Origin of the sequence: Clostridium muellerianum, assembly GCF_012926525.1 — a bacterium.
Taxonomy (GTDB): Bacteria; Bacillota; Clostridia; order Clostridiales; family Clostridiaceae; genus Clostridium_AM; species Clostridium_AM muellerianum.
Window position 1 is genome coordinate 288,357 of the sequence record NZ_JABBNI010000014.1, and the last position, 57,671, is coordinate 346,027.

Here is a 57,671-nt window from a genome sequence, read left to right on the forward strand (position 1 = left end):
TGTAGTATAAATCAGCTATTGGTGATCTCCAATCAATAACCTTTTCATCACCAGTTGTCATATCCATAAGACCAAATTTTCCTATATAAAAAGCTTCTTTTTCACGTCTATATTCTCTAAAATCTATTCTTCCAAAATAAGGTTGATTCTTAGCTTCATTATACTTTTCCAAACTTTTATGAGTTATTTTATACAGCTTTTCTTTTGTTTCTAATTCTTCATTGTACTTCCCTTTAGATTGTTTTCTAAGATTATCTATTCTCTTTTTCAGCTCTTCATCATTTTCCTTAACTTTCTTTTCTTCTCTGTTAATCCAAGCTTCCATTTCCTTTAAATTATTTTTCTCTAATATCATATCTTCTTCACTTAAAGCCATCAAAACACCCCCAAATATTATACAAGGATTAATTTTATATTTAAGGATATAATATGTCAAGTGCCTAGTATTACTTAAAATTTATTACAGCTTAGAAACTTATGATGTTGCTACTTTGTTAAATATTAAAAATATTAAATAAAGCATGTAGCTTAAAATTAAACTACATGCTTTATTTAATACTTTGCTAATGGTTAAAATGTTGATTTTGTTAAATCTAATCTTAAATTTTTTGCTAAAGCTGCAACTAAAGCAAATGCAATCATTCCATCTACCATGTGATGCAAAAATGACCCTACACCCACCACTACAAGCACTTTGTACATAGTAAATCCAAATGGTATTACAGCTACAGCTTCTAAAATTGCATGTATAGGTGCAGTTATAAATATTACCTTGCTGAAAGGCACTCCCTTTTTTATAAGCAGTGCACCTGTAAGCCCAACAAAAGTATGCATAAAGGCCCTTGCAGCTATAACCGCTGGTGATGATACTAAGAATCCTAAGGCTGATCCAATTCCCACCATAACAGCTGAAAAAGGTCCTAAAAACATAGATATGAATAATGGTACATGTGCTGCCAATGTAGCGCTAAAAGGTCCTATTTGAATTTTTAAGAATCCTAAAGTTAAAGGAATTACAATTGCCAGTGCAGTTAAGAGACCCGAATAGGTAAGTCTTTTTATATTTTTCATTTTACACCTCCAAGTTAACTAATGTATATACACAAGTATATATTATAAACTTACACGTGTAAATAGTCCAAGTTAGTCAAGTTAGCGTTAAGTAAAAGTAGGCAACATAATTTTTTATAAAAAATTGCATTTTGAAATCAAATGATACCAACGTTTACAGAAATTAAATAGTTATTAAAACTTTATTTGCCCACAATAATTTTACTCTTTCGTTAGTCTAATACATAAAATTAACCTACCATCCATAAAATGTCTACATTGACAAGAAACTTTTTATATATTAAAATTATGTAATACTTGGTATAGGTATAAACTAGCATGAATTTTATGTACATTAATGATATCTTGTTCAATAACTACCTAATGTAACACCGTTTCTTTATTACATCACTTTTATTTTCTATTAAATCAAATAATTTTTTAACTTCAGTCATTTTAGAGTTCTTATACTATCTATACTAGCAAATACCTATATAAGTTCTTCTATAGTTCGGATTACTATAATCTAAATGTTGAATATACAATCATAGTTATCTATGTTAATGAATAGTTTGCTTTAAAATATGTAAACCAACTTACTTTATAACTTCAAAATTATTTAATTAAGAAATATATCACAAGTCTTTGACTTGGTAACACAAAGTATATTAAAATAGGAGATGATTTTATGCTAAATATTGACGAAAAAGCCCTTAACTATGCGAAAAAAAACAAAGGATGCTTTGTTGTGAAAACTATTTCTGCTTCTGGGGGTTGTTTAGATATACCTGTTAAAAGCATTTCTGTTGAATTTTTAAAAGATTTTAAAGGCAATAAAAGTTATAATCTTCATGAATATGATAGTGTGAAAGTTTTCATAGAAAATGGATTAATACTTGATGATGATATTTTTATTTATCATAAAATTAAGCTTCCCTTATTTGGACATATGTTTAGTAGTAAGGGAATCTCAATTAAATATATCTAAAAAATGCTGTTGAAATTCAAACAAATTTCAACAGCATTTTAATTATTCTTCCTCTTGAATTTTATATAGTTTCTTTGCTTTGTCAGTATACAAAATCCCATTAAGATGATCTATTTCATGACAAAAAGCTTTGGCTAAAAGTCCCTCCGCTGTATATTCTACATCTTCCCATTCTGATGATTTTCCGCTTACTATAACCTTTTTAGGTCTTACTACTATACCTTCATAACCTGGATAGCTTAGACAACCTTCAATACTATCCTCTTTTCCAATTTTTTTAATAATTTTAGGATTTATAAGTAGTATAGGTTCTGTTTGATTTTTAAGATCTATAAATATTACTTTTTTTAAAACTCCTATTTGCGGAGCCGCTAGTCCAATTCCTGTACTATTGTGCAAAGTATCCTTCAAATCTTTTGCAAGAGCTAGTAATTCTTCATCTATCTTTTCTACTCTTCTGCTAGATCTTTTTAAAATATTATCTCCAAATTGTAATATTGTTTTTACTGCCATAATTCTACACCTCTTAAATATTATAATTTTATCTGCACTTCACTTTTTTTGTTCTCATCAAATAAAATATAACATTCTTTTTCTTCTAATAAACTTTCATTAATATACTTTTCTATATCAATAAAAAATTTTTCTATATGATAATTACCAGATGATATTTTTTCATTTGCTATTTTTTCTTTAATGACTCTTTCTTCTTCTTTATTTCTTTCCCTTACTAAAAATTCAGGAATCCATTTTTTCTTATTAAATTTTAAATAATCATATTTTATTATTTCCTTTAATTTAGCGCTGTTTTCTTTAAGATTTTCTTCAATAAAATCTATAAAAACTTTATAATATTCTGCAGAAGATATATTTCTATTTAAATACCCTTTATCGTAAAAAAATTCTCCTAAACTCTCATAAAATTGAAAAGGTGTTTCGAATTTTGTAATAAAATAATTTAGTATGTTATCAAACTTTCTAGAATTGTAATATTTATCCAATACTTCTTCTACTCTTTTTAATATGATTATTTCGCTATAACTTATATCTTTTGTTTTAAGAATTTCATAAGGAGGATAAGGTGAATACACCATTCCCCATTTTGAAGCTTCTTCCTTCATAGGAGATCCTTTTAAAAGCTTTAAAAATCCCAGCTGTATTTCCTCTGGTTTTATAGAATAAACATCGTTAAAAGACTTTTTAAAAGATATAATGTTTTCTCCTGGAAGCCCTGCTATAAGATCTAAATGCTGTTTTATATTTTTAATTTTTTCAAGTTCTTCTACCTTCTCTTTTATATCTTCGAAATTCACATGTCTATTAATGTTACTTAAAATTTCATTATTTGTAGTTTGAACTCCTACTTCAAATTGTATTCTACCTTTTGGAGCATTTGCTAAAAGCTCTATTTCTTCATCAGTTAAAATATCTGCTGAAATTTCAAAATGAAAAGTAGCTTCTGTATGTAATTCTATTATAAATTTCCATATTTCTATTGCAAATTTGGAATTACAATTAAAAGTTCTATCAACGAATTTTATAAGTTTAGCTCCCTTATTTACTAAAAATTTTAATTCCTTCTTTATTCTATTTAACTCAAAAAATCTAACTCCATGAATTGTTGATGACAAACAATACTTGCAGTTAAATGGACATCCTCGTGAAGCTTCATAATATACTATTCTATTTTCTAAATTATCTTGATCGTTATAAGGAAAAATAACCTTATTTAAATCCATAAGATCTCTATCACCGTTAAAATAGACTTCTTCTTCTAATTTAAAAGTTAATCCTTTAATGCATTTGAGCTTTCTTAAAGCATCTTCATTATATTTTTCTTCTTTTGCATTTTCATATTGCAATTGCCAATTTATAAACTCTCTGTATGTTTCTTCACCTTCGCCTACAATTACATATTCACCAGGATTTTCTTTTAAAAAATTCAAACTATTGTAAGATACCTCTGGTCCTCCATAAAGTATTTTTATGCTTGGATCAACGAGATTAATAAGATTTGCTAATCCCTGTATAAATTCTATATTCCATATATAGCAGGAAAAAGCTATTATATCAGGTTTTTCTTTTATGATTTCTTCTAATACTTTTCCCCTTCTGTCATTTATGGTAAATTCCCTAATTAAACAATCATAACTTAAATCTTTAGTATAAGCTTTTAAATATCTTACAGCCAAATTGCTGTGAATAAATTTTGAATTAAGCGCTGTTAATAGTACTTTCATCTTTTTCTTCATTTCCCTCCTGGATGTTTTTTTCTTTAGATATATCACCTTTTATTATATCCTTCTTTTTAGCTTTAATATAATAAACACCGTCTGAAACAGTACCCTCTATTACATTAAAGTAATTTTCTAAAATTTTAACTGTATTATCCTTAGAGTTATCTTTAAATATGTTTAAATCTCTAATTTTTATTTTCTTAACTTTATCCCCTGGAGTAGTTACATTTATATTTCCATTAAATATCTTTTTATAGCCTTTATCTATATCCCATACATATAAAATTCCTTCTTTATTTAAATAATTATATATGTCTTTTATAAAACTTTTCTTGTTCATTTTAAACCATATGCTGCTAAAAGAAAAGAATAAAATACAAATATCGTAAAAATTATCTCTTATGTTCGTTTCTTCTTCTTTTCCAGTTACGTAATCAATATTTATTTCTTCGTTTTCTTCTTTACATATGTTATATATAATACCGCTGTTTTCAAAACCTATATCAAGAACATTTCCTTTAAAAATTTCATTCTTCATATTTAAATAAATTTCTTTTTTCATATAATCACCACCTTCCTATATATTTTCTTCAAAAGAAAAAAAATTCCTCCAAATCAAGGAAGAATTTTATATTTTCTAACTTCTTTGTAATAATTAACCATAAAACCTGCTGTAGTCCTTTGAGCTTCGTGCAATATAGCAACAGCTATTTTACCATACCGTTCATCTCTAGAGTGTATTGCCATATTTTTTATATAAGTACTATTGGCCATAATAGCATTGTTAACTATATAATCTTCTAAAGTATCATATATTACAGCACCTTCTTTGGCAATAAAAGAATAATCTGTCATTAATCTACTTATAATCCATAATTCAAATTTTCTATGACTTTTTAAAAGTTTATTATTTACATGCTGTGGAACCGTGGTGTCTTGCACAAGATGGCAGGCAGCACCAAAATAGAACAGAGCTTTAGATACATCTCCTGCATCAATATATGCCATTGATTTATTATAGTATTTTTTACATTCCGTTAAAGCATCTGAAAATCCATATAGTCCCTTTCCTTTAGATACATGATAAAAATGATTGGAACTTTTAAAATCCTGATCTGCCCAGGTTACCCCATTATTTATACTAACTATATGCTTTTTAAAAAAATTAAATTCTTCTTCATATCCATCATTTTTTAATATTTCAATAGCCTGTATTATTATAAATTTGTGTACAGTACAATAAGTTTTTAAAAGCTTTTTTTTAAGAGGATTAACTGCAAACATTATATGTTTTAATGCATTACCATAAGTACTTTCAAATCTTTTTTTCATTTATACTTCTATCTCCTTTGTTTTTGTCAAACTTAATCTTTTTGAAATTTTAATAATATTATTATAGACATAACAGCAACTATTAATAAATATATATATATTTTTCTTTCTGCTTTGAAATTATTAGTAACATTCCCTTTTTCAATACTATATAAATATCCTTCTTTTTGGTCAAGTATTAATAAACCTTTTTTATTAAATTTTAAGCTGCAAACATCTCCTTTATTAAATTTAATATTATCTTTAATACTTCCCGTACCATTAAATCTGCATAATTCTTTATTAATTATATCATAAAAATACATAGCATTTTTAATACCTAAAACTTCATTATTATCTACTGCTAATGATTTTATACTGCTTACGGTTTTATGCTGATAAATTGGTGCTGGAGGATTTGTGGTTGGATGATTTTCTAATACAAATTGTATTGTAGAACTTGATTTTCCTTTAAATTTAGGAGATGTAACAGGATCTCCTCCACTATAATCAGGCCATCCATACCAGTTCTTCTTTTTAATTTCATATATATAATCTGTATCTCCTTTAATAGGCCTTAATCCTCTATTTTCCATTCCACCTACTGCTGCTATTAATTTTCCATCACTAGTAAAATCCATTCCTGTTATATTTCTTATTCCCCAGGCCATAGTTTCTATGTTACCAGTATTTAAATTGTATATTAGCACACTGGAATTACCTGGGAAATGTTGAGGGATTATTTGACCCTCTAAACTTTTTGTTTTATAACTTTGATATGCTCCGGTTTTAAATTCTCCAAAATTCAATCCTTTTAAGGTTATATCCTTAGGAGATATATCATGTGCATAGGGATTTTCTTTAACCCATTTATTATCCTCACCTATTACCCCTGAATTAGTAGCAGCTCCTACTGTTATATAAATATAGTTTCCTTTTATTCTTATAATACTGTTTTTATAATCTCCGTAATTAGGTATATCCCTAACTATGTCAAAAATTTTATTATTATTAATATCATAGCAATATATTTTTGTATCTGATGAAAAATATAATTTATTATTAAAATATTCTATACTATTAATGTTTAAGTCATTACTTTTAAACAAGTAGTAACTCTTGCCGCTATCTTTTATAATTTGTACTTTATCTTTATATGCTATGTAATAATTTCCCTGTTCATCCAAAGTAAAGTCCACTGCTGATTTTAACCCTTTGTATTCAATACTATATTTTAATTCTTTAATATTCATATTTAAATTTTTGAAATCATAATCCTTATAGTAATACTTTTTTAATACAAATATTATAAGAATCATGCAAAAAAACAATAACAAAATTTTAAATAAATTTTTCACTATATATCTCCTTATTAAATTTCTTTAAGATATATATATTTAAAAAATTTAATGTATATGTATGTTTTCCTGGTTATTTATTAAAACTTTCTTTACAAATTCTATGTATTTTATAATATATAAATTATAAAAAAACATAAATACAGTATCAAAAGTTAAAAATTAAATCCTATAATTTAATATTAATCTTGACTTGTAAGTACTACATGTTCTTCTTCAACAACAGAAAGTACTGTAAATATTTTAGAAATGCTTTCTTCATGAATTTCTTTTTCATATTTTCTATAGTATCCAACTGCATGCTTTTCTCTTTGACAAGCTGCCGCAAGCAATTCTTCATCACTTTTACACTTTGAGTAATCCATTTTCCTAAGCACTGGCATTTCTTTGAGGTTACCTATTTTTTTGTGAATTTTAGCATGCATATATTCTATGTTTGATAGAGCTTTAAACATTTTTTTAACCTCTTCATTTTTTGCCATAGATGAAGCTATTTTATAAAAGTCTCCATTAAAAACTTCTAACTTAACTGCATGATCTATTATTTTCAAAGCATTTTCATCTAATTTTTTTCTATCATATTTTATTTCTTCTCCATTTTCTATTAAATATTCCATTGGAGCGCCACAAAATGGGCAATATATTACATTTTCTTTATCGTTAGACTTCATAAATGCTTCTTCATTAAAATTATAATTTTTTTCATTTATTTGCATGCCACAAACAACACAAGTAATTCTACTCATAACAACATCCCTTTCCAAGTAACAATTTTTAATTTCAGTATAGCATAAAATAGGCATGATGTAACAGAACCTTTTAGCGAACAGAGAACAGTAAAGGAAAAAAACTTACCTTCTCTGTTCTCTGTCAATTGTCCTCCAAAAAATGCTTCGTATTTTTTTATTATACTTTCTAAATTAAAAGCATATATATAAATACTAATAATTTAATGTAAATGAGGTTTTATTTTGATAAGAGATAGATTTTTAAAAAATTCACTTATAATGATATTATCCAATTTAATTACTGGTATTTTTGGTTTTACTTTTTCCATAATACTTTCCCGTAAAATGGGTGCTGAAGGCATGGGGCTTTACGGATTAGTAATGCCTATATATGACCTGTTTATATGCCTTATATGTGGCGGTATGATAACTGCTATATCAAAAGTTGCAGCAATTTATTACAGTAAAAATGACTTTAGAAATTTAAACAGATCTATAGATGCATCTATTTTATTCGATTCTGTTTGGTCCATTATAGTAATTTGCTGTGTATTCGTATCAGCTTCATACATAAGCAATTATGTAATAGATGATCCTAGAACTATACACGCTGTACAAGTTTTTTGTCCAGCCATGCTTTTTATAGCACTTTCTTCAATATTAAAAGGTTACTTTTATGGTGTTTCAGATATTAAAATTCCTGCTGTTATAGACATATGTGAAAAGTTTTTAAGGATAGTTATCTTTCTTACTATAGTAAATGCATTGTTTCTTAAAAAAGTTTCATCTACTGTTACAGCTGCATTTGTAACTTTAACATTAGGTGAAGGTATAAGTCTCATTTTACTTTATATCTTTTATAAAAAGAAAAAATTAAAACTTGGGATTAGCTTTAATAATAAAGAGGACAAACTTCAGCTTTTGTTTAACATAATTATTATATCTTTTCCTTTATGTATAAATGGTTTTTTATCTACAGGTCTATCTGCTATATCAGCTTTAATAATACCAAGAAGACTTGTAAGTTCAGGAATAGAATATGCTGTAGCTTTATCTATGATAGGTAAATTTAAATCTATGGCTTTATGTATAGTATTCTTTCCTATTACAATTGTGAATTCTATATCTACAGTACTTGTTCCAGACTTATCAGAAAAACTAAGCAGAAAAGATTATTGGTCAATAGAAACTAGAATATCCCAAGTTATAAAAATTGCTTTTCTACTTGGAATTACTACCTTAATTATTTGTATAACTATTCCTAATGAACTTGGTAAGTTATTTTTTTTCAGAACAGATTTAGGATATTACATAAAGTTTGCTTGTCTTTGTGCACCAACTACTTATACTGCTGTTACCACTTTTGCAATATTAAATGGATTAGGCAAACAAAATATTATACTTAGAAATTCATTAATTGTATCATTAGAAGAATTAATCATTTTATATACTCTTACAGGTATATCATATATAAACATATATGGCTGTGGTATAAGCTTAATATTAACTTCTCTTACTACCTTAACTTTAAACTTGCATGAAATAAGAAAAAGCTTTAATATAAGCCTAAATTTAAATGAATTATTAGTATACATTCTTTTAGGTATTTTCTTATATTTAATACTATCTATACTGTATATATTAATACCTTCTTTTATGTTTATATTTAAAGTTTTTTCCGTTATAATATGTGCCTTTTTAATGTGTTTAGTTTTTGCAATTTTGGTTATCAAAAAGATTTTTTAAATGTCACTTCGTATTATAATACAAAGTTATATTATGTATGATATCATATAAACTATAATTTATTAATTAACTATGTAAGACATATGAAAGAAAAATTCATTATTACAATTAAGAAAAGCTATTACATAAGAAAGGAATATATTTATGACTAATTATTTTGATTTAATTAAGAAACGTGAAAGTTGTAGGAATTATGCTGATAAACAGGTTGAAAATACAAAGCTATTGGCTTGTATAGAAGCAGCTCGAATTGCTCCTTCTGCTTGTAATGGTCAGCCATGGAAGTTTATAGTTGTAAATAACAAAGAACTATCACCTAAAGTTGCAAAATGTCTTCAAGATCTTGTTATGAACAAATTTACAGATAAATGTCCAGCATTCATAATTGTACTAGAAGAAAAATCAGATATTAAAGCTAGAGTTGGTGCAGCAATTAAAAATCAAGATTATTCTTCTATTGATATTGGTATTGCAACTGCTCATCTATGCCTTGCTGCCACTGAACAAGGATTATCTACCTGTATTATGGGATGGTTCAATGAAAAAGGCCTAAAAGATTTACTTCATATACCAAATTCTAAAAGAATTAGACTTGTAGTAAGTATTGGTTATTCTCAAGATAAGAAACTTCGCAATAAAATACGTAAAAATATAGATGAAATTTCACAATTTATAGATTAACTTATAAAAACATATAAACAAATTTATTATAAATACTATTGTTATTAATAAAATATAAGTTCATATACTTGATAGAATTTAAAATTCTTATTCTCTAAAAGGAGGTACAGTGTATCTGTATCTCTTTTTGTTTTTATTAAAATTCGAAATATTTGCATTAAATATATTTAATTATAATTATATTATAAATAAAAAAAGATGTAATATAATTGGATTATTATTCACATTATGTTACAATAAGTAATGTAACATGCTTATATATTACATTTTTTTCAATACAATGACAGCAATAAATATAACTGGAAAACAAGTCAAACTACTTACTACACTATAAAATATAATTAAATGTTTAAAACTTTAAGCATGAATTTTAAAGTTTAACTAAGAAGGAGTTGACATTATGATTTCTAAAAAATCATTACCTGATTTAAAAGCATTAGCTGAATTTGAATCAAATCTTATACCTGGCGGCGTTGTATACGGAACTATAGAAGGAGATACAATGACCTGGGTAAAATATTCTGATGGCCTTGATCTTGATGTATTTTATGTTGGACTTAAACTTGATAAAAATAGTACAACTATGACTGCTATTAGAGAAAAGAAAATTATGTACCAGGATGTTCCGCGTTCCGTTTATGGTACTAGATTAAAAATTGCTTCCATTCCAATTATAGACGAAGAAGGTAACTCAATAGGTGCTTTTTCCATGGCAATTCCTAGACTGCATCCTGTTGTAAAAGCATTTCCTGACTTTGCACCAATGTTATCTGAAATGTTTTCCGAAGGTGTTCAACTAAGATTAACAGATTTGAATAAATTTGTAGCTACCCAATCATCTCAAAAATTTGACATACCTTCTTTAAAAAAAGGCATTGATCTTAGTGAAAATCTTATTGAAAGTAGAGTAATAAAATCAAAGAAAACCGAAACACAGGAAATAGATGCTTTAGAATATGGAGTTCCAATTAGAGTATCAGCCTATCCATTATTTGATGACGATACTAATGAAGTAGTAGGTACATTTAGTGTTACTACTCCAAAAGAAGTTGCCTCAACTTTACGTAGTATGTCTGCTAATCTAGAAAATAATCTTACTGGAATATCTTCAACTATCCAGGAACTAGCAGCTTCTGCATCTGAAATACATGCTAATCAGCAAAATCTTAATGATACCATTAATGAAATAACTGCTTTATCAGAGAAAATTAATGAAGTATCAAGTTTTATAAAGGATATTGCTGATGAAACTAAAATGCTTGGCTTAAATGCTTCAATAGAAGCAGCAAGAGCTGGGGAATATGGAAGGGGTTTTGGAGTTGTTGCTAAGGAAATTGGAAGATTATCTGAGCAATCAAAGAATACAATACCTAAAATTACAAAACTAACACAGGATATAATGGCAAAAGTAGAGGCGTCAAATAAAAAAAGTGAAAGCTCTTTATCAGCCAGTCAGGAACAAGCAGCTGCTACAGAAGAAATTACAGCAAGCATAGAAGAAATAACCTCTACATCTGAAGAATTGAATAAAATTGCACATAGTCTTTAATCTTTTTACATATAAAAATCCTGCAAAAACTTTTTATATGCTGAATAAAAAGTGCTCTTTTTGGGGCAATAACTTCTATAATGAAATTTAAACGTTTTGCCAAAAAAGAGCGCCTTTTTTTACCTTGTCATCATTTCCAATTTTGTAATTAATAAAACTAACCTTCAAGTCTATATCCAATTTTTAAAACTTTTTTTATACTATCTTTTAGATCTAATTTTCTCTAAGTCTTTACGCATAATTATCTACTGTCCTTATTCCTACTGGATAATCATACCCCCGTGCTTTTTTCAGGATTTGATCTTTGTAAAGAGTCATGTTTGTATTTTTAATAAATATCTTGATCAATTACATCATATACTAAAATTTTCTTCACTTACCTTTCCCCTATCCATTCTTCCTCCATTTCTCTATATCCATTTCTGCAAAATAACAAATTGTTCTTTTTTGATGATCAATACCTATCCTAAACCCTTTTTTAGGATTTTTAATATTTTCAAAATAATAACAATCTGTTGCCCCAAAACTTGCAGTTGATATATTTCTATAATCATCAATATTAATATTGATTTCATTAAATAAAGGAGCTACTATATTAATTAAATTTTCACTAATATTACTACTTTGTACCCGACTTGAACAAGATATATATTTTATAGTTCCATCATTAGAGTCTATTGTACATATAAATGAATCATTATTAGAGTCATTTGTCCAAGTTATGTCCCAACAAAAATTAGTATGATTATTATCATTAATCAATATAATGTTTTCTGAGAGTTTTTTTCTATCTATTTTTATATTAAAAACCTTATCAAAGATACAAATAGCTTTTTTTACAGCTTCTTGCTTAGTAACAGCCTTAGAATTTCTTTGTGTACTACTTTTATCATATCCATTTAAATCTTTTTCAGAATACAAATTATTTTCATAACATTTAAAATTAGTAGTACATGCTGATAAGGTGATTATGGAAATATACACTACAAGAATAATCTTTAACACTTTTTCCATTACAAATTGTTCTCCTCATGAAATTTTAATATAATTTCAGTTCCTTTATTTATTTTGCTATCTATATCAAATTCAATATTATGTACCTGACATATTTCTTCACATATTGCAAGACCTAAACCCACACCATTTTTAGCTCTATCTCTAGCTTTATCTACCATATAAAATGGCTTTTTTATTTTATCTAAATCCTCCCTAGGTATACCTACTCCACAATCTTTAAAAATTAAAATGTATTTATTATTGTTCTTTTCTAAAAATCCTTTTATTGATATTACTCCAAAATCTTTTGAAGCCTTTATAGCATTGTCTAAAAAATTTATTAAAAGAATTGTTATAAGCTGTTTGTCTCCATTAATAACTACACTTTCTACATCTACTTTTAAAACTATATTTTTATTTTCTATCTTATAGCTTAAAGTTTTGCAAGCATCACCAACACATTGCTTCAAAGAGAAATTTTCAAACGTTAATCCTTCTTGTTTAATAACTATCAACTTTAATAAAGTAAAACTTAATTTTTCTAATCTTTTAGCTTCTGAATTAATATAATTTAAAGCTTTGAATTTAATATTTTCATTTATATTCCCTTTAATTAGTAAATCAGAATATCCAATTATGGCTGTAAGTGGTGTTTTTAACTCATGGGTTAAACTATCAATAAACTCTTGTTTATCATTATTCATTTTTTTTAATTCTTCGATATTAGTATCCACAGCTTGCACCATAACATTGAAATTATAAGCTAATAATCCTATTTCATCATTTCTACTATCAATATTTATTCTTTTTTTATAGTTACCTTTTGCTATTTCTTGTGAAACTTTACTAAATCTTACTATAGGATTAGTTAACTTTTTAGAAATTAAATACATACCTAATCCAAATATTAAAAATATAAAACAATCTAATAATAAAAATAGTTTATAGTTTTTATATCTTTCTTTGTATGTATTTAATTCAACATCTTTAATTAATACTAACTTAATATTGTTTCTATGTATATTTAACTTAGAAGATATAAAAATATAGTGTCTATTCTTTACTTTTCTTACTATAAAAATTTTTTCATTTACTTTTGCACCTGTTATTTCTGGTCTAGATATATCTAACTTTAACTTGGAATTTGAAAAAATTAGTTTATTATCTTCACTATACATTTCCAAATATCTAGGTTCTAGCACATCACTTGAAAAATAACTTTTTATAACTATATCTATCCAATTTTTTAATATTTCTTGATTTGTTTCTTTTTTACTATCCCAATATGAAATAAAATCATCACTTAGTGTAAAAATTCCATTTAAATTTTCATATTCATCTAAAAATATTTTTATAGTTCTATCTAAATTTCTTTTATGCATATTTTCAATAATTAATATGCCAGCACCATTAAATATAATGATAAACCATATCATGGAATAAATAAAAATTCTTTTCCAAAACTTCATTTGACCTCCTACATTGCATTTATGTAAGTATATCCTATTTACTTTATCTAATGATTACTCTATCTAATTCAAATCCTAGTAAAGAGCTGCTACCTACATAGATAAGCTTAACTTAAGATTCAAGTTGATAAAATGCTAAATGGAACTTTTAGAAGTTTGTCCACAAAGATTAAACCCTATCTGAAAGAAGTTTCATATATTACAGTATAACTCATTTAATATTTTATTACAAAATGCTACTAATATTTTATATAAGTTACATTACTTCTAGTGCTTTTTTGTCTTTTATTAAGAATATAAAAAATTGCTATACATATAAACGTAATAGTACTTATAAAACTTCCAAGCAAAAATCCAGGTGTAATATATGTAAGCTCTACTTCATGGGATCCAGGCTCTAATACTACTCCCATAAGAACTCCATTTACCTTTATCAATTCTTGTTTTTTTCCATCTATCCTCGCTGACCACCCTTTGTTAAAAGGTATATTAAATGCCATTATTCCCTTTTCATTATTGTTTATTTTTCCTTTAACCCTACCACCATCTACATACAAATTTTCTATGTTATATTTGTTTCTTTCATTGACCCAATTTTTATAAAACTGATATGAATTAAACCATACATGTGCATCATTAATTTTATATTTTCCCTTTGAAATATTCAATTTCACTATGTCTGTGTTCCCGTCTAAACGAAAAGTATATTGATAAATAGGATATACATATGGATATTTTTCTTCTGATTTAAGTGTAGATTTTCCATTAACAATTAATTTGAATGCTTGTCCATTTAAAGGCTTTAAATTAATTGAAAATAGTATTTCACCACTAGCATTTTTTTTATTATTTTTAATAGGAATACTTATAAATGCATTTTCTTTAGCTTCTATAATTCCATCTTTATATTTCATATTTTTAATAATTGCATTTTCCAAATCTAATGTAAGTTCACTAGTTACATTATCAAGTGAAGAATTATTTAATCCTAATACATTCTTATCAACTACAGCTGTTTGAAGAAGCATTGAATCCTTTTGGGCAATATTCATCTTATCGTAAGTGTTTTTGTCCATAGTACTACTGTACCACAAATCAAATCCTACATTATATTTATTCTTATATACATTATAGTTATCTGTTTGTTTAACAAGTAAGTAATCATATGGTATATAATTACAACTATTCTTATTATTAATTATGTATTTACTTCCAAAAAAAGTTTCTAAAAATAACCTATCATCAAAGTTTTTATAGGAACTAGGAGTTACAAATGTATGTAAAATATTATGATCTATCTTTAGCCATCTATGAAGATTTCCATCAACCATACTATTGTATGTACTTGCACCATAATATCCATAACTCATTGGTGCATTCTCTTGAGATAAATTTGCAAAAATTGTTCTATAGAATTCATTTTTAGATGGAATTAACTTGGCAAACATTTGTCGTTCTTCTTCATTTTCCATACAAGAACTTGTTAACAATTGCTGTGTTATATCAGGTCGTGCAATACTAATATAGCAGTTACTGTTACCCATAAGAGTAACCATTACACATACAACTATAATATAATTTAAAATAACATTTATAGATTTTCTTGTAGTGTATTTTTTTAATATTACTGCTAAAAGACTTAACAATCCTACAGATAAAATTATAATATTTATAAAATTAGTAGTTTCTTTGTTACGAATCATCATAAACTTAAGTACTTTTGACTGTTTTGAATAATAAAAAGATATGGTTAATGTAGTAATAATAGATAAAAAGCAAAATCCTATACTTTTTAAACTATTATTCTCCTCTAGCCAATTAGGAACTGCATACGCTACTGAAAAGATAAATAGATAAAACCATCTATCAGAGGAATATGAAAATCCATTAAAAAATGATCCAGAATAGGGTGTTAAATACATAATAAAAAATATACCTGCAAGCACTGTTTTCCTTTTAGTAATTGAAGAAAGCTTTTTCCATGGCAATGCAAAGATAATTAAAATAATCAATGGAAATCCCAAAACGTTAGCGTAAGAAAATAATCTTTCAGGTAATGCTAATATATAATCCTTACTGTAGAACATATGAACTTCTGCTGTGCTAAAAAAACGATCTGTTTTTAAAAATGTTAACACTGAAGGAATAAATGCTGGAGCTGCTAATGCTAATGCTATTATTGCAAATAGAATATATTTTAAAATATTACTAAAAAATGAATATATTTTATCCATAATATTAGTTCCTTTAATATTAATAAATACAATAATAAAAATAATATAGAAAATACAATTAATAAACCCAAAGTAAAAACTATTGGCAATAGTCAGTGCAACACTAATAACAAAAATATACCACTTTCTGGTTTTTTCATATATTCTCAATCCTAAAATAGTAAGTGGTAGCCATACATATGCATCTGCCATAAAATCAAAAAAAAGGGAAAACCATATAAAATTGATGCATCCACCATATATAGCTGCTCCTATTAAAGATGTATATGTACTTCTTTTCTCATATTTTAACAGCAAGTATAAAATTGACATAGCTAAAAACTGCCTAAAAATACTGAAAATTAACCTCCAATGAATAGTCCCTGCTAAAGTTAAAGTTCCAATTCCTAATTTTCTAAGTATAAACATTAAATAGAAAAATGGACTTGTAGTATAATAATAAGTAAATTCCCCAAAAATGTCACCTCCAAGCCCATAACTCCATGACCAAAAATGCTGACCATGGATAAAAGATTTTTGGAGAAATGTACCAAAGTACATAAGTTGGGAAGAATTATCCAAACCCATTTTCCCAAACATCTTTCCACTATAAAAAATATATAAATGACAACCTAAAGAGAAAAGTAACAAAATGGTAAGGGGAAATAGTTTGCCTACCCTTGATATTTTATGTCTTTTTATAAAATTATTAAAATATAGCATTATCTTGTTTTCCATATTTGTCCTCCATGAAGTATTCTTCTCTTACTTTCTCAATATTTGATTCTTGAATAAGAAAATGGGGCCTCATCTTTACTTCATAATAAATTCTACCAATATATTCACCTATTATGCCAATTGCTAAAATTTGAACTCCTGCCATAATCAAAATTGCAGATATTATTGTGAAGTATCCTGGCACATCAATTCCAATTATTAAAATACGAGTTAAGGAATATATTAAATAAATTATTCCTAAAATCATCATTAAAAATCCTATATATATCGTTGATCTTAAAGGTTTATTATTAAATGAGAGTATTCCATCAATTCCATATTGTACAAGTTTTCTAAAGTTCCATTTACTTGTTCCACCAACTCTTCTTTGATTTTCATATTTAATTACTTTTTGATTAAAACCAATCCAACAAAACATTCCTTTTGAAAATCTATTATATTCACCCATAGATAATAATGCTTTTACAGATCTTTGACTTAAAAGCCGAAAATCTCCAATACCATCCTCAAGTTTCACATCGATAAAATGATTAACTATTTTATAATATAATTTAGATAAAAAAGTTTTTGATTTAGAATCTCCAATTCTATTTCGCTTTGCAATTACTTGGTCATATCCACGAAGATAATAATCAACCATTTTAGGAATTAATTGAGGTGGATGTTGTAAATCTGCATCCATTAAAATTACAGCATCTCCGCTAGAATAGGTAAGTCCAGCTAAAATACCAGCCTCCTTACCAAAATTTCTAGTGAAAGAAATGTATTTAACATTCTTGTCAAAAACCTGAAACTGTTTAATTACACTTAATGTATTGTCATTACTACCATCATCAATAAAAATAATCTCATAATCATAAATTTGCTTTATAGAACACCGCTTCAATACATCTACTAATTTTTCATAGGCAAACTTAATATCATTACCTTCGTTATAGGAAGGTATTACCACTGTTAATTTCATAATAACTCTCTCCTCAATAAACTTTTGTAATTACTAAATTTTTCTACAAAATAGAAAAACTTAATTTATGACAATAATCAAACCTTAAAATTTTCTTGTAATTAACTGCTTTTAAAAATTTATATTTATTGTCACAATTTAAGTATATTTGTTGAGGATATATAACTTGCAAATGAAATGTATCATAGTTGTAAAATCTAACAAAAAAATTGTTACTAATTCAATCTTGTTCAAAATAAAAATGGTAATAAAGTTTTTTATAACTTTATCACCATTTCCAATTTTATGAATTCAATAAAATTTAATCTTCTATTCGATATCCAACTTTAAAAACCGTTTTTATATTTTCTTTTAAATTCAATTTTTCTCTAAGTCTTTGAACATGAATATCTACTGTTCTTGTTACTCCTAAATAATCATATCCCCATATTTTTTCAAGAATTTGATCTCTAGAAAGAGCTATATTTTTATTTTTAAGAAATAACACTAAAAGTTTAAATTCTTTTAAAGTAAGATCTATATGTTTATTATTAATTTTAACAACTCTCTCTTTAATATGTACTTCAATATGTTTAAACTTCAATATTTCATCTAAAGAATTATATCTTCTTAATACCACTTCTATTCTTGCTAAAAGCTCAATAGTTTCAAAAGGTTTAACTATATAATCATCAGCTCCTAATTTTAAACCTTTAACTTTATTAAGTACACTCTCTTTAGCTGTAACAAATATAACTGGAATATCTTTATTTTTTATTTTTGTAATAAGAGTGAACCCATCTATTTTAGGAAGAATAACATCTAATAATATTAAATCTATTACCTCTTTTTCTATAATGTTTTTTGCTACTTCACCATCCTCTGCATTTAATACTTTATACCCTACCATTTCCAAATTTATTGAAACTAAATCTCGAATAGCTGGATCATCTTCAACTATTAAAATCGTTCTCATTTATTTTGTCTCCCTCGTTTATTGTTAAATATAAGTATTTTTCTATTTATAATATCATTTAAATTTTTTTCTGATAAAATGTTTTTGTGGTCTTATAGTTACATCTGTAATAACAAGTCCTTCTCTTTGAGTTACTATGGATTTCACAACATTAGCTACTTCTTCAGCAGTAATATGGCTTTCAGCACTCTCACCTTCTTTAAAATTTGAATTTCTATAAAAATTGGTCTTTGTCATATCTGGATGTATGGTTATTACCTTAACTCCATATTTTCTAGTTTCATCAAATAAACTATTTGAAAAATCTGTTAGGCCTGCTTTTGTTGCCCCATAAACACAACCATATGTACTAGACTTTTTTGCTTCTATCGAAGATATATTTATTATGAATCCAGAATTTTTCTTTAAGTTCCTAAGCATAAGTTGAGTTATTATCATTGGTGCTTCTAAATTTACAGATACCATTTCATGTATTTTATTAGGATTTAACTCCTCATGGGGTCCAAAGTAACCGGCCCCTGCATTATTTACAACTATGTATACATCCTCTTTATCTCTTATATATTTTATTTTCTCACAAAGAATAGAAGTTTTTGTTATATCACAATTCATTTCAATAAAGCTTTGTTCATTGAAATTAATTTTGGAAAAATCTTTTCCTATTCCATAAACCTTATAGCCTAATTTTATCAGCACTTTACTTATTTCAAACCCTATTCCTGAAGAAGCTCCTGTAACAATTGCTGCTCGCATTTTATCTTTCCTTTCAAATATATATTTTATCTTCTGGCATGTACTTTTTCGTAAGTTCATAGGTATATGCTATCATTTGTTTTGACATGTCTTTAGAATAACTACAAACTCCATTAATGGTTTCAAAAGGATAATTTAATATTATAGAATTATTTCTTTGCTTTCTCATTTTCTTCAAATATTCTTTTGAAACTCTAAAAACTCCTATACTTACATCATTTATGTTTTCTTGTCCCAATTTTTTAAAAGTGTTATCTACTAATTCTTTATATTTTTCTTTCCAATCTTCTATATAAAGCATGGGGTCAAAACATATCCTAACCTTCCAACCTTTATTTATAGCATTCTTTATACTTAAAAGTCTTGCATTTATAGAAGGTGTTTTATGCTCGTACTTATTTATAACTTCATCTGGCGATAAGGTCCATGCTAAAATTACATTGTCATCTGGTTTTATATTTTCAATAGATTTAAAGTTATCACTTTTGGTTCTAATTTCAATAGTTAAATCTTTATTACTCTTAGTAAAATCAATCCATGTTGAAGCATATTCAGTTACATTTTCAAAAGCTAAAATATCTGTATCATAGGAAATACACAAATATACTTTATGATTTTCTAAAAGTTTTTTCGTCTCTTTTAATATATCTTCAATATTGACAAATATAACTATATTTGAAGAACTGTACATTCCCTGAAGATAGCAATACTCGCAATCGTATATACAGTTCATCATATTTGAGGTATAGTAAAAATAATCATTACCAAAGTCTTCGCAGACGGCTGCACCCTTATATATTAAGTTATCCTTTTTTACAGCTAGTATTAATTTAGGACTTTTCTTTTGTACAACAAAATTTTGATGACTTCTAGAAAACACATCTTTGTAATGATTAATTTGGATTACTTTAGCTTTATTAAAATGCTGAAGTATTTTTTTTGTATTTGTATAATTTAGTGCTTCTTTTTCAATATATATATGAGAAAAAGAAGAATTAAATAATTTTTCTTTTGAGTTCTGCAAAATAATTCATCCTTTCCTTTTTGGATTTGCACTGTATCTTTGCATATACATTTATATTTTCATCAAACGTACCTTTTTCAAGTTTATAGTATTTTAATAACTGCTTTAATTGATTTGACATAGTAGTAGTTAACCTCAATCTATTAATTATAGTTTCAACAATTATTTTTTCTTCATTTTTCAAAACATCTTCTTCATAAAAAAAAGCAGTTTTTATCTCATTTATCCATTTTATTATTTCTAATGATTTATTACTAAGTAAATTAGAAATACTCTTCATTTTCAATTTACTATCCGCTTCTAAGTGATCTGAAATAATTTTTACAAAAAACATTTGATGAGATTTTAAAAATACTAAGGCTGCTTCATATATTCCTGAAGCTTCCATATCTACTAATTGACCTTGAATTTCTAAATTCTTATTATTTATTACTGTAGGTACAGTTTCAATTGATCTTTCTTGAAAGGGATGTTTTAAAATCATATCTGGATAAAATGTTCTTTTAGTATCATAATCAATAATTTTATTGCATAAAATTATATCTCCAATCTGTAAAGTCTCATCTTTTGTACCACAAACTCCTATATTTATAAATATATCTTCACATTTTAATTTATATTTAGAAAACAAGTAAGTCACTGCCACTGCTGACATCACTTTTCCTATACCAGTAACTATTAATGTTGTATCCACATTTTTAAACACTTGAAATTTATTACATCTTAAATCCTTTTTTAAATTTAATTTTTTTATAAAAGGAACTGCTTCACTATACATAGACGTACTTATAAATATCATTATTACCCACTTCCTTAAATGTATATATGTAGTAAAGTTTTATATAAAATACTTTACTACATAAAAAAGGGAATAACAATATGCATATTTGCCACAAATCACATTAGATACTAATTTTAATACTTTCTATTTCCTTTTCTTGAAGTAATTGATTTGTATATAATCTATAGTAATATCCTTTTCTTCTTAGTAATTCTTTATGATTTCCAGCTTCAACAATTTTTCCTTTTCCTATTACAAGTATTTTATCTGCTGAAACTATAGTAGAAAGTCTATGAGCAATTATAAAACTTGTTCTTCCTGCAAGAGTTTTTTCTATAGCAGTTTCTATTATTTTCTCAGTTTCTGTATCAATTGAAGAAGTTGCTTCATCAAGAACAAATATAGCTGGGTTTGCTATAATAGCTCTTGCAAAAGAAATAAGTTGTTTTTCACCTGTAGAAATATTTCCTCCATCTTCACCTACCTCTGTATCATAGCCTTTTTCCATCTTCATAATAAATCTGTGAGCATTTACAAGCTTTGCTGATTTTTCTATTTCTTCTTGAGTTGCATCAAGCTTTCCATATCTAATATTGTCTTTTATGGTTCCACTAAATAAATGTGGACTTTGAAGCACATATCCTAAATTCCAGTGCAGCCATAATAAAGATCTTTCTCTATATTCTTTACCATCAATTAAAATTTGTCCGCTATTTGGTTCATAAAACCTACATAATAAATTTACAATAGTACTTTTACCAGACCCTGTTTCTCCAACTAATGCTATAGTTTCTCCTTTTTTAACTTTTAAATTAAAGTTTTGAAGTACCTTTTCTCCATTTGGATAACAAAAACTTACATTTTTAAATTCTATATCTCCACGAATTTTTTCCCAATTTTCTTTTTTAGGATTAAATAAGTCTCCATATTTCTTTATTGCATCTTCTTTATCCCTTATGTCTGGTTCTGTTTCAACAAGAGTTAGTACTCTTTCTGCAGAAGCCTGTGCATTTTGAAGTTCTGCAAGAGTCTCAGCTAGCCTAGCTAAAGGATCAAAGAATTGTATAGTATATGAAATAAACATTACAAAAGTACCATAAGTCAGTGTTCCTGAAATTACTTTAGAACCACCAACGCAAAGTGCCAAACCAGTGCCTATGCTTCCCATGGATATAACTATAGGAAGAAAAAGAGATGAAAACATTACAGTTCTTATAGAAAAATACCTCATGTTATCCGCATCTTTTTTAAATTCTATTAAGTTTTCTGCTTCACGCACTAGTGTTTTAGTAGTTTTTGCACCTGATACCTCTTCACTAAAATCTGATGTTATCTGCGAATTCAGTTTTCTAACATTTCTATAAGACTTTAAAATCTTCCTTTGAAAATAAATTCCTGTTAAAAATAAAGGTAAAACAACACATATACTTATAAGTGTAAGATTTACATTATTATATAACATTATCATTATAAAGCCACTCATCATTGCAATAGCCCATACCATGTCAATTAAACCCCAGGAAATTATTTCACTAAGTCTTGCTATATCTGAAGTCATTCTAGCCATAAGCCACCCCACAGATGAATTATCATAATAAGAAAACGACAATTGTTGAAGTCTTTTAAACCCTAATTTTCTTATATGATATGCAAGACCTGTTTCTATTTTTCCTGCTTGCATTATAAATAGCTTTATATTTACAGCCTGAATAAAAATAACACAAAAGTAAATTAAAGCAAAAATTTTAAAACCTACAACCGTCTTATTTGTAATAAAATTATCTATAGCATATCTCGTTAAAAGTGGCATTAAAGCATCTATGCCAGCTACTATTACCATAAGAAAAGCCATAAAAAAAAGTCCTCTTTTAAATTCTACAAGATACTTAAAAAATCTTTTCCATATTCCCATATCTAATTTTTCTGTAACTTTATATTCATCTTCCCTAGCCATAATAGTCACCTCCTAAACTACTCATTACAAGCTTCCTTTTCATCATAGTCATCTAAGGAATTTTGTATTTCCCATATTCTCTTATAAATACCTTCCTTCTTTATAAGCTCCTTATGAGTACCTAATGCTTCTATCTTTCCATCATTTAAAACTATAATCTTGTCAGCTTCCATAACCGTTGAGATTCTATGTGATATTATAAATGTAGTAACATCCTTACTTTTTTCATTAAGATGCTGTCTTATAACTTTATCTGTTTCAGCATCTACTGCACTTAATGAATCATCAAAAATTAGTATAGGTAGATTCTTTATAAGAGTTCGTGCTATAGAAATTCTCTGACGCTGTCCACCAGACAAATTCACACCATTCTCACCAACTATAGTTTCATATCCCTTTTCAAAGGAAGTTATAACATCATGAATTGCAGCCATAGAAGCTGCAGTTCTGACTTCACTTAGGTCAGCATCTAATTTTGCTATTTTAATATTTTCTTCTATAGTCCTTGAATACAGAAAAGCTTCTTGAAGCACAATACCAATATTATTTCTTATCCACTTTCTATTTATATCTCTAAGCTCTATTCCATCAATTTTTATAGATCCTTTATTATAGTCATAAAGCCTTAATAAAAGATGAACTAATGACGACTTACCTGAACCAGTAGAACCTACTAATGCCACAGTTTCCCCTTTATTAACTTTAAAGCTTATGTCTTGAAGTACACTTTTTCCTTTTTCATATTCAAAACTCACATGATCAAAGCATATTTCACCATTTATCTTTGGTCTCAATGCTTTTCCATTTTCCTTTTCTTTTTCTATTTCAAGAATTTCTGTTATTCTATTAAGTGAAACCGTCATCTTTCCCATATCAGAAAGAATTCTTCCTAGCTGTCTTACAGGCCATAAAAGCATTCCTTCATAAGTATTAAATACTACTAAAGCACCTAAGCTCATTTCACCCTTTACTGTAAAATAAATACCTGACATAAGCACCAAGCCTATTTGAATCATACAAAGGAAATCTGATATTGCCCAGTAACTTGATAATAGTTTTATTATCTTAAAAATAGAAGATCTATATTTCTCATTTTCCCTTTCATATTTTTGGATTTCGAAACTTTCTCGCCCAAAAGCTTTTACTACCCTTACCCCTGTTAAATTTTCTCTAAGTATAGAAGTAAGAACCCCTTCCTGCTCATCAGCTTTTTTAAAATTACGTCTAACACTTTTAAAAAACATTAAAGCAAATATAAATATAAATGGTACTACTATCATGGAAATAAGCGTCATTTTTTTATTTAAGGAAAGCATCATTAAAACAGCAAAAATTACAATAAAAAATGCTCTACCTATCTCCACCATTTCTACTGCAAAAAACTTTCTTACAGTATCTAAATCAGATGTACACCTTTGAATCAAATCACCAGATTCTGCATTTATATAATATTCATATGGAAGATTTTGAATATGATTATATAACTTTACCCTTATATTTCTAGCCATATTTTCAGCTGCTTCAGCTGAGAACTTTCCTTTTAAGTAAAGAAAAATACCTCTCATACAAGTTAAGCTTACTAGTGCTATAGAGCATATCCATAAGTTTTTCCATAAAACTTCCCTTCCTCCTATGAAATTAATTAATCTTTCAATAGGTACAGGTACGCTTAATGGCTTATTGCCTATAATTGAATCTATTGTAACTTTAATAACCATTGGTTCCAACATAGCTACAAAAGAAGCAACTCCAATAGACAATATTGCTATAACATATAATAATTTACTCCCCTTAGTTAACTCCATAAATTTCTTCATTTACATGCCCCCCAATTGTTTTCTAAAATAAAAATTTGTTTTTTACTCATGTTTATCACCCCTTTTGATATAAAACATATAAAAAAGCCGCAGAAAAAATTTCTACGGCTTTTAAAGCTTAGTAATTTAACTCCATTTATTTATATCCTTTAAGTACACAATTATAAATATACTTAAGATCATAATTTCCATTATTAAATGAGTTAAATTCATAATAAAAGCCATAGGCGTACAACCTATGGCTTATTTTTACTACTGCAAAGTATCAATAATTAAACGTACCAAGGTCGTACATATATAATTTATTAAACATTATTATAAAGCCAACAAATCTTGCTATTTTACCCTTTAACATAATTACGACCTCCTCATTTAATACTTTTATTCCATTATATACCTATATTTCAAAAATTTCAATACAAAAATTGATAAATCTTAAATTTTAACACTTTTTTAAAATTAATAAAGATCACCTATATTTTTTAATCAAATTAAGTTCAAGTATCAATTAAATGGATAAAAAATATCTTACACAAAAATAATTTTCATGTAAGATATTTTTAATTATTATAGCAAAAAAGATAAAATTAAGCGAATATTTAATTTATATATGTTATAAATTAAAATGCTATTTTTAAAATCCGTTATTTTTACATACTTTTTACTACTGGATCTAAAAAACTTCTATTATACATTAAATCTGCTACATTAGAAGCTTCCAGGTCTGCTGCATTATTACTTCTAGGATAAGGTGGCGTTAAATTCAAAACTATGCCTATCCTGCCTTTTGATTTACTTCTCCAATTCCATTTGGGTGGCGGAAGCTGCGCTTCCCCACCAAAAATCTTTTGGAAATTTATATTTAATACTCATATAGTTCTTCCCACCTTAACTTTATATAATTCTACTATTTCTAGTGCTAAATCCCTAACTGTCATAGCTGTCATAAGGTGATCCTGTGCATGTACAAGTAAAATATTTACTGATCCTGCTTTACCACTTGCTTCTGTTTGAATTAGCTTTGTTTGGAATTCATGAGCTTTTCCAAGTTCTTCTGAAGCCTTTTTTATTAATTCATCTGCTTTTTCGTAATTACCCTTTTTAGCTTCCTGTATTGCTTCCATAGAATAGGATCTTCCATTTCCTGCATATAATATTAATTCAAATGGTACATTCTCTAATTCTTCCATTTCACACACCTCTAATTTTTCTTTTATTTTTGTTTAAGTTGTTAAATTGTTTTCATTTTTTATACTTCTATTTTTTGCTTTCTCAATAGCTTCCTTTGCTTCTTTTTCAGCTTTTTTATATTGTTTGTCTATAGTAAGTATAAACGGTAACCATATTAACAGAACAACTGTAAAATTGAAGAGCTGTAAAATTCCACCTGCAAGTGAATTTGTAGCCAGCATTCCACTAAAGAATATTGGTATTGTCCATGATACTTCAACTCCTGTAGTTTGTGGAACTATTCCCGTTGCCATTGCAAAATAAGTAATTGCTGTTACCACCATTGGTGCCAAAATCCAAGGTATTATTATCATTGGATTTAAAACTATTGGAAGTCCAAATATTACAGGTTCATTTACATTAAATATTCCTGGTGGAGTAGCTATTTTACTTAATTCCTTAAGCTGCTTACTTCTTGCAAATATTAATATTCCCACAAGTACAGCAAGTGTCATACCTGTGCCACCCATTGAAACAGTAAATGTATCCATAAATTGTTTAGTAACTATGTGAGGTAAATGTGTTGCTCCTGAAGTAAAAGCTTGATAATTCTCTAAAGATAATGACCTCCATATTGGATCTAACGCAGAATTTATTAAAATTTGACCATGCAAACCACAGAACCAGAATATTTGTGTAAAAAATATTGCAACTAAAGTAGCTGGAAGACTTGATCCTAATGCCATTAAAGGAGTTTGTACAAATCTATATATAAAATCGTGCATATTTCCCCAAGGAGTAAACATAAATATTATTCTTAAAACTAGGAAAAAACTTAATGTTATAAATGCTGGTATTAGCGAAGCAAAAGATTTTGATACTGCTTCTGGTACACCTTCTGGCATCTTAATTGTCCAATTTTTTTGTACTATTCTTCTATAAATTTCTGTTGCTAAAAAACCTGCAATCATTCCAACAAATAATCCTTTAGCTCCAAGTCTATCAAATGCAAGTACTGAATCAACAGAAACTCCTTTTGGCGTTTTAATCACAGTAGGAGTTAATATAATAAATGCTGCAACTGATACAGCTGCTCCATAAACCGCTTCTATCTTATAATGTTTACTTAAATTATACCCTATGCCAAACACTACAAATAATCCCATTATAGACATAGTAGAATTATTGGCTGCCCCTAAATAATTATTTAATACAGCCATTTGATCCTTTGACCAAAATGGTAAGTTTGTTATAACTACAAAAACTGAACCAAATATAATTAAAGGCAGAACTAACATAAATGCATCTCTGATAACTGTTAAATATACATTATTATTTAATTTTTCAGCTACTGGCATTAAGTATTTATCTAAGATTTCCATAAACTTTTTCATGAATTTACACCCCTTTATTTGTTAAACGTTATCATTTTGCTTATTAAAAAATTATTTTTTTATAAGTTCTATAGCTGCATCTAAAATTGCATTACCATCACATCTTCCATAGTCCATTGGTTTAATAATATCTATATTTATACCTATTTCTTTTGCCATTTTCTCAAATTTCTGCTTTAAGAATCTCATTTGAGGTCCTATTAATAAAACATCTGCTTTTTTCATTTCTTCTTCTACTTTGTCTTGAGCAACAGCCCAAATTTTACACTCTATGTTTCTTATTACCGCTGCTTCCTGCATCTTTTTTACTACTAAACTAGTAGACATTCCTGATGAACATGCTAATAAAATATTCATAAATAATTCCTCCTTGACTATAAATTTCTTTATCCTTGCTTATTTATATAGCAAAAAACATACCAAAACAAAAACATAGGAACTTACCCTATGTTTCCATGATCTTTTATACACATTTTAAAAATTCAATACACATGACACTTATTATTAATGAGTATACTATTTATTTATACACATTGTACTTTTCTACAAACTTATTTCTATACACATACTAATTTTTCTTATTTATTGAATGCAGATTAATCATCATTCAATAATTTATAGTACATATTTAACAAAATTTTACTTAAAATAAAAATGGCCCTATAAATATTAAATGAAATTAGTAAATTCAACTTATACATTTACTATGTTTAAAATTATAATTAGTATATAACAAAATTCATCATCGGAAAATTTGATATTATAAAAATCCTCTATTGACTTTAATGATTTCTTTAAGGAAGAATACTCTTTTGGGTAATTCATTACCTCTTCTTTTCTTGCACATTTAGGTGTATCTTCTTCATTGATAAGCCTTATTATAGCACATGCTAAATGAAGTATCAGTCCTGAAACCATATATATATCTACATCACTATTTATATTTTCTCTTACATTATCTAAAAAATTTATACATAGAGTTTTAAAATCATTCATATCCAATTCTTCGATTTCATTTTCTAGACTTTGAAATATCTCATTATAGAAACTTTCTAAAGTTTTGACTCTATTTACTATATCTCTTATTCTTGTATAATTAGAATCTAAAAAGAGTTCTGAAACAGGTACAAATGGTATTCCATATATATTAGGATTTACAGTTCCAACTACAGCAATAATTTTTTTATTTTTAGATAATATATTTATAGTATTATACATTTCTTTTCTATCACTAGCTGATATAGGAACTATTTGTATATCTTTTGAAGTTAAATTTATCCTTTCTTCAATCATATTTTTTACCTTCATAGCACTGCCTTCTCCTGTAATGCAATTAGTTATTATTATGTTATCCTTTCTTGGTATATAAGTTTCACTCAAACTTATATTATAACTATTTAAAAGACATACTGATTGTTTTGCCTCTTCACATATAATATCTATATTATTATTAGTCAAAGCTTTTCTTGCACACTCAATAACAAGTAATGTAGATACCATATCAATAACCCTTATTTCAATTCCTGTTTCTTCACTTATAAGCTCTCCAAACATTCCTAAAGATCCCATATCTACTAAAAGTATTGCACCTGCACCTTGATGATTTGTTATTATAAAATCTTTAAGTTCCATATAGGCCATTTGAGGCTTTTTATCCAGAGGCATGTCGTAAGCGTATACATTGCCACCACCTACTAATTTATTAGCAACTTCAGTCATAGATGAAGCTGTACTTTTTCCATGCATTGCTACTACAATAATTGGTTTATAAATCACATCATTTTCATCTATACTATCTGCGCATAAAAACATAGCAATAAATCCTATTTCTTCTGATGATATCTTAATACTAAATTCTTGTTCTAATTTATTAGCTAAAATTAATGCTAATTTATACTCTTCTCTGTCTTTTTCTATTATTCCATTTAGATTATGGTTAGCTATACTTTTATTATTAATGATTCTTTCAATACTTGAACTAATGTGTAGGCACAAACCATAAAATACCCTGGTTGGAAAAACCTTTTTCATTTTATCTGATGCAATCTTTAAAAACTTTTCTACTATATTAATTATTCTTTCATCTACTATTTTTGAAAGTTCTTCCTTTTTTACTTCTTGATTAAACTTACCTATATATTTATTGAAATACTTTTTTATATCAAAAGCCATTAAAAAATTAATGTCATTTTCTTCTATGCCGCGTTCTTTAAGTTCCTGTATTCTTTTCTCAATGCTTTCATAAAAATTATTAGGTAAAGAATTATCATTTACCTTAATCTTATGTTTAGTTATCTTAGAATTAAAATTTAATTCTATATCCTCATTAATTATTTTATCTATTACCTGTGAATGCTGCTTGTATAATAGTAGCCCTTGTCTTACATTATTTAAGAAATCTGTACTATGTACTTCTATTTTTTTCTTGCCCTTGGATACATATTTTAAAAACGCGTTAGCACATCCAAGTTGTATATCACTTTTTAGTTGTCCTATATTTCCTGTACAATTATAAAGAAGTAAAGCCCTTATCGTATTGGTTGATACAAATATTTCCCTTCCAATCCTTTCTGATTCCGTTTTGAAAAATTCGCAAGTAAGTTCAAATCTTTCCTCCAGGCTTCTATCTTTAAGCGTTGGTATATTTATTGTTATAGGAATTCTTCTAGTAAATGTGCCTAAAAGTGCACTATCCACATCTTCTGTGGTTGCACATATTATACGTACTTTACTGCTTTTCTTTTTCTCTATGTCGCCTAAAGGTGTATATATTCCTTTATCAATTAACATAAATAGCATTTCCTGACCTTCAGGAGGTAATCTATGAATTTCATCTAGAAACAATATTCCACCATTAGCTTTGTCCACAAGCCCAGATTTATCCTTATCGGCACCTGTAAAAGCACCTTTTTTACTTCCAAAGAGATGTGCTAATATTAACTGTGGATTATTAGCATAATCTGCACAGTTAAAAGATACAAAAGGACTATTATAAGAAATAACCTCTTTTTCTATTGCAAATTTATACATAACTTCAGCAAACATTGTTTTTCCAACACCAGTTGGGCCTAAAAGCAGCGTATTTAGCCCATTAGGTGGATATAAAATGGCAGCTTTAGCTTGTTCAATACATTTTTTCAAACTTCTATTTCTACCAATAATGGTGCTAAAATTAATAAAGTTTCTTTTCAAATTCATTTCATTTTCGTACTGTGTTTGGCATAAACTTACTGAGTATATAATAGGTTTCCCTTTTATTTTAAAAATCTTTCCTTCTTTGCATAATTTATTTAATATACTACTCACATTTGTTCTTTGAAGAGACAAACTATCTGCAATTTCCTTAGTACTGCAGCCTAATGTTTTAGTTACACCTTGTCTTTTTTGATCGCTGCATTTTTTATGCAAATATTTAAATATAATATCTTTTGATTTTTTTATAGTTCATCACCTTCTATCTCATGATATTTTTACCACATAAGTAAATTATATCATACGAATAATAAGTATTTGTAGTACTATTGTAAAATATATAATATCATGTGATAAAAGTTAATTTATATCTTTTAATACTTAAAGCAATATTCCGTATATCAACGAAAAATATAGATAAAACTCTAATATTCGTTTAAATACCCTTAAAATAATGAAATATTATAATATTTAAGAAAAATAATAAACATTTCGTTTGACTAGCTTTAATAGGCCATGGTAAAATTTCCTTAGCATGAAAACTAAGGAGGAATTACCATATGAAATTAAAGAAATTTTTATCACCAATATTATTTGGACTATTTATCATGGCAATTTATTTAACAATTTCCACAAAAACTGTTTATGCCTCTAGTAATGCTCTTACTCTTAACCCAGGAGAAAGTGCTGAATTTACCAATAATACATCAGATATGATGGAAGTAGATAATGGATATTGGCAATACGGATATTATTATAAAATTGATGTTGCTGTATATGGACCAGATAATACTTTAAGAGATGAAAGAATGGATGCTTCAAAGTATACATTTATTGGTATAATGTCAGGAGATAGAGCTATTATAACTAATAAAGGAGATGAACCAATTCTTCTTGATGCTATTACCAAAAGATTTGGAGAAAAATCAGATGGATCCTTTGGTGTAATTATTAGTGATGCTGATTTTTCATGTCATAAAGTAAATGAAAAAGCTCTAAATATAGTTAAAGTAGCTGTGGGAGATTCTTTTGAATATAAAAATACTGCATCTGCTAAAATGATGTTGTATATTAGTAATAACTGTACTATCGATTACTATTACAATAATTCTACCAATCCTTCTTCAGCATCTGGAAGTGGTTCATTCAGTACAACTTTAGATTTAAATGAAAGAATGGTTGTAAAAAATACTGGAACAAATGATTTATATGTATTTGGTGGATCGGAATTATTTAATCCATCTAGTAATGTAAATACACAAAAGTTTATAGACGATCAAATAGTAGATACTGACAAAACATGGACACTTAAATTCACAGGAGATGTTAACTTTAATGATATGACAAAACAAGGTATTACAATAACAAATAGTAAGGGTGTTTCAGTAGATGTAGGAATGAAATTGGGAGAAGATAATAAAACAATCGTACTAACTGCTCCACAAGATGGTTATATACCAGGAGAAAATTATACATTGACCATTGGAACCAAAGTACATTCTAGTAAAGGTAATGCATTAAAGAAAGAATATCAATTACACTTTAGCATTAAAGCAAGTAGTGTATAATAAAAATTTTTTAAATATACATAAAGGCTGTGAAATTACCACAGCCCTTTTTTCATATACTTCTAATACTCTTTAAAATTTATCCCATGGCTACCGTTGCTAATACCCCCACCTGAATCTAAGAATCACTTGATTTTTCCGAAAATTGTTTTTTCTTGCTTATAAGTTTTGAATTAAGCTCTGAGGATTTTTTATAAGAATAATAACAAAGACTCATTCCAAGAAATTCTGCTGATATTAAAATTGACATCAAATTTAATATAGAAATATTAATATTTTCAACTAAATAAAAATAAATAGATGGTACACTAGAAATAATCCCTATTATCATAAACACTGCTATAAATGCTATTCTTACATCTATTTCTTTCATTTGAAATATATATATGAAAGTAATCATAGAAATTGTTCCTATAACACCACCAATTAAAGAGTCACTGATTAATGTAACAATTACTTCGTTATTCATATTCCTAATAATTATTTCAACCATGCCAACAAATAATCCAATAAGTGACGATACTAATAAATTAAATAAGAAATCTTTCAAATTCTTTTTCATAATCAAAACACCTCAAAATCCAAGAAATTTTTTAAATTCATTTAGATATTTTCTTGTAACATAAACGTCTTCATCTATGTCCATTATTTTTAATATAAGCTTGCTATTAAACCATGAAATAATACGATCCACTTTAACTATATTTACAATAAAGCACTTGCTTATCCTTATAAAGCCCTTACTTTGCAATCTTTCTTCCAGCTCATATAGTTTCTCTTTAACCTTATATTTTTTATCTACTGTCCTACAAAAAACATCATTTCCCATAGCTTCAAAATAATAAATATTATCATAAGTTAGTACTTTTAGTTCATCCTCATCACATTTACCTGTGATTACATTGCTAAAGTCTTCTTTGTTTCGTGACACATAGTCTAAATAATCAATTAAAACATTTATAGATTCCATGTCGAAATATATGCCTATTTTACCTGTTTCTAACTCAAATCCTTTTTCAATCACACATACTTTAGAATCTTTACTAATTTTTATTTTCCTATTAGTAAGAATCTCATGCAGTATTCTCCTAATATTTTCTGAACAAATTAAATCCATTTCCATAGTGAAAACCTCATTTTCAAATATCTTAATCATCTTAATTATAGCTTTAAATAAAAAAATGCCAAAGGTATACTATAATTTTTTATTAATATTGCATTTCATTAAAGTTAAATTGTTTATCTAATATCTATATACCATAATACTAGACCTAAGCAAGGTTTATTGATAATATCCTTGTTTAATTTATAGTTCTATTTTATTAAATTTAAAAACTTTCAACTACACATTTCTTTTGAAATGCATTATTCAATATGCAAGATACATTATTTTAATTGCAAAGTATATTATATAAAAAGTTACTATTTTTTAATATACTAACAATATTAGACTAATATTGATATATTTTAAACAACTTTTTGTCATTTTACGTTAACTCTAAAGCATATATGAAAATATTGTTGAAATTTAGAAATTATTATGCTATTATACTCTTCGGTTATAATTATTATAGACTGTATATAATTATACAGTTATATAACCAAACTTCTTTATTGGTTTTTAAAATATACCAATAGAAGTTTTTTATTTTTTTACTTAATATTTAATAAAAGGAGTTGTTAGAGTGTGACAAAGAATGTTTTTGTTCAGTTGTTGAATGTTTGTAAAATTTTTGATGAAAACAATGCAGTAATAAAAAATCTAAACCTAGAAATTAAAAAAGGTGAATTTTTAACTCTGCTTGGACCAAGTGGTTGTGGAAAAACAACTACTTTAAGAATGATTGCTGGTTTTGAAATACCAACTAGTGGTGAAATTATTATTGATGAAGAAAATGTTACTAATAAACCACCCTATCAAAGATGTGTAAATACTGTATTTCAAAATTATGCATTATTCCCACATATGAATATTTTTGATAACATAGCCTTTGGACTTAATATGAAGAAGACACCCAAAATGGAGATAAAAAATAAGGTGCATGAAATGTTAAAAATGGTTCAGCTTGATGGCTACGAAAATAGAATGCCCTCTCAATTAAGTGGTGGACAAATGCAGCGTGTAGCTATTGCAAGAGCTGTGGTAAATAGTCCTAAAGTCCTGCTTTTAGATGAACCTTTAGGTGCTCTTGATTTAAAACTGCGCAAACAGATGCAATTAGAACTTAAGCATCTTCAAAGAATGCTCGGTATAACCTTTGTATTTGTAACTCATGATCAAGAAGAAGCGCTTACAATGTCTGACAGAATAGTGGTTATGAATAATGGTGTTATAGAGCAAATTGGTACACCTGAAGAACTTTATGAAAAACCTAAAACTAAATTTGTTGCTTCCTTTTTAGGTGAAACAAATATACTTGAAGGACAGGTATTTAAATTAAAGGGAACTGAAGTTTTACTTCAACTCGAACAGGAAGATGACATAATTAGAATACCTAATTTAAATTATGATTTAGGTGATAAGTTTACTGTTTCAGTGAGACCTGAAAGAATTAAGATAAAAGAAAATCCTGAAGAAGGAGATGTATGGCTTCAATGTAAATTGAAGGAGAAAATATATATCGGCTCAAACATAAAAATAGTAATGCTTCTTAAGAATGGTAAAGAAATTGTAGTAAATGAACCAATAGGACAAAACTTCGAATTTTTAGATGAAAATAAAAGCTTTTTTGTAACCTGGAAACCTAATCATACTATAGTTATTAAGGCATAAGGGGGACAGGCATATGAAAAATAAAGTATCAAAGAATCCCCTTTTAAAATATTTAACTACAATTGCCCCTGCCCTGCTTTGGATGATTATATTTTTTGTTTTGCCTCTTTTTCTCATATTAGTGGTAAGCTTCTGCACACGAGGTAATACAGGGAACATAGTGTTTAACTTTACACTTTCTAATTATACAAAGCTTTTAAATCCCCTTTATATTGATATATTTATAAACTCAATTATTATTGCAGTTTATACCACTTTATTATGTTTATTGTTTGGATACCCTTTTGCATTTATTGTTGCAAATTCAAGTAAAAAGTTAAAACCATTATTTCTTCTACTTATAATACTTCCATTTTGGACTAACTCTTTAGTTAGGACCTATGCAATGATAGTACTATTAAGATCAGAAGGTATTATAAATACAATGCTTTTACATTTTGGTCTAATAAAGTCACCGCTTCATTTAATGTATAACAACACTGCAGTTATGATTGGTATGCTTTATATGATGTTTCCATTTATGGTATTACCTTTATATACCTCTATAGAAAAGCTAGATAAGAGAATATTAGATGCTGCATCTGATCTTGGTGCAGGACCAGTAAGAAAATTTTTAAAGATAACTCTACCTCTTACAAAAGGTGGAATTTTATCTGGTTCTCTTTTGGTTTTTGTTCCAACCCTAGGTCTCTTTTTTATAACTGATCTAATGGGTGGAAGTAAGGTAGTCCTTATGAGTAACCTTATTAAGAATCAATTTCTTACAGCAAGAGACTGGCCTTTTGGTTCCGCTATATCAGTTATATTAATAATTGTTATGGTTGCAGTTATTTCCTATAATTCAAAAGTTGGCGGTAAAAAAGAGAAAAAGGAGGTATTATAGTAATGAAAAACAATAAAATCACATTTTTAAAATCCCTTTATATGCTTTTAATATTTATGTTTTTATATATACCAATTATGATACTTATTGGATTCTCATTTAATACCTCTAAGTTAAATATAGTATGGACAGGATTTACTTTTAAGTGGTACGGAAGCTTACTTCATAATGTAGGAATACTTGAAGCTGTTAAAAATTCTTTTATAGTTGCTATTCTAAGTACAATTTTATCCGTTATTATTGGAACTTTATGTTCTGTTGGAATGTACAGATACAAATTTAAAAGAAAAGGAATTATTGATTCCATATTATATATACCGCTTGTTATTCCTGAAATAGTTATGGGAATATCTCTCCTTGCCTTTTTTGCAATTGTAAAAATTCCACTTGGAAAGGTAACCTTAATTATTGCACATGTAACCTTTTGTATAGCTTACGTTGTTGCAGTAGTAAAAACTCGATTGGACGGCTTTGACAAGTCTGTAGAAGAAGCAGCGATGGATCTTGGAGCATCTCCCCTTCAAACCTTTTTCTATGTAACTTTGCCAATCATAATGCCTGGTGTTATTGCTGGAGGACTTTTAGCATTTACTTTATCTTTAGATGATGTAATTATTAGTTTCTTTGTTGCAGGACCTGGAAGTGTAACTTTACCATTAAAGATATTTTCAATGGTAAAATTCGGAGTAACTCCTGAAATTAATGCACTTTCAACATTATTAATCTTGTTTACAATGGCAATAATTGTTTTTGCACTTATTATTAGGAATGCACATATAAGTATGAAAAAGGTAACAGCAATACTTACATCAATTTTTATTGTAATTGGAAGTATTGGCGGCGGATTATTTGCCTTTGCAAAAAACAACAGTGAACCTAAGCAGGTTTTAAATGTATTTAATTGGTCTGAATATTTGCCTCAATCAGTAATTGATAAATTTGAACAAACCTATAATATTAAAGTAAATTACAGTACATTCTCCTCTAATGAAGAAATGTTAGCAAAATTAATGGCTGGCGGAGGAAACTATGATGTTGCTGTAGCTAGTGACTTTATGGTTGAGATACTAAAAAAACAGTCACTAATTCAAGAAATAGATAAGAGTAGCCTAACAAACTTAAATAATATTGGGCCTGAATTCTTAAATTTACCATTTGATAAAGGTAATAAGTACAGTATTCCTTATATGTATCTTGCAGGAGTTATATCTTATGATAGTTCGAAAATCCCAGAGGGAAGTATTAAAGGATATAAAGATCTTTGGAGGCCTGAGCTTAAAGGTTCTTTAACTTTACTGGATGATGAAAGAGTTATAATTGGAATAACCCTAAAAAAACTTGGATATTCTATAAATGAAACTAATCCTGAAGCTCTTGCAAAGGCAAAGGAAGAACTAAAAAAACTTCAAGCAAATGTAAAATCCTATGATAGTGATAGTCCTAAAACCAGTCTTATAAATGGAGAATCAAAAGCAATATTTGCTTGGGGTGCAGAAGGAAGCCTTGCAAGGCGTGAAAATAAAAATGTAAAGTATGTAATTCCAGAAGAAGGCTTATTTTTACAACAAGATAATTTTGTAATACCTAAGGGAGCAAAAAATATAAAAGCCGCAGAACTTTTTATGAATTTTATAATGGAACCAGAAATAAGTGCGGAAATTTCACGTTACTTCCCTTATGGAAATCCTAATATGGCTGCACATCAATATATCGATAAAGATATACTAGATGATAAAGCAGTATATCCAACAAAAAGTAAGATGAAAACCGGCGAATATTTAAAAGATATAGGCGGTTCAGTAACAAATCTTGATAAAATTTGGTCCGAAGTTAAACAATAGAAATAAGTAAAATAATTCACTTAAAATTACATAAAACCCAAAGACTTAAATTTTTAGTCTTTGGGTTTTTTATTTACATAATTCCAATTTTAAGGATACCTGGCATACCTTTCTTGTTAAACTTTTTAATAAGATTTAGTATAATCTATATATAAATGAAATTTACATGGGGTGATATTTTGAATAAAAAACTAATTGTAACTTTAACAACAGCTTTTTTATTATTACCACTTACTAACATTCATGCTCAGATTACCCAACCCCTTTATTATTACTCTGTAGGAAATCAAGTATCAGAACTGCAAACTGATTTAAAAACCTTAAATTATTATAATGGAAACATCGATGGTAATTATGCCTACTCTACTTATTTAGCAGTAAAAAACTTCCAAACAAATAACAACTTAACTGCAGATGGTGGATTAAATCTAACTACTTTAAGCAAACTTAATAAAGCTCTTTCTGGTGAACCTCCAGTACTTTCTTATGGAATTAGACACGATCGAGTTTCGGAGCTTCAAACCTATCTAAATGCACTAGGTTATCTTTCTGTATCACCTACTGGTTATTATGGTTCATTAACTCAAACTGCAGTTTCTAATTTTCAAAAAGACAATCAATTACCTATAACTGGAACTGCTAATTCAACTTTATTTTCAAAAATAGCTCAGATAATAGATTCAAAATATATTCCAACTAAATCGTATTCAACTTACACTGTTAAATCTGGCGATAACTCCTGGAATATTTCAATAAAATTTGGAATTACCCAAAATGACCTGTTAAAAGAAAACAATCTTACAACAAGTTCTATATTAACCGTTGGACAGGTATTAAAAATTCCTAAAATAAATGTTCCTGTAAAACCCATCTATGGAAAATTCGGCGAAGACTTGGAATGGTTTACAGAAGCTCAATATGTATTTCCAATTGGTGCTTCAGGAACTCTTACAGATTTTTTTAATGGTATAAAATTTAATGTAAAAAGAACCATAGGTGCTGGTCATGCTGACTCTGAAACACTTACAGCACAGGATACAGCTTCTATGAAACAGGCATTTGGGGGGAGTTGGACCTGGAATGTACGTCCAATGATTCTTGAAACAAATGGTAGAAAAATAGCTGTTTCTGTTGCTGGCATGCCTCATGCGGGCTTAGATGCGTATCCTTCAGATGTTTCTATTGCAAATAGATCTGGGAATTATGGTACAGGCCCTAATCTTGATTATGTAAAAGGTAACGATATGAATGGTCATTTTGATATTCACTTTTTAGGAAGTTTAAGGCACAAAGATTGGCAAATTGATCCAAATCATCAAGCTATGATTAATATTTCTGCTAATAGATAATTTATACTGTTTAAATAAATGCATATATATTTTAAAGAGATTGTTAGTTTTATTAACAATCTCTTTTGTTTCATACGTAGCTATTTAAGTTTTTTCTACAAATACTTTAGTTAGAATTTTGCAGTATTTATACTAATTCTTCATCTATTTCAACACTTTTAATCTTTGTTCTGTTTTTATTTGATACAAAGGTTATGGATGAACTTATAATAATTAGAATAATTCCTACAATGGTGTTTAAATTTATAACTTCTTTTAGAATTACTAAAGCCAATACTGGAGCTAGTGCAGGCTTTATATAGAAAACTAAAGATGCAGTTGCTGCAGATGTTTTTTCCATTGCTAAAAAGTAAAAAGTATAGCCTAAACCGGTTACAAATATTCCTACAAAAATTAGACCTGGTATACTGGATAATGTAATTCCCTGTACAATAGGTATATCTGCAAAAACTTTAAATTTAGATTTTCCAATTATTTGTGATACTAAATGTATTTTACTAATAAGAATTAGCAATAACATTTCTGCACTTCCCATGAAAAAGCAGAAGCAGCTCTGTACAACTCCACCATATTTTTTACTATATTTCTTACCCACTACACCATATAACGCAAACGTAATAGCAGATAGGATAGTGAATAAAATACCATAAATATTATTTGTCATGTGAAATGGATTCATAATAATTACAATAGCTGAAATACTTATAATTAATGATATAATTGTAGTTTTACATATTTTTTCATTAATCATAAAATAAGCAAAAGGTATTACAAATATTGGATTGCAGCTAAATAGCACAGCTACAATAGATGCTTTAGAATATAGAACCGCTAATTGATAAAAAGTCATGCTAACTACAACACATATAAATCCTTCTAATGCAAAAATTTTAAAGTCATTTTTATCTAATAAAATTTTTCTGCTTTTCAAACTTTTTAAAGCTATGGGTAAAAGTATGATTGCCCCTATTAAGAATCTTAAAAAAGTTAATTGTATTGGATTGAATTGACCAGAAACTAGTTTTAATGCTACCTCCATACTACTAAACAATACTGTTGCTAAAATAATACTAATATATCCCTGTTTCAACTAAACCCCTCCCCTATGCAAAATTATGTTTCTAATAGACAACTATTTCACTTTTTTAATCTACCTAAATTTAAAAACTTCTACATAATGTGCTAAAGTTTTTAATATTTTAAGAAATTTTCGACAATTTAGCATAATTGATTATTTGTGCCTACTATGCTAGTATAACAAAAGATAACTTATAAATTAAATACTTATAATATATAATATTTATATAATATTTATATAAATATAGAAAGGATTACTAAACATGGATATTAAGCAGCTTAAATATTTTTTAACTATCGCTAGAGAAGGAACCTTAACTAAGGCTTCCAAAAAACTTCATATAGCTCAACCCCCTCTTAGTTACCAATTAAAAATGTTAGAAAATGAAATTGGCATAAAGCTAATTGAAAGAACTACTAGAAAATCTCAATTAACTGATGCTGGAAAATTTTTATATAATCGTGGAGAACAAATTGTTGAATTAGTTGAAACTACACTTAAAGAATTAAAAGATTTTAATGAAGGTATTGAAGGAACTTTAGCCATTGGAACCATAGCTTCTACTGCTTCAATGCTGCCTGAAAAAATAAATAAATTTCACAAAATCTATCCTAAGGTAAACTTTCAAATAAGAGAAGGTGGCAGTTCTCGAATTCTAGACCTTTTAAATAATGGAATCATACAAATAGGAATTATAAGACATCCCTTTGATTCTAAAAATCTAAAATCTAAATGTTTATGCAAAGAACACATGTTAGCAGCTACGCATGATAACTTTATATCTTCATCAAAGAAAAAAATTAATTTGATTACCCTTAAAAATTCCCCTTTGATAGTACATGTTAAATTTAAATCTATGATAGTTGATGCCTGCAGCGAATTAGACTTTAAACCAAATATATTTTGCGAAAGTGATGATGTAAGATCTATGCTAACCTGGGCAACTACGGGTATGGGTATTGCTATAGTTCCTAACTCTGCTGTGAACCTTATTCCAAATATAAACTTAAAGTACAAAGAAATTACCAATCCAACTTTAGTTACTAAAATTTCTTTAGTTTGGTTAAATAATAGTTATGTGTCTACAACAATGAAAAACTTTTTAAAAATACTTACATAATTTTATGTTATATATCTACATTATAAAATTGAAGAATACCTTTACCATAATTTTTAAAATATCACTTTATCTAAATAAAAATAATATTTTACGCTAAAATTGTTGAATTTTAACTATATATGGTGTAAAATATATTTGCTAAATGGGCGAATATGTAAAAATATTAAATATTTTATAAGAAACGGAGTGATTTTGTGAAAAAACTAGATAATAGTAAAAGCTATTCATTAAAGGTTAAAATAACTGCTAGTGTGGTAAGCGTTCTTTTAATAGCTATATCAATACTAGCAGTTATATCTTTTTACATTACGAGTGGAAAATTAAAAAAACAAGTTCAAGAGCAAGGTGTAAGTTTAGTTAAAGAAATAACTTCCGAAATTCAAACTAATGAAGCTATGTCAGCTCAAATAGATATTGTTTTAGGTGACAAAATGACCTCAATAGCCTATCTAATAGGGCAAAACCCATCAGTAACTGATGAGTTTTTAAAAGAAACAGCTTCTAAACTAGGTATTCAAGAAATAGATATTTCTAATCCTCAAGGAATTATAACTCATTCTAATATGACTGGTAATATCAATTTTGATTATAAAACTATGACTAATAATCCTAGTGTACAATCAGTATTAAAAGGAGAAAAAAGTAAAGCTGTTGAAGCTATAAGGAAAAGTTCCTACATAGGTGATGGAAATTACTATAAGTATGGTGAAATAGCTGCTTCTGGTGGTGGGATAATACAGGTAGGTATTATTGCAAATGAAATAGAAAAACTTAATAACTCTATAAGTGAACAAAGTCTTGTTACTAGATTAGTAACAAGTTCAAATATACTTTATGCCCTTACCGCAGACAAAAGTTTAAAGGTTACTGCAAATAATGACAAGAGCAAGATTGGAACCATTTTAACGGATGAAGGAAGTAAATCAGCTCTTAAAGAAGGAAATGTAAATACCTGTATTAAAACTTATAACGGACAAAGAGTTTATGATATTTCAATTCCTATACAAAAAAATGGAAACATTGTTGGAATTGTTCAAATAGGAATTTCTTTAGCAAGTGAAGCTTCAGCATTAAGAAGTATAGCTATAATGTTTATACTAATAGCATTAATAATAACTGTACTTGGAGGATTTGTAATAATAAAAACAGTTTCATCTAACTTAAAACCTCTATCTGAACTTGCAGATGTTGCACAAGAAGCAGCAAATGGTGATCTTACAAAATCCGTAGAAATCAAATCACTGGATGAAATAGGAATGGTAACTTCAAGTTTTAATAATATGATAGAAAGCTTGAGGAATATGACTAATAAAATAAATAACATGTCACAGGGTATTTCTTCATCTTCTACTACACTTTTATCCTCTGCTCAACAGGCAGCAGCAGTATCTGAAGAAATATCAAGTTCTACAGAAGAAATTGCAGACGGTGCGGGAACGCAAGTTAAAGCTACAGAGGAAATATCTGCTTCCATGGAAAAAGTAGTAGATAATATGGCCACTGTAAGCGACCAGGTTAAATCAGTAGTTAAGTTTTCAGAGAAAACAAGCAATCTTGCTTCTGATGGAAAAGACAAAATGAATAATATGATTAATCAAATGGAAACTATTAAAAATAGTGTAACTTATTCATCAGAAATAATTGTTGAACTTCAGGAAACTTCTAAAAAAATAGGAAGTATCGTAGAATTAATAGATAGTATAGCAGATCAAACTGCGTTACTTGCCCTAAATGCTTCTATTGAAGCAGCTAGAGCTGGAGAAGCTGGTAAAGGATTTTCAGTAGTTGCTGAAGAAGTAAGAAAACTTGCAGACGAATCAATGAAATCTTCTAGCAATATAAAAGAATTGATAACAGCAACACAAAATAAAACAGAAAAAGCTCTTTCCTCTATTGAAGAAGGTAATAAAGAATGTGAAAAGGGAGGAGAAATTGTAACATTAGTTGGAGATTCTTTAAAAGAAATATTGGAATCTTTTAATAGCACAAAAATATATCTCGAAAAAGTTAATGTTATGGTAGCAGAATCAAAGGAAAATATAGATAATGTAAATGAACATGTAAATGAAATTCAAAGTATATCTACTAATACTGCTGCAAGCACAGAAGAAGTAGCTGCCTCTACTCAAGAACAATCTGCAGGACTTCAAGAAATATCTGATAGCGTCCAAAATCTTTCGAACTTAGCAGAAGAGTTGGAAAACAGTATAAAAATATTTAAAATTTAAAAAATAACAAGGGACCTGTCTCACAATAGAATTTCTAGGTGAGGCAGAACCCTTTATTTTTTTACATAAAAAACCCAGCTCATATGAGCTTGATTTCTGCATACAAATTTAATAATGAAGAGCATAAATAAACTTCATAATAAAATACAGAAAAATAAATACTGTATGTTATTTCATTCAAAAAAATCTCTTAGAATATAAGAAGTTAATGTGATGATAGTGAGCTAGTAAATATACAAAATTTCTTTAGTTTTAATAATGAAATATAAACTGGATATAATATAGATTATATTTATATATAGATAGGAGTTGAAATTTTTAATGAAAATAACTAAAATCAGAAAAAATGCTGATGGTGATATAACAAATGTGCTCACTGATGAAGGCATCGAAATGGATGTAAGTAAAGCTGTAGCCCTTGCAAAATTAGGTCAAGTAGATTCTGTAATTGTAAGAAAAAATAAAAATGGAAATGATGTTATAGTATCTTCTTCTAATAGCAGTTTAGAGAATAATTTAGACAATTTACCTACTTTCTAATTAAGGCATCTTCAAAAAAATAACAAGGCCAAATGTTAGTCTATTTTTTATAAAAAGCATCTAACCTTTAATGTCAGATGCTTTTTGTATAATTAATCCAGTAATTATATTATTTATTATTACCTCTATCTTCTGTCTTAAATTTATTTATATTATTAACTACATTATTAACTATGGAAACTAACTTTTTAGCAGAATTAGTAACTTCTTCTGTAGAACTATTTAATTCTTCAGCTAAAGCAGCTATCTCTTCAGAAGATACAGAAATCCCTTCTGCTGAAGAAGATGAAGTTCTTAAATTATTTACTATTACAGTCTTTTTATTATTAGCTTCAATTACAGATGAATTAACTATATTTATTCCTGGCAATAACTTTTCCATATCATAAATTATACTTCTAAAGGAATTAGCAATACTATTTACAATATTAATTTGACTTGAAAATTGCAAATCTACACTTTTAGCACCAGCTATAACATCATTGCTTTTACTAGAAACATTTTTTAAGAGCCTACTAATATTTTCTGATGATGCCTTGGCTTGTTCAGCAAGTACTTTAATTTCATCTGCTACAACACTAAATCCCCTTCCAGCCTCTCCAACTCTAGAAGCTTCAATGGATGCATTTAATGCAAGTAAATTAGTTTGATCTGATATATCATTTATTAAATTTGTGATATCGCTTATTTTGTCAATATCAGAACCCAGTGCTTGAATTTTTTCCACAACAGCTTTGAATTGAAAATTCAAATCATTTATCGAATTTATTAACAACTTCACATCGCTACTACTTTCTTTAGAGTTACCTTTAATTTTATTGGCCATAATGTCAAATTCACCTATGATTTTAGCTGTATTTTCTATATTTTCTCCAAATTCATCAAAGTTTTCTTTTATTTTTAAAATATCTGAAGTTTGTTTTGCAGAATTTTCTGATATATTTTGTATGATTGATGAAACATTTTCCGCACTTAATGACATCTCTTTGGATATGCTAAATAGGCTATCAGAACTTTCATAAGCATCTTCTACATCCTTTTTTATGCCTATTATCATGCTATTAATTTTTAATCTAAAATCATTTAAAAAATATGATATATGTTCAATTTCATCTTTTGTTTTTAACTCTATGTTTCCCTGCAAATTTCCATCACTCATATTTGACAATTTATCTTCAATTATACCAATATTACACTTTAATTTTTTAGAAAATATATATACTGAAACTAAAGATATAATTATAGAAAACATAATTTCTAAAATTGACACTTTAAAAAATAACTTTTTAATATTCTCTAATGTTGAAACATCTTCATCCATTCCAATAGCAGCTATGACTTGTCCAGATGAATTCTTTATTGGTGCATAAGCTGATACATATGTTCCCCACTTATCTGTATATGGATCATTATCTACAGTAATTTTTCCATCAAAAGCACTTCGCATTTCTTCTGCCATTTCATAGTTTTCCATAAAGTCAGCAGCCTCTGGTGAAGCATCTACAAGAAATTGAGCAGTTTTATCATCCTTTTTTACATAAATATAAAAGTTCTTTATACTATTTTTGGCTTTAAATACTATCATAGAATTCAATACTTCTGTATATTCTTTAGAATTATTAGAATGATTGTTTATTATTTTTTCTATTTTGTTCCTGTCAACAGCATTAATAGATTTTGTAATAGACTCCTTTGCCTCATATTTTAGATTTGATTCTGCACTCCTAATTATACTCCAGCAGCTTATCAATGATATTGCCATGATTATTCCAGCTACCGCCAATACTAACCTGAGAATTTTCATACCCAGTTTACTCATAATTTTAAAAATCCTCCCTTATCTTTAGTGAATATTTTCTTACTTTTTGCGGTTTAACCTATATTTACAAAAACAAATAATAAAAATTTATATAGAAAAATTATACCTTGTTATAATACTTAAGTCACTATCAAAATATATTATAAATCATGGATAATTTGTATTATATAACTTATTTGATTTTCTATTAAATTTTAAATAACATTATTTTATTATAAGCTAAAGAATTTTATTATGATAATAAACTATTTTTGCATTACAAAAGCTGTGAATTTAAAATATTAACCTTATATTTCACAGCTCCTATAAATTATATATCCAAAAATTAGGTTCACTTAAATATTTATTACGTAAATTAAGCAGAATTTTGCTTTTTACATAAAGCTGCTTTTATAGCAGTATAACTTACTTCTTCTGGTAGCATTTCCTTTATACTTCTTAACTTTGTGCTTCCTGATTTTTTTATAGCTTCAAAAATACATTCTTCATATTCTTTTGGTATAAATAAATCTAAATTCACATCCATTCCTTCTAAAGCACATCTCATTATATGATCTTCAATAGTTAAATATTTCAAATTTCTTTCCTTGCTTATCTCTTCTAAAGATTTACCTTCATTATACATATTTAAAGTTATAACGTGACTGGGTATATCATGTTTATTAGATTCATCAGGTTGTAATTCTTTTATAGGCTCATGTGAAACTTTTTCTGAAGGATTTTCTTTTAAATAAGCTTTTATAGCATTTAAAAATTCTTCGCCATACTTTTGAAGTTTTGATTCTCCAACACCTTTAATATTAAGTAGTTCTTCATCATTTTCAGGAAACTTTTCACTCATCTCTCTTAATGTTGCATCTGCAAAAATTATATAAGGAGGTACTGCTTCTCTTTCAGATATAGTTTTTCTAACAGATTTAAGCAGCAAAAAAAGAGAATTTTCCTGAGTAATTTTCTTTTTTGCCTTATGAATCTTTTGAAATACCTTTTCCTCTCCTTTAAGCACTTTTACAGCATTTTCCTTAAGTCTTACTACTGGAAATTGACTTTCAGTAAGATATAAATACTCATCTGCTATAAGTACATTTACTAAATCTTTTATTTCTTTTACAGTATAATTTTTCATTATTCCATAAGTAGAAAGTTTTTCAAATCCAAAATCTAATACTTTTTTATCCTTTGAACCCCTTAATACTTGAGATACTAAAACCGTTCCAAACTTTTGTTTCATACGTGCTATGCATGAAAATATTTTTTGAGCATCTATAGTTATATCTGTAAGCTCAGTTTCATCCTTACAAACACTGCAGTTGTCACAAGAATCTGGTACATCACTTTCCCCAAAGTATTCTAAAATAAACTTTCTAAGACATTTAGTGGTATGGCAATAATCTACTACATCCTGAAGCCTTCTATATTCATTAATTCTTCTTTCTTCTGAAAATATACTTTGTTCAATAAGAAACTTTTGAAGCATAATGTCCTGAGCTCCAAATAGTAAAATACATTCACTAGGCTCTCCATCTCTTCCTGCACGGCCTGCTTCCTGATAATAAGCTTCCATGTTTTTAGGTATATTATAATGTATAACATATCTTACATTAGATTTATCAATTCCCATTCCAAAAGCATTAGTAGCTACAATTATGTTTACATTATCATACAAGAAATCCTCTTGAGCTTTTGTCCTAGCTGAATCACTCATACCTGCATGATATTTACCTACAGAATACCCTTTCTTTGTAAGAACATCGTGAATATTATCCACTTCTTTTCTAGTACCAGCATAAATTATTCCAACTTGATCTTTATTATTTTCTAAATATTTTAATAAATAATCCTTTTTATTTTCTCCTCTAACCACAGAAAAAAACAAATTTTTTCTATCAAAACCTGTAGTATAAACATTAGAGTTTTTAAGATTTAAAAGCTTTACTACATCTTCCTTAACTTCACTAGTTGCTGTAGCTGTAAAAGCTGATACTATAGGTCTATGGTCTAATTTTTTTATTAATGGTGCTATAGATCTGTAGCTAGGTCTGAAATCATGCCCCCACTGTGAAACACAGTGACATTCATCTATAGCAATCATGGATATATTAAGTGTCTTTATTAGGTCACAAAAGCTTTCAGATTCTAATCGTTCTGGTGCTACATATAAAAGCTTTGTATATCCACTTACAGCCATTAATATTCTTTCCTGGAGTTCGTATTGATCCAATGAACTGTTTATAAAACTTGCTTTTACCCCTATATCATTAAGAGCATCTACTTGATCCTTCATAAGCGATATTAAAGGAGATATAACTATTGTTATTCCTTTCATTAAAAGTGCAGGTATTTGATAACATATTGATTTACCTGCTCCTGTAGGCATTATAGCAAAGGTATCTTTACCTTCTAATATACTATTTATTACCTTTTCCTGTCCTTCTCTAAAACTATCATATCCATAATATTTTTTTAACAAAACCTTGGCCTCGTTGAGCATTAAAAACAAAACCTCCCGAATTTATTTATTAATGTGCTTACACACAGATATTATAAGCTCATAATTAAATTTGATTATTAAAATGAATTTATTTTTTCATTTTGTTTTAGTATACATTAAGAATACTATCCTTTATAGATTAAAATATTCAAAAATCAATACTTAGTTCCAAGCTCAATAATACATCATCAAGTCTATAACATCAAGTCCCCCTATCCAGGTATTACCTCTACTTACTACTAACTTATGCTTACAAATTTTAATGCCATTTTATTTTATAAATTTATAATTCTTGATACTTTGCATAATAGTTAATACTCTTTTGCATAAATTCTTCTAAAACTCATTTGATTGTTTTGCATCATATCTTTTAAACTTACTAGAAATATAGTATACTTTTAAAATACGATTTAATTGATTTTAAAATTTAAAAAGCAGTTTTTTATTAAAAGGAAGTGTTTAAATTGAAAAAATATTTTTTTATTGGATTAGGTGGATTTTTAGGAGCTATTTTAAGATTTCTAGTTAAAAGTGCCCCTATTAATAACTTTGGAAATAATATACCTGTAAATACCTTGATTATAAACATTACAGGAAGCTTTTTATTAGCATTTATAACCACTGCAGCATTAGAAGGTTTTAAAATAAATACAGATTTAAAGTTAGGTATTTGTACAGGCTTTTTAGGTGCTTACACCACATTTTCTACTTTATGTAAAGAAAGCTCTGAACTTATTTACAAGGCACATTACTTTTATTCTATAACATATGTACTAAATTCAGCATTTTTAGGTTTGACTGCTGCTTATTTAGGTGTAGTTGCAGGCAGAATTGCTGCAACTAAATTATTAAATAGAACTATTGAAAACTTAGGAGAAAATTAAATTATGGAAATTTTATTAGTAGGTATTGGTGGTATTTTGGGAAGTATAACTAGATTTTCTTTAGGAAAATTTATAAGTAAATACTCAAAATCACCATTTCCTATAGGAACTTTTATTATAAACATTACAGGTGCAATTTTGCTTGGTATAATTAGCAGCATTGGTGTAAATAAAAACCTATATTTACTTATAGGTGATGGCTTTTTAGGCGCCTATACTACATTTTCTACTTTTATGTATGAAGGTTTTAACCTTTTTGAAAAGAATTTTAAACTTAATGCCATTACATATATATTAACATCCTTTATTCTAGGTGTGGTAGGATATATGCTAGGTACAAAATTAGTTTTATTAATGCATTAAATAAATCATATTCAAAAATAACAAGTCAAAGATGTTAGTATACCTTACCACCTACAAGAAAATAGATTCCGATGATAGTTGTTGTTCTATCAAAGGGTTCTGTTGATGCAGTATGATGCAAAATATACTAAAATACTAACTTGTTATTTTGGGGAATATGCCTAAGTGAGTATGTAATTTATTTTACATACTCACTTATTTATTGTTTTATTTGATGGCTACATACTTCATAATAATTCTATAAAAATTAATATACTTTTTTTTATCCTTAGAAAATTTACTTATGTACTTTTTATTAATATACTTTATAAAAAAATTAATCATAGCTATTCCATAACCTCAAGCACCTATCCAACCTAACATTTTTCCAAATTCCTTCACTTTATCTCCTCCTGCTAAAATTTATATATAGTATAACATAAAAGAGTATTTCCGCAGTATTATTTATTAGTTAATAAACTTTCTCCGAAATAATTTTATGAAATTAAAACATTGTACTACAAAAATGTCAAACCTTTTGTAAATTTATAATTTTACCACTCCCAATACTCTTTTGTAGCATTTTTACTCATTAAGCATATATTATTTAATAAAACATAAGTAATTTTGTAAAACTTAAGTAAAACAGGAGGCTGTACCAAATGAATAAAGAGAAAGCAGCTCTTTTATCTATAATATCAAATTCAACCCTTATAATATTTAAATTCATAGCTGCTATATCCATATGTTCTGTAAGTGTTATGTCTGAAGCTATTCATTCCTCTATGGACTTACTTGCAAGCTTAATAGCATTTTTTTCTATAAAAAAATCCTCTATGGCTGAAGATGAAGGACATCCTTTCGGACATGGTAAATACGAAAATGTTTCTGGCTTTGTAGAAGCAATACTTATACTTTTTGCAGCATTTTTAATTATATACGAAGCTTTAAAAAAATTATTTCTTGGATCTCACATAGAGAGTGTTGGAGCTGGATTAGTGGTAATGTTTATATCTGCTTTTATCAATTTTATAATTTCTACTATTCTTATGAAAATATCTAAAAAAACAAATTCTATAGCTTTAGAGGCAGATGCTTTTCATTTATTAACAGATGTAGCCACAGCTTTAGGTGTATTTTTAGGACTTGTGCTTGTAAAATTTACAGGGATTTCAATAATAGATCCTATAGCAGCTATATTAGTGGCTTGTCTAATTATTAAAACTTCAATAGATTTAATAAAAAAGTCTTTAAAGGATTTAGTAGATAGTAAACTATCCGATGAAGATATAGAAAAAATTGTAGGAATTATTAACTCACATGGTGACATTACTGGTTATCACAGACTTAGAACAAGACAATGTGGCGAGCATAAACAAATAGACATTCATTTGAAAATTAATAGAAACTTTTCATTAATAGAAGCACATGATTTATGTAGTGAAATAGAAACAGAAATAAAAGTATCTATACCTAAGTCTTATGTATTAATTCATGCAGAACCTTCATATAAATAGAATACCTAATTTAAAAATGAAATTTACCTAATTTTATTATGTGTGAAAATTATTATTAAAAGTAAAGGACTTAACACTAAAATCAATTTTAATGTTAAGTCCTATTTTAACGTTAGTAGTTTACTCTCCCTTAGCTGCCTTTACCATCATTTGTATATTCTTAAGTGGAGTTTTAATTCCAATACCTCAAGCTGTAGATAAAATACTTACACCAGATTTTACACAATTACCTGATATTTTCCTTATATATTCTTCTAAAATTTTAATGGCATCCAATACTACTTTAGCTCGTCCCCCATTTATATTTATGTTCTTTAAATTTCTCCATTTATCAACAGAATCTATTATATAATCTGTAACCCTAGGTTCAGTTATTTTTGTCCCTAAGAAAACATTTGCTCTCATGGCTTCTGCTTCTACAGTCATACAAAAAGGTACACCTACATTTTCAAATCCTCCATTTTCATATACACCTACAGCTAAATTTGCTATAATTTCAGGATTCATATGTGCTTCTGGCCATTTACATCCTGTTAAATCCATCACTTCTTCTATTATCATATTCATCATACCACCAGGGCATATGCAAAGTGGTCTGCCTACTGATTTGCCTTTAAAAACTAGAAATAATCTATCTTTTGGTGTTAACATTTTATCACTTTCCTATTTTATTATCATTTTTTCTAATTTTTCTTTATTTACTGGATATCCAATTTCTCTAGCAGTATCCATCATAGTTTGTATATTTTCTAAAGGGGTTTCCACAGCAAGACTGCATCCTGACATTATAACATATCCTTTTGGATTGTCATAACCTTCCATAACACTATTTATTACAGCATTCCTTACTTCATTTTTCGTACCTGCATACATAACATTAGATGGATCTATATTACCTATTACCTTCATCTTATTTCCTATTGTTTTTTTACAATCCGAAAGACTTACTACATTATCCATACTAAAGCCTCCTACTCCTATAGAAGCCATTTCTCCTATATCAGGCCATATTTTTTCTGTCTTTCCACATATATGAAGAACACAAGTTTTACCTCCTGAATTAATAAATTCTATAAGCCTTCTTAAATATGGAAGACAGAATGTTCTAAAATGCTTAGGACTTATTATAGTACAAGAAGCTAAAGGTTCTGAAATAGTAGGCGAAAGACCTATATCCATTATAACCTTGGTATATTCTATACAAGTTTGAAGTGAAATTTCACAAAGCTTATGTACTGCTTCTGGATTTTTAAAAAATAGCTTTGTCATTTTTTCAATGCCTACAAGGAAAAAAGCATTAGTAAATGGACCTACAATACCTCCTGAGCAAGGAACCTCTTTTCCTAAAGCATCTGATAAGTATTTCATAGCTTCTACAAATACTGGAAGTCTTCCATCTTTATAGGGATTAGCTACTTTTATTTTATCAATATCCTTTATATCACTGATTGCAGGTTCCAAAAGATCTGCTGTGTTATCTTCTGGAAATAAAATTTTAGCTCCCATAGCTTCTGCCCATACATAAAGATCAGTAAAAACTCTAACACCATCCATTCCAAATCTTCTGTAAGAAGCTATTTGTGCTTCAGCTATAGTTTTGCCACTGGTGTTAAATTCTGAAATTTTGCATCCATAAATACGCGCTACTCCATTAGCTATATTGGGATTACAAGGTAATCTATCTACAGCTTCTCCTTTGCCTAAGGCTATAGCTCTCTCCATAGGAGTCATTTGATCTTTCATATTTTTAAGCCCCCTATACTGATTCGATATTTGAACTAGTTAAATTATTATCCATTTTATTTATTAAAGCTCTTGCAAATTTTGCAGCTTTTGAAGCATCTGTAGTATATCCATCAGCTCCTATTTTATTTGCATAGCTTTGTGATATAGGTCCGCCACCTATCATAACTTTTATTTTATCTTTTAATCCCTGTGATTTTAATATATTTATGACCTCAGCCATACCATCCATAGTTGTAGTCATAAGAGTTGATAAAACTATTATAGATGCTCCTACCTCCTTAGCCTTTTCAACAAAATCTATTGGATGTATGTCTCTTCCAAGATCTATTACTTCAAAACCTTCTGTTTCCATCATTATTCTAACTAAATTTTTCCCTATATCATGAGTATCTCCCTGTACTACTCCTATTACTACTTTTTCCTTAACTTCATTTTCATCTTTCTTCAAATGAGGTTTTAATACATCAAGTCCTGCATACATGGCATCTGAGCACATTAACAATTCTGGAATATAATATTCTCCTTCTTCATAAAGTTCACCTGCCCTATTCATACCATTAGCTAATCCTTTATCTATAGCTTCATAAGCATTTATATTATTTTCTACACATTGTTTTGAAATTTCTACAGTTTCATCTTCCTCCATATCAACAACTGCATCTGATAACTTTTTAATTAATTCCTCTTTCATATCTTCCTCTTCCTTTCAAAATTTATATTATAAAATTCTAATAACATTTAAATTAACTTTTTTTATAATTACAATTCTATTTTCCAAACTACAGATTTCCATCACCCATTTTTATATCTGCACCTAAAGCTTCTGCTTCAACTGTTAAGCAAAAAGGCACCATATTTTAATGCTTTTAAAAACGTTACCATAAGTCCCCCTTTTATATGTGCTTCTGGAAAGGTCTCTCCCGTGTTTTTTGTTATCTCTTCTAGTATTTCCTCTTCTGTTTTAGGATACAATTCTCCATAAGCCTTAACTTTGCACTTACCCCATTTACCTGTTAAGTTACATGGTTTTTCTATTATAAGGCCTGCCTCCCTTATACAGTCGATAAGCTTTGTACCAGTTTTTACTTCTAGCTGAATACTTTTATTCTTAAATTTGACTATGCACAAGTTTCACACCTTTTCTCTTTAAACGCCCTAAACTAATTGTATTTACTTTTATACCAATTAAACAATAATTATTTGTAAATTTAATAGACAGGCTTTCTTCGATTATTGTTTGTTATAATCATTATTTAAAATATAAAGCAAAAAACAGCTCTTAATAGTATTTAAAAGCTGCTGATTTATTAATATACATTCTTATATAATGGGCATAATGCGAAGCAAAGTGTAGTGAAAGTTTTGATTTTAACTTTTACTACGAGATATAGGATAAGCGTTTACTCACTGCTAAATGTTTTCAATTAGTCTAAAGCTCAAAGTTAAAGAAACCCTAAGAACTTTGCCAAACTCGGTTCCCTCAAACAAGGCTAAAGTTCTAAGGCTTTCTTTAACTTCTCGCTAAGACTAATAAGAAAACAATTTAGCTAATGTGAGTAAACGCTTATCCTATATCCCTACGTAAAAGTTAAAATCAAAACTAGTAACTTCAGTTGTACATATTAATATTGATAATTTTATAATTTAGCTCTTAAAAACTTAGGTGGAAGCCTTCAGAATAAACACATAAAGCAAAAGTATTTCTCTTGGTATAATAGAATTGCGAGTGCTCAAAATAATCAAAATAAGGCACCATATAACACATAGATTCAAAACTGAAAATGAATCTATTACTTCAGGCTGCGCCTTAAGTTGTGACTAAACTAAATAACTTAAAATATATAGATAAAAAATAATTATTATGAAAGCTACGCTTTTAAGATAATAGTATTTATGTAAACTGAAGTAAGAAGAAACGTTAAGCTGTATGAAGACTGATATATGTTATGCAGGAACATTCGAACAAATTTTAGAAGTTCTTTGCTTGAGATATTGAAAAATGCCGTAATTTTTGCCAGGACGGCAAAAGCTCTGAAAGCGACAGGACGTCGCATTTGAAGAGGTAGGGATTTTTCAATATCTCAAGCAATTAGAACTTCTTAATGAAGTGAGTGTTCCTGCATAACATATATCAACCGTAATACAGCTTAACGTTTCTTCGGTTACTTGTGTCACATTATTTTTAAATCATGAAAAATTTACAGGTACCTTAATTACAACTTGTGCTCCTCCTGTAATAGGTGAATTTTCAATATGAAGTTCACCACCATGCTGTTTTACAATAGAATTAGCTATATACAATCCCATACCATAATGAGTTTTAGATGTTCGGCTTCCATCACCTGTGTAAAATTGTGTTATAGCAAATTTGATATCTTTTTCTGAAAAACCTTTTCCGCTGTCTATAATTTTAAAACAAATGTTATCCTGCAAATATTCTACTTTAAAATATATCTTACTATTATCCTTTGAATAATCTACTGCATTAGAAATAACATTCATAATTGCTCTGTACATTAAATTATGATCAATATTAATTTCCTCTGGTAAAGATTTTTCTTCAAATTCAACTTGTAATTTTTTTATACATGCAAGAGCATTTAATTGGCTATAAATATTGTTTACAAATTCCCTTGTATTAACTTTTTCTAATTGTATATTAAAGCCTTGTTCTGCTTTGGAAAGTTCAATAAGTAATTTTATGTATTTTTCAATTTGATTGGCATTTTTATGAATAAAATTTGTATATTCTTGTTGATCTTCATTTAAAGGCGAATCTATTAGCAGCTCAGTATTTCCTTTAATAACTGCAAGAGGAGTTTTTATATCATGCGCAAGAGCTGAAATTTGCTCTCTTTTTGCTTGTTCTATACTCCATTTTTCGCTTAAGGATTTTTTTAATTCCTCTTTCATATCCGAAAGTGACAGTAATACGTCATTAAATTCCTTAATTTTAGAATAACCTGCTTCAAAATCTAAATCCTTTTCTTTAATTTTTTCTACTACTTCAAGCAAAGGATTTAGCTGCTTTTTTATCTTTTTTGCATAAAGTGTTGAAACAACAAAAATAATAGTAACACATAAAAAAATAAATATTAAGGCAAACATTACCTGAGGATTAGGTAAACTATTATTTAAAAAGTTAGGACTATATCTCATTATAATATAATACTGCAGTACACATACTCCATCTTTTCTTGGGATAACATAATACTGTTTCGTCCCTCCTCGGTAACCATAACTTTCTCCCAGTGCACATTTTTTTGCTTTTTCTAAGTCTTCAGAATTTAAATCTGTTTTAATTACTTTGTAATTTTTATCAAAAACAACAAATTTGCACCCTTTAGGAATCATACTTTCCGTAACGCTTTGTGCTGATTGAATTTGAGATTTTGAAGTTTTAGCCAAACCTTCACTATAATTTGCAGGCAAAAATACATTGAGCTTTATAAGCAATAAACTAAGTTCAAAATATATTGCTAAAAAAACAATGAATGCTATAATCATAGTTAATAAATATCTAAAAAAAATCCTCCTCATAGTAGGTACTTTTTTGCTTATTCCCATTTATAGCCAATCCCCCAAACTGTTTCAATTGGAAACAATTCAAAAACAGCAAGTTTTGCTCTTATGTTTTTTACATGTTCTGCAATACCTGAGCTGTCACTTTCTCTTTCATAACCATATACAGCTTCATAAATTTGCTCTTTTGTAAATACCTGTCCTTTATTTCGTACAAGGAACTCACAAATAGCATATTCACTTTTTGTCATGGGAACTTTTCTGTCTTGTACTATGATTTCTTTACTTGCCAGATTAAATTTTATACCAGAAACAGAAATCATGTTGTGCTTTTCTCTGTTTTCCCTCCGCAAATGGGCATTAACTCTGGCACGAAGTTCTCCTGTACCAAAGGGCTTTTTTATATAATCATCCCCACCTATTCCAAATCCAAACATTATATCACTTTCCATGGTTTTAGCTGTTAAAAATAATATTGGTGAGTCTACTAGGTCACGAATTTTTTTACATAATTCAAAACCGTCTATGTCTGGCATCATCACATCTAATAAAATCAGATCATATTTGGTGTATTCATTAACCTTTATTGCCTTTGCATCACTAACAATTGTAACAACGTGTCCATCCTTTGCAAGAACATTTTTAACGAGAACTAAAATATCTTTTTCATCATCTATTACAAGAATTCTTGCCATAATATCATCACCTTTCAAATTAGTTAAAAATTCAAACTTCAACTGCATTCTTGTATCATATTATTTTTAAACTATGCAAAAGATTATTCCTCACACTTGCGGCCTTCCCAAAACTTAAACCATAAAAGTTGTAATGTCAATATTCCAAAAGTGTATGCACCCGTAATGAATGATGCTTTCCGAAGGTTGTATGAAAAATCTGGAATT

At 27.8% G+C, this 57,671-nt stretch carries 49 protein-coding genes (2 of these 49 cut by a window edge); 15 read left to right on the forward strand and 34 right to left on the reverse strand.

All coding sequences use genetic code 11. The annotated features are described in order from the left end of the window. Together helD and HBE96_RS08675 are read right to left on the reverse strand one after the other, a co-directional pair. On the reverse strand, positions 1-376 hold the 5' portion of the coding sequence (gene helD / locus HBE96_RS08670) for an RNA polymerase recycling motor HelD (RefSeq protein WP_169297365.1). The gene continues 1,910 nt to the left of window position 1, outside the view; the window shows 376 of its 2,286 coding nt (coding positions 1-376); its start codon is at positions 374-376; its stop codon lies off the left edge, out of view. A gap of 194 nt (positions 377-570) precedes the next feature. Next, the gene (locus tag HBE96_RS08675; protein WP_169297366.1) at positions 571-1,071 is read right to left on the reverse strand and encodes an ECF transporter S component; all 501 of its coding nucleotides are present in this window, start codon (positions 1,069-1,071) and stop codon (positions 571-573) included. A gap of 667 nt (positions 1,072-1,738) precedes the next feature. Here HBE96_RS08675 and HBE96_RS08680 point away from each other — a divergent pair. After that, entirely contained in the window at positions 1,739-2,038 is a 300-nt protein-coding gene (locus tag HBE96_RS08680) for a hypothetical protein (RefSeq protein WP_169297367.1), read from the forward strand. Positions 2,039-2,080: 42 nt separating this feature from the next. On the opposite strand, the gene def is transcribed toward HBE96_RS08680, so the two are convergent. The 6 genes from def to HBE96_RS08710 form a co-directional block, all read right to left on the reverse strand. Beyond that, positions 2,081-2,551: a peptide deformylase gene (def, locus tag HBE96_RS08685; RefSeq protein WP_169297368.1), complete on the reverse strand. Its 471-nt coding sequence runs from the start codon at positions 2,549-2,551 to the stop codon at positions 2,081-2,083. Between the two features lie 20 nt (positions 2,552-2,571). Then, positions 2,572-4,278: a B12-binding domain-containing radical SAM protein gene (locus tag HBE96_RS08690; RefSeq protein WP_206154870.1), complete on the reverse strand. Its 1,707-nt coding sequence runs from the start codon at positions 4,276-4,278 to the stop codon at positions 2,572-2,574. Continuing rightward, positions 4,253-4,837 carry a class I SAM-dependent methyltransferase gene (locus HBE96_RS08695; protein ID WP_169297370.1) on the reverse strand — a complete coding sequence of 195 codons (585 nt, stop codon included), beginning with the start codon at positions 4,835-4,837 and terminating at the stop codon, positions 4,253-4,255. The genes HBE96_RS08690 and HBE96_RS08695 overlap by 26 nt, the downstream gene beginning before the upstream one ends. A 53-nt stretch (positions 4,838-4,890) precedes the next feature. Further along, on the reverse strand, positions 4,891-5,607 hold the full coding sequence (locus HBE96_RS08700) for a zinc dependent phospholipase C family protein (protein WP_169297371.1): 717 nt from the start codon (positions 5,605-5,607) through the stop codon (positions 4,891-4,893). Positions 5,608-5,639: 32 nt separating this feature from the next. Continuing rightward, entirely contained in the window at positions 5,640-6,944 is a 1,305-nt protein-coding gene (locus HBE96_RS08705; RefSeq protein WP_342590165.1) for a PQQ-dependent sugar dehydrogenase family protein, read from the reverse strand. Between the two features lie 182 nt (positions 6,945-7,126). Further along, a complete protein-coding gene (locus tag HBE96_RS08710; RefSeq protein ID WP_169297372.1) occupies positions 7,127-7,690 on the reverse strand; it encodes a ferritin family protein in 564 nt (187 codons plus the stop codon). 225 nt (positions 7,691-7,915) lie between these two features. On the opposite strand from HBE96_RS08710, the gene spoVB reads away from it, so the two are divergent. The 3 genes from spoVB to HBE96_RS08725 all read left to right on the forward strand — a co-directional run bounded on the left by spoVB (position 7,916) and on the right by HBE96_RS08725 (position 11,648). Further along, positions 7,916-9,418 carry a stage V sporulation protein B gene (spoVB, locus tag HBE96_RS08715; RefSeq protein WP_169297373.1) on the forward strand — a complete coding sequence of 501 codons (1,503 nt, stop codon included), beginning with the start codon at positions 7,916-7,918 and terminating at the stop codon, positions 9,416-9,418. Positions 9,419-9,562: 144 nt separating this feature from the next. After that, positions 9,563-10,099, forward strand: a complete 537-nt coding sequence (locus tag HBE96_RS08720) for a nitroreductase family protein (RefSeq protein WP_169297374.1) — start codon at positions 9,563-9,565, stop codon at positions 10,097-10,099. Positions 10,100-10,499: 400 nt separating this feature from the next. Further along, positions 10,500-11,648, forward strand: coding sequence for a methyl-accepting chemotaxis protein (locus HBE96_RS08725; RefSeq protein WP_169297375.1), 1,149 nt, complete (start codon positions 10,500-10,502; stop codon positions 11,646-11,648). 387 nt (positions 11,649-12,035) lie between these two features. On the opposite strand, the gene HBE96_RS08730 is transcribed toward HBE96_RS08725, so the two are convergent. The 14 genes from HBE96_RS08730 to HBE96_RS08795 form a co-directional block, all read right to left on the reverse strand. After that, a complete protein-coding gene (locus HBE96_RS08730; RefSeq protein WP_169297376.1) occupies positions 12,036-12,662 on the reverse strand; it encodes a hypothetical protein in 627 nt (208 codons plus the stop codon). Next, positions 12,662-14,113, reverse strand: coding sequence for a sensor histidine kinase (locus HBE96_RS08735; RefSeq protein WP_169297377.1), 1,452 nt, complete (start codon positions 14,111-14,113; stop codon positions 12,662-12,664). The genes HBE96_RS08730 and HBE96_RS08735 overlap by 1 nt, the downstream gene beginning before the upstream one ends. Positions 14,114-14,352: 239 nt before the next feature. After that, on the reverse strand, positions 14,353-17,064 hold the full coding sequence (locus tag HBE96_RS08740; protein WP_169297378.1) for a YfhO family protein: 2,712 nt from the start codon (positions 17,062-17,064) through the stop codon (positions 14,353-14,355). After that, positions 17,036-18,028, reverse strand: a complete 993-nt coding sequence (locus HBE96_RS08745; RefSeq protein ID WP_169297379.1) for a glycosyltransferase family 2 protein — start codon at positions 18,026-18,028, stop codon at positions 17,036-17,038. Before HBE96_RS08745 ends, HBE96_RS08740 begins: the two co-directional genes overlap by 29 nt. 301 nt (positions 18,029-18,329) lie before the next feature. Beyond that, positions 18,330-18,983 carry a response regulator transcription factor gene (locus HBE96_RS08750; RefSeq protein ID WP_169297380.1) on the reverse strand — a complete coding sequence of 218 codons (654 nt, stop codon included), beginning with the start codon at positions 18,981-18,983 and terminating at the stop codon, positions 18,330-18,332. Positions 18,984-19,037: 54 nt separating this feature from the next. Then, on the reverse strand, positions 19,038-19,736 hold the full coding sequence (locus HBE96_RS08755) for an SDR family oxidoreductase (RefSeq protein ID WP_169297381.1): 699 nt from the start codon (positions 19,734-19,736) through the stop codon (positions 19,038-19,040). A 13-nt stretch (positions 19,737-19,749) separates the two neighbouring features. Beyond that, on the reverse strand, positions 19,750-20,760 hold the full coding sequence (locus tag HBE96_RS08760) for an SPL family radical SAM protein (RefSeq protein ID WP_169297382.1): 1,011 nt from the start codon (positions 20,758-20,760) through the stop codon (positions 19,750-19,752). After that, entirely contained in the window at positions 20,732-21,559 is an 828-nt protein-coding gene (locus HBE96_RS08765) for a 5'-methylthioadenosine/S-adenosylhomocysteine nucleosidase family protein (RefSeq protein ID WP_169297383.1), read from the reverse strand. Before HBE96_RS08765 ends, HBE96_RS08760 begins: the two co-directional genes overlap by 29 nt. A gap of 103 nt (positions 21,560-21,662) precedes the next feature. After that, entirely contained in the window at positions 21,663-23,495 is a 1,833-nt protein-coding gene (locus HBE96_RS08770; RefSeq protein WP_169297384.1) for an ABC transporter ATP-binding protein, read from the reverse strand. Positions 23,496-23,512: 17 nt separating this feature from the next. Further along, positions 23,513-25,312 (reverse strand): ABC transporter ATP-binding protein, encoded by a 1,800-nt coding sequence (locus HBE96_RS08775; RefSeq protein WP_169297385.1) that lies wholly within the window; start codon positions 25,310-25,312, stop codon positions 23,513-23,515. A gap of 869 nt (positions 25,313-26,181) precedes the next feature. Beyond that, a complete protein-coding gene (locus HBE96_RS08780; RefSeq protein ID WP_169297386.1) occupies positions 26,182-26,502 on the reverse strand; it encodes a PTS lactose/cellobiose transporter subunit IIA in 321 nt (106 codons plus the stop codon). Between the two features lie 33 nt (positions 26,503-26,535). Further along, the gene (gene celB, locus HBE96_RS08785; RefSeq protein WP_169297387.1) at positions 26,536-27,876 is read right to left on the reverse strand and encodes a PTS cellobiose transporter subunit IIC; all 1,341 of its coding nucleotides are present in this window, start codon (positions 27,874-27,876) and stop codon (positions 26,536-26,538) included. A 51-nt stretch (positions 27,877-27,927) separates the two neighbouring features. Further along, positions 27,928-28,233: a PTS sugar transporter subunit IIB gene (locus HBE96_RS08790; protein WP_169297388.1), complete on the reverse strand. Its 306-nt coding sequence runs from the start codon at positions 28,231-28,233 to the stop codon at positions 27,928-27,930. A gap of 336 nt (positions 28,234-28,569) precedes the next feature. Beyond that, positions 28,570-31,284 carry a sigma-54-dependent transcriptional regulator gene (locus tag HBE96_RS08795; RefSeq protein ID WP_206154864.1) on the reverse strand — a complete coding sequence of 905 codons (2,715 nt, stop codon included), beginning with the start codon at positions 31,282-31,284 and terminating at the stop codon, positions 28,570-28,572. 344 nt (positions 31,285-31,628) lie between these two features. Between HBE96_RS08795 and HBE96_RS26240 the strand changes: the two genes are divergently transcribed. Continuing rightward, positions 31,629-32,636 (forward strand): Ig-like domain-containing domain, encoded by a 1,008-nt coding sequence (locus HBE96_RS26240; RefSeq protein ID WP_243186869.1) that lies wholly within the window; start codon positions 31,629-31,631, stop codon positions 32,634-32,636. 118 nt (positions 32,637-32,754) lie between these two features. Here the strand turns inward: HBE96_RS26240 and HBE96_RS08805 are convergent, their stop codons facing one another. Then, complete coding sequence (locus HBE96_RS08805) at positions 32,755-33,198, reverse strand: hypothetical protein (protein ID WP_169297389.1); 444 nt, start codon at positions 33,196-33,198, stop codon at positions 32,755-32,757. Between the two features lie 12 nt (positions 33,199-33,210). After that, positions 33,211-33,759, reverse strand: coding sequence for a LytTR family transcriptional regulator DNA-binding domain-containing protein (locus HBE96_RS08810; protein ID WP_169297453.1), 549 nt, complete (start codon positions 33,757-33,759; stop codon positions 33,211-33,213). 564 nt (positions 33,760-34,323) lie between these two features. Between HBE96_RS08810 and HBE96_RS08815 the strand changes: the two genes are divergently transcribed. The 4 genes from HBE96_RS08815 (at position 34,324) to HBE96_RS08830 (ending at position 39,482) form a co-directional block, all read left to right on the forward strand. After that, positions 34,324-35,409: a polyamine ABC transporter ATP-binding protein gene (locus HBE96_RS08815; protein WP_169297390.1), complete on the forward strand. Its 1,086-nt coding sequence runs from the start codon at positions 34,324-34,326 to the stop codon at positions 35,407-35,409. 13 nt (positions 35,410-35,422) lie between these two features. Continuing rightward, entirely contained in the window at positions 35,423-36,292 is an 870-nt protein-coding gene (locus tag HBE96_RS08820; RefSeq protein WP_169297391.1) for an ABC transporter permease, read from the forward strand. 2 nt (positions 36,293-36,294) lie between these two features. Beyond that, a complete protein-coding gene (locus HBE96_RS08825) occupies positions 36,295-38,133 on the forward strand; it encodes an extracellular solute-binding protein (RefSeq protein ID WP_169297392.1) in 1,839 nt (612 codons plus the stop codon). 179 nt (positions 38,134-38,312) lie between these two features. Then, positions 38,313-39,482, forward strand: a complete 1,170-nt coding sequence (locus HBE96_RS08830) for a peptidoglycan-binding protein (RefSeq protein ID WP_169297393.1) — start codon at positions 38,313-38,315, stop codon at positions 39,480-39,482. 127 nt (positions 39,483-39,609) lie between these two features. On the opposite strand, the gene HBE96_RS08835 is transcribed toward HBE96_RS08830, so the two are convergent. Beyond that, on the reverse strand, positions 39,610-40,572 hold the full coding sequence (locus HBE96_RS08835) for a DMT family transporter (RefSeq protein WP_169297394.1): 963 nt from the start codon (positions 40,570-40,572) through the stop codon (positions 39,610-39,612). A gap of 250 nt (positions 40,573-40,822) precedes the next feature. Between HBE96_RS08835 and HBE96_RS08840 the strand changes: the two genes are divergently transcribed. From HBE96_RS08840 to HBE96_RS08850, 3 genes are all read left to right on the forward strand, one after another. Continuing rightward, positions 40,823-41,680: a LysR family transcriptional regulator gene (locus tag HBE96_RS08840; RefSeq protein WP_169297395.1), complete on the forward strand. Its 858-nt coding sequence runs from the start codon at positions 40,823-40,825 to the stop codon at positions 41,678-41,680. A gap of 194 nt (positions 41,681-41,874) precedes the next feature. Beyond that, on the forward strand, positions 41,875-43,908 hold the full coding sequence (locus HBE96_RS08845) for a methyl-accepting chemotaxis protein (RefSeq protein ID WP_169297396.1): 2,034 nt from the start codon (positions 41,875-41,877) through the stop codon (positions 43,906-43,908). A gap of 321 nt (positions 43,909-44,229) precedes the next feature. Then, positions 44,230-44,448, forward strand: a complete 219-nt coding sequence (locus HBE96_RS08850; RefSeq protein WP_169297397.1) for a DUF3892 domain-containing protein — start codon at positions 44,230-44,232, stop codon at positions 44,446-44,448. A 109-nt stretch (positions 44,449-44,557) separates the two neighbouring features. Here the strand turns inward: HBE96_RS08850 and HBE96_RS08855 are convergent, their stop codons facing one another. Both HBE96_RS08855 and recQ read right to left on the reverse strand, forming a co-directional pair. Continuing rightward, entirely contained in the window at positions 44,558-46,267 is a 1,710-nt protein-coding gene (locus HBE96_RS08855; protein ID WP_169297398.1) for a methyl-accepting chemotaxis protein, read from the reverse strand. Between the two features lie 355 nt (positions 46,268-46,622). Continuing rightward, complete coding sequence (recQ, locus tag HBE96_RS08860) at positions 46,623-48,758, reverse strand: DNA helicase RecQ (RefSeq protein WP_169297399.1); 2,136 nt, start codon at positions 48,756-48,758, stop codon at positions 46,623-46,625. A gap of 455 nt (positions 48,759-49,213) precedes the next feature. Here recQ and crcB (HBE96_RS08865) point away from each other — a divergent pair, with 455 nt between their 5' ends. The 3 genes from crcB (HBE96_RS08865) to HBE96_RS08875 all read left to right on the forward strand — a co-directional run bounded on the left by crcB (HBE96_RS08865) (position 49,214) and on the right by HBE96_RS08875 (position 51,501). Then, a complete protein-coding gene (crcB, locus tag HBE96_RS08865) occupies positions 49,214-49,642 on the forward strand; it encodes a fluoride efflux transporter CrcB (RefSeq protein WP_342590166.1) in 429 nt (142 codons plus the stop codon). Between the two features lie 3 nt (positions 49,643-49,645). Beyond that, positions 49,646-50,005 (forward strand): fluoride efflux transporter CrcB, encoded by a 360-nt coding sequence (gene crcB, locus HBE96_RS08870; RefSeq protein WP_169297401.1) that lies wholly within the window; start codon positions 49,646-49,648, stop codon positions 50,003-50,005. Positions 50,006-50,646: 641 nt separating this feature from the next. Further along, entirely contained in the window at positions 50,647-51,501 is an 855-nt protein-coding gene (locus HBE96_RS08875; protein ID WP_169297402.1) for a cation diffusion facilitator family transporter, read from the forward strand. Positions 51,502-51,687: 186 nt separating this feature from the next. Here HBE96_RS08875 and HBE96_RS08880 read toward each other — a convergent pair whose 3' ends face one another. From HBE96_RS08880 to HBE96_RS08910, 7 genes are all read right to left on the reverse strand, one after another. Then, entirely contained in the window at positions 51,688-52,152 is a 465-nt protein-coding gene (locus tag HBE96_RS08880; protein WP_169297403.1) for a uroporphyrinogen decarboxylase family protein, read from the reverse strand. 12 nt (positions 52,153-52,164) lie between these two features. Then, the gene (locus tag HBE96_RS08885) at positions 52,165-53,244 is read right to left on the reverse strand and encodes a uroporphyrinogen decarboxylase family protein (RefSeq protein ID WP_169297404.1); all 1,080 of its coding nucleotides are present in this window, start codon (positions 53,242-53,244) and stop codon (positions 52,165-52,167) included. 13 nt (positions 53,245-53,257) lie between these two features. Beyond that, positions 53,258-53,938, reverse strand: a complete 681-nt coding sequence (locus HBE96_RS08890; RefSeq protein ID WP_169297405.1) for a corrinoid protein — start codon at positions 53,936-53,938, stop codon at positions 53,258-53,260. A 137-nt stretch (positions 53,939-54,075) separates the two neighbouring features. Further along, a complete protein-coding gene (locus tag HBE96_RS08895; RefSeq protein WP_169297406.1) occupies positions 54,076-54,375 on the reverse strand; it encodes a hypothetical protein in 300 nt (99 codons plus the stop codon). Positions 54,376-55,434: 1,059 nt separating this feature from the next. Beyond that, positions 55,435-56,814: a sensor histidine kinase gene (locus HBE96_RS08900; protein ID WP_169297407.1), complete on the reverse strand. Its 1,380-nt coding sequence runs from the start codon at positions 56,812-56,814 to the stop codon at positions 55,435-55,437. Beyond that, positions 56,805-57,464 (reverse strand): response regulator transcription factor, encoded by a 660-nt coding sequence (locus HBE96_RS08905; protein WP_169297408.1) that lies wholly within the window; start codon positions 57,462-57,464, stop codon positions 56,805-56,807. Before HBE96_RS08905 ends, HBE96_RS08900 begins: the two co-directional genes overlap by 10 nt. An 83-nt stretch (positions 57,465-57,547) precedes the next feature. Continuing rightward, positions 57,548-57,671, reverse strand: partial view of a lantibiotic immunity ABC transporter MutG family permease subunit gene (locus tag HBE96_RS08910; RefSeq protein ID WP_169297409.1) — the final stretch only. The gene runs 647 nt beyond the window's last position; the window shows 124 of its 771 coding nt (coding positions 648-771); its start codon lies beyond the right edge, outside the window; the stop codon is at positions 57,548-57,550.

Bases quoted from the DNA above. Each gene is read 5' to 3' on its own strand.
- HBE96_RS08755 (WP_169297381.1), bottom strand. From the start codon at position 19,736: ATGCGAGCAGCAATTGTTACAGGAGCTTCTTCAGGAATAGGGTTTGAA.
- recQ (WP_169297399.1), bottom strand. From the start codon at position 48,758: ATGCTCAACGAGGCCAAGGTTTTGTTAAAAAAATATTATGGATATGAT.
- HBE96_RS08780 (WP_169297386.1), bottom strand. From the start codon at position 26,502: ATGGAAGAATTAGAGAATGTACCATTTGAATTAATATTATATGCAGGA.
- HBE96_RS08855 (WP_169297398.1), bottom strand. From the start codon at position 46,267: ATGAGTAAACTGGGTATGAAAATTCTCAGGTTAGTATTGGCGGTAGCT.
- HBE96_RS08770 (WP_169297384.1), bottom strand. From the start codon at position 23,495: ATGGCTAGGGAAGATGAATATAAAGTTACAGAAAAATTAGATATGGGA.
- HBE96_RS08840 (WP_169297395.1), top strand. From the start codon at position 40,823: ATGGATATTAAGCAGCTTAAATATTTTTTAACTATCGCTAGAGAAGGA.
- HBE96_RS08900 (WP_169297407.1), bottom strand. From the start codon at position 56,814: ATGGGAATAAGCAAAAAAGTACCTACTATGAGGAGGATTTTTTTTAGA.
- HBE96_RS08825 (WP_169297392.1), top strand. From the start codon at position 36,295: ATGAAAAACAATAAAATCACATTTTTAAAATCCCTTTATATGCTTTTA.
- HBE96_RS08880 (WP_169297403.1), bottom strand. From the start codon at position 52,152: ATGTTAACACCAAAAGATAGATTATTTCTAGTTTTTAAAGGCAAATCA.
- HBE96_RS08680 (WP_169297367.1), top strand. From the start codon at position 1,739: ATGCTAAATATTGACGAAAAAGCCCTTAACTATGCGAAAAAAAACAAA.
- HBE96_RS08745 (WP_169297379.1), bottom strand. From the start codon at position 18,028: ATGAAATTAACAGTGGTAATACCTTCCTATAACGAAGGTAATGATATT.
- HBE96_RS08765 (WP_169297383.1), bottom strand. From the start codon at position 21,559: ATGATATTTATAAGTACGTCTATGTATAGTGAAGCAGTTCCTTTTATA.
- HBE96_RS08700 (WP_169297371.1), bottom strand. From the start codon at position 5,607: ATGAAAAAAAGATTTGAAAGTACTTATGGTAATGCATTAAAACATATA.
- HBE96_RS08750 (WP_169297380.1), bottom strand. From the start codon at position 18,983: ATGAGAACGATTTTAATAGTTGAAGATGATCCAGCTATTCGAGATTTA.
- HBE96_RS08820 (WP_169297391.1), top strand. From the start codon at position 35,423: ATGAAAAATAAAGTATCAAAGAATCCCCTTTTAAAATATTTAACTACA.
- HBE96_RS08810 (WP_169297453.1), bottom strand. From the start codon at position 33,759: ATGGAAATGGATTTAATTTGTTCAGAAAATATTAGGAGAATACTGCAT.
- HBE96_RS26240 (WP_243186869.1), top strand. From the start codon at position 31,629: ATGAAATTAAAGAAATTTTTATCACCAATATTATTTGGACTATTTATC.
- HBE96_RS08725 (WP_169297375.1), top strand. From the start codon at position 10,500: ATGATTTCTAAAAAATCATTACCTGATTTAAAAGCATTAGCTGAATTT.
- celB (WP_169297387.1), bottom strand. From the start codon at position 27,876: ATGAAAAAGTTTATGGAAATCTTAGATAAATACTTAATGCCAGTAGCT.
- HBE96_RS08690 (WP_206154870.1), bottom strand. From the start codon at position 4,278: ATGAAAGTACTATTAACAGCGCTTAATTCAAAATTTATTCACAGCAAT.
- HBE96_RS08850 (WP_169297397.1), top strand. From the start codon at position 44,230: ATGAAAATAACTAAAATCAGAAAAAATGCTGATGGTGATATAACAAAT.
- HBE96_RS08720 (WP_169297374.1), top strand. From the start codon at position 9,563: ATGACTAATTATTTTGATTTAATTAAGAAACGTGAAAGTTGTAGGAAT.
- HBE96_RS08735 (WP_169297377.1), bottom strand. From the start codon at position 14,113: ATGAAGTTTTGGAAAAGAATTTTTATTTATTCCATGATATGGTTTATC.
- crcB (WP_169297401.1), top strand. From the start codon at position 49,646: ATGGAAATTTTATTAGTAGGTATTGGTGGTATTTTGGGAAGTATAACT.
- HBE96_RS08905 (WP_169297408.1), bottom strand. From the start codon at position 57,464: ATGGCAAGAATTCTTGTAATAGATGATGAAAAAGATATTTTAGTTCTC.
- def (WP_169297368.1), bottom strand. From the start codon at position 2,551: ATGGCAGTAAAAACAATATTACAATTTGGAGATAATATTTTAAAAAGA.
- HBE96_RS08740 (WP_169297378.1), bottom strand. From the start codon at position 17,064: ATGGAAAACAAGATAATGCTATATTTTAATAATTTTATAAAAAGACAT.
- HBE96_RS08695 (WP_169297370.1), bottom strand. From the start codon at position 4,837: ATGAAAAAAGAAATTTATTTAAATATGAAGAATGAAATTTTTAAAGGA.
- HBE96_RS08805 (WP_169297389.1), bottom strand. From the start codon at position 33,198: ATGAAAAAGAATTTGAAAGATTTCTTATTTAATTTATTAGTATCGTCA.
- HBE96_RS08775 (WP_169297385.1), bottom strand. From the start codon at position 25,312: ATGAAGAAATTTATGGAGTTAACTAAGGGGAGTAAATTATTATATGTT.
- HBE96_RS08875 (WP_169297402.1), top strand. From the start codon at position 50,647: ATGAATAAAGAGAAAGCAGCTCTTTTATCTATAATATCAAATTCAACC.
- HBE96_RS08675 (WP_169297366.1), bottom strand. From the start codon at position 1,071: ATGAAAAATATAAAAAGACTTACCTATTCGGGTCTCTTAACTGCACTG.
- HBE96_RS08730 (WP_169297376.1), bottom strand. From the start codon at position 12,662: ATGGAAAAAGTGTTAAAGATTATTCTTGTAGTGTATATTTCCATAATC.
- HBE96_RS08885 (WP_169297404.1), bottom strand. From the start codon at position 53,244: ATGAAAGATCAAATGACTCCTATGGAGAGAGCTATAGCCTTAGGCAAA.
- HBE96_RS08890 (WP_169297405.1), bottom strand. From the start codon at position 53,938: ATGAAAGAGGAATTAATTAAAAAGTTATCAGATGCAGTTGTTGATATG.
- HBE96_RS08710 (WP_169297372.1), bottom strand. From the start codon at position 7,690: ATGAGTAGAATTACTTGTGTTGTTTGTGGCATGCAAATAAATGAAAAA.
- HBE96_RS08790 (WP_169297388.1), bottom strand. From the start codon at position 28,233: ATGAATATTTTATTAGCATGTTCATCAGGAATGTCTACTAGTTTAGTA.